Here is a 57,671-nt window from a genome sequence, read left to right as displayed (position 1 = left end):
TTGAAAAACGGCAGGCCTTGTAAATTGAGGCGCCTCTAAAAGATACTCACTAAAAGAGTCTTTTCGTGCAGAATCTTCATGCCCCAAAACCCCTGGTATAAATCGGCTAATACTATCAACAAGTGTTAAAGCGGGTAACTCGCCTCCACTTAATACATAGTCCCCCACAGACACCTCTTCATCTACATATAAGTCTAAAATACGCTGGTCTAAACCTCCGTAGCGACCACACAAGAGCGTAACCTCTTGGCAGTTTTTTGCCCAGTCTTGAGCCTTATTATGAGTCCACTTCTCTCCTTGAGGGGATAGATAGACCACCTTATGACTGCGGGGCTTTTCCGCGTTGCTTGTGGAAGTGTTTTTTATACCTAAAGAGGCTAAGGCTTTAGCCATGGGCTCGGGCTTTAACAGCATTCCATCACCGCCGCCATAAGGCTTATCATCTACGCTTTGGTATTTGTCTGTAGCAAAATCGCGCAAATTAACAATATTTACAGACAAAGTGTTATTTTTCACTCCACGACCTACCACACCACAAGACAAAGCTTGCTCAATCATTTCTGGAAAAATACTAATAATATTAAATTTCACAACGACCCTCTAGCATAAGTCAATTCTTCTAAACCTTCCACCAACGATAACTCTATTCGTTTTTTTTCTGTACAGACTTTATAATCTAAGTGTTTAAAAAAAGGAACATCAAAAAAATTATTGTCTAAAGTTTTAATTACTAATAAATTTTGCACACCATTAAAACCAAAATCTACCACCTTGCCACAATTTTTATTTTTATTAGTATCAAAAAGTTCCCAACCCAAAAATTGTAAAATAAAACCAGATTTTTGGTTTAATAAAAACGATTTTTCGAGCCAAAGCTGCGAACCTTGTAACTCTTCGGCCTTATTTCTATTTTCTAAACCACAAGTAACCAGAAAAGATTGTTTATAAGGGCGAAGGCTTTTTATTTCATACTCTAATAACTGCTTGTTATAAGCATACAATCTTAAATGTTTTAGTTGAGTGATCTCAATTACTGGAAAAGCAAATAAATGCAAAATAATATCACCGCCAATGCCATGAGCTGCAGACACATAACCCACAGGATATTCTTGCCAATGGACATCTTGTGATTTTTCGGGAAAAAAATGCTGAGGCTTAGAATTCAAAAGCTAAAACTACTCTACGATTTCTAAAGTGCTGCGCTTTTGTAGCTTAGAACTAGCCGCAGATAAAATAGTGCGCATTGCACGAGCTGTGCGGCCTTGTTTTCCAATAACCTTTCCTAAGTCACCAGAGTCCACCTTTAGCTCTAAAACAGCACCATGCTCCCCGTCCACTTCATGAACACTAACACTTTCTACATTATCTACTAAAGATTCTGCCATAAAAGACACTAAGCCTTGTAAGTTTGACGATTCCATACTAACTCCTTAAATTTTCTTCTTTAAAGAAAACTCTACTATTTTTATTATGTTTACTTAGCCGAGTACTTAGCCATTAAACTTTTTACTCTTTCGGAAGGTTGAGCCCCTTTAGAAACCCACTCCTCCACTCTATCCATTTTTAAAACTAAGCCATCGGTTTTTGCAAAAGGGTCGTAATGTCCAACGACTTCTAAAAAACGACCAGTGGCGCTAAATCTTTGGTCAGCCACAGTGACACGATATTTAGGCTTATGAGTACTTCCAAAACGAGCTAAACGAATTACTACCATATTATTCTCCAATTCCAGACACATTTTTACTAAGTTTATAAAAGAAAGTCTAGTGTTTTCTAGCACTTTACTTAAATAACTTCTACACCTAGCAAGTTTTCTCTTTAAATCGCTTAGAGGCTCTGGCAAATACCCCTCCCTTATCTTCCCCCGCTAAAAAAGAAGCCAAAGGGCCCAGCAACTGAGAAGAAAAATCACTACTACTTTCTTTAGGTAATACAGAGGGCAAATGATCTACGGCTGTCAAATATAAGTTGGCATTGGTATAAGGTAAAAAATGAATCGGCTTTTGAAAGGTGCTTTCCTTGCTATACAAAGGCAAAGGATTGTATGGCCCCGTAGGGTCACAACTAACATCCGATATTACTTTTAATTTATAGCCCGAGCTTTGCTGATTTAAAAAATCTTCATTCAAAAAAGGAGGAATGCGACTTTTTATAAACACACAATTTAGTAACAAATCGTGTTCTAAAATCTCTGTAAAAAGACCCCGCCCCTTAGTCTCTTTCTGACCCCAAAGGCTTGGTTGCAAGTTTACACTTTTTAATAAATCGGTAGCTCCAGTACCACAGCGGCCATCGGCCCCAATAACTAAAGTTTTTATTGACGAAACTGGTATTTTTTTAGCCTCCACTTGCTTTAACAAACCTTTTAAATGCTCTAAAAAATGCTCTTTTGTTTTATAGGAGGTTAGCTGATACTTTTTTAAATCTTGAGATAAAAATTGCTTTAGCAAAATTTCTAAACCCACAGCCGCGCCCACAAAACCGGCCCAGTACCCAAAGGCTGCCACTCTTTTTCCCTTTTCACTTACTAAATATTCTAAATCTAACAACTCTCCACCGCCACGCTTAAATCGTTGCAATAATTTATCAGAACCGGTTTGGTTTTTATAAGCATGAGCAAAATAAATGTGTTTATGTTTTAGCGGCGTGCTTTGTTCTTCTAATTCTTTTAAACCTAAAATATAAGCCTCTTTAGGGGCTTGTGTTTTCCAACTTCCCGCCTCTACTAATTGACAACCCACATCGGCATATAACTGATCGTCAAAAATGCGTACCATGGATTTTTCCACTACTACCTGCACTCCCTTTTGTATTAAAATTTCAGCAGACTTAGGGCTTAAAGCGCTTCGGTATTCAAAAGCTTTTACCTCGTCTCGTAACCACAAAATTACTTTTTCCATTTTATACCTTTGTTAGTAACTACTTTTTTTAATGCTATCTTTTTACTAGTGCTATCTTTTTAACATAGACATCATATTGCCCATGCCGCCTTTCATCATTTGTGCCATCATTTTTTTACTTTGTTCAAACTGTTTTAAAAAGCGATTTAAATCACGAACCTCTGTACCACTACCTTGAGCAATTCGTAATCTACGAGAGGCGTTTAAAATTTTATGATTGCGCCTTTCTTTAGGAGTCATAGACTGAATAATGGCTTCAATTTTTTTCATTTCTTCATCGGGAGGGTTCATCCCTTTCATTTGCTTGGTTAGCTGACCTGCCCCTGGTAACATTTTTAAAATGCTACCCATACCACCCATTTTTTTCATCATTTTCATTTGCTTTAAAAAGTCATCAATACTCCACTGATTTTTGGCCATTTTTTTAGCCGATAACATAGCCTCTTTTTCAGAAATAATATCTTGAGCTTTTTCTACCAACGATAAAACATCTCCCATATCTAAAATGCGCGAAGCTAAACGGTCGGGATAAAAAACTTCAAAGTCGGAGACTTTTTCCCCTAAGCCTAAAAATTTAATGGGCAAGCCCAAGGCCTCTCGAATACTTAAAGCAGCCCCCCCTTTAGCATCACCGTCCACTTTGGTCATGATTAGCCCACTAATAGATACCTCTTTATGAAAAGCTTCGGCCACCTTTACCGACTCTTGCCCCAGCATAGCATCTACTACTAATAAAATTTCTTGAGGAGTGGCGACAGATTTTAATTCTTTTAATTCTGCCATTAAACCTTCATCCACTTGCAAGCGCCCCGCTGTATCTACCAATAAAACTTCTATGTCGTTTTCTTGAGCCCATTTTTTTGCAGACTGAAAAATGGCTTTGGGTTTTTGTGAGGGGTTAGATTCAAAAAATAAAATATTGTTTTGTTTTGCTAAAATTTGTAATTGTTTAATGGCGGCAGGCCTATAAACATCCACCGAAAACATTCCCACTTTTCTTTTAAATTTTTTTCGCAAATGCAAAGCTAATTTTGCAGTACTTGTAGTTTTACCCGCCCCTTGCAAACCCACCATAAACATTATAGATGGGTTAGATTTTAAATCTAAAGAGGCTTCTTCGCCTCCCAGCAACTGCTTTAATTCTTCATGAAGAATTTGCGTAAACTGTTGCCCTGGGTTAATGTGGCTTAAAACTTCTGTTCCTAAAGCCTTTTTTTTTACTCTTTCTGTAAATGTTTTAACTACTTTAAAGTTAACATCAGCCTCTAATAAGTGAAAGCGAATTTCTTTTAAAGTGGTTTCAATATTATCCTCGCTAATGCGAGCCTCTCCCTTTAACTTTTTAATACTAGATAAAAATTTTTCTGATAAATTTTGAAACATGCAAAATACCTTTAAATAACATTCTTATTACAATAATCTTTTATTTTTTTAAAAAAATAATTTTTTTACTACTTACCATCTTTGAAAGTGAACTTTCTTACACAAATAGTAAGCAATACCATAAATGACTAAAATAGAAAAAATAGAAACTGCCAAACAAGTTAAAACAGAAACATCGGACATGCCTAAAAAGCTATAACGAGTTCCATTAATCATATAGAATATAGGATTAAACGAAGACACGGTTTTCCAAAATGGGCTAAAGTTTTTTACAGAAAAAAATACCCCTCCTAAAAAAATTAAAGGGGCTAGTACAAAAATGCCAATGGCAGAAATATGCTCGTGGCTTTGGGCCCAAACGCCAATAGCTGCGCCTAAACAACTAAAAGTTAAACCTCCCAGTGATAAAAATACTAATAAAAGAAACGGGTTTTCTAAAGGGATCCAAGAGTGATATAAATAATAATACGCTAAACTACCTATGATTAAATTAAAAAAGCTAATAACCATACCTCTTAACCAACCGCCTAAAATAAAACCAATTAGCAATTGATTAGAACTAATTGGCAATCTTGCGTAATCTTCAATTTCTCCTGTGTACTTAGCTGTAACAAAAGCCGCGGTAGTGCCATGAAAGGATTGGTTTAAACAACTCATCATAATCAACCCTGGTAATAAAAAGGCAATATAGGGCAAACTATCTGGCCCCTGCAACTGAGAAGACATAGCCATGCCAAAAACAACAATGTACAAAGCAGTGCTAACTACGGGCCCTAAAACCGTTTCGATAAATACGCTTTGAAAGCGACGAACTTCTTTATAAAAAATAAAGAAAAAAGGTACCCAAAATAAATTGCCTTGTTTACCTACTGGCACTTGCATACTACACCTCTGCGGTTATTTCTGATTGTAAAAAACCCTCTACTACACTTTCTAAATTACTTTTTTCTATATGAATATCTGCCACATCTTTGGTTTCAATATTGTTTTCTTTAAACAATGCACCTAAAGAATAATTCATTGGAAGATGAAAGTGCAATTTTCTTCCTTCCACTTTTAATAATAAGGGATGTTTTGTCTCCATAGGCTTTTCTAACTCTATGCAGATTATTTTTGTTCCTAACTTAGTAATTAAACTTTTTGAATCGCTTAAACATTCTAGCTTACCTTGTCGCAAAACCCCCAGTCGATCAGACAATTGTTCTGCCTCTTCTAAATAATGGGTGGTTAATAAAATAGCCATTCCTTCTGCCTTTAACTCTTTAACAAAAGACCACAACTGCTTACGAAGTTCTATATCAATTCCTGCCGTAGGCTCATCTAATAATAATAATTTTGGCTTATGCAGTAATGCCTTGGCAATTAACACTCGCCTTTTCATACCTCCGCTAAGTGTACGAACTCTTTTGTCTTTATGTTCCCACAAACCTAGTCGGTCTAATAAAAAATGAATTCTATCTTTGTTTTTACCAATAGCATAAAAGCCAGAATAAAATTCTAAAATTTGCTGCACATTAAAAAAGCCGTGATTAATAAGCTCTTGAGGAACAACACCCATATTAAATTTAGCGTCTTTCACAGAAGTAACAATATCTGCACCATCAATAGCAATACTACCTTGCTCAAAATTTTGCACACCAGAAATACAAGAAATAATAGAAGTTTTTCCAGCTCCATTGGGGCCAAGAAGTGCAAAAACTTCTCCGCTGGCAATAGTAAAGCTAACATTATCTACAGCTTTAAAGTTACCATAACTTTTGCTTAAATTTTTAACCGTTAAAATACTTTTATTTTTTGACATAAAGTTGCTGTTGTTTCTTGTTTTTATAATTTATAAAACTAAAAACTTTTTCGATTCTCCCTAAAGAAGTGCTCGAGCAAAAGGCCTTTACTTTTATAAATTGTGAAACCCAGTATAACTATACTTAAAAAGAGTGTCTACTCGAAATTATCTATGGATTTAAAAGAGACTTGACTTGTTTTAGGCTTTAAAATAGTGTTGTGTTCACCTGTCGCGGGGTGGAGCAGTCTGGTAGCTCGTCGGGCTCATAACCCGAAGGTCGTGGGTTCAAATCCCTCCTCCGCAACCAATTTTTTAAAGATTTTTGTAACCTCGTTTATGGGCCAAATGGAATTTCTCTCTAGGGCGATAAAAGAAATATCCCGCAGATAATAAAATAGCCAATATATAAATATACTTTAATAGTAATAAAGACCCTTCCATTAAAAAAGAAGTTATCGCAATGGCTGTAAAGCTCAACATAATAAAAATTTGCGATAAATAGCTTTTTATAAATAAGTACCTATGCTTACTGCCTTGCTGGGCTATATCAAAAAATCGCTTATTGTAAGCTAACCTAAAAAGGCTTGTAAAAAAGGTAATGCTAACTAATAAAAAAAATAAATAAACTAAGGGAAGCTTTTCATCCACCACGGCTCTTAACCCCCAAGATGCAGCATATAAAATTACACTGGCCAAATACACAATCTGTGAATGCATTTTATCAATTAAATTTTTAATAAAATAAAAAATAATTGCTAAAATGCCGGCGACACTAACAATTAAAAAGCCTAAAGTTAAAAAACTTTCGCGAGCAATTAAAAATAAAGAAATAATCCAAAAGTAGCTTTCTAAATATAAAAATAATCCATCTAACCAAAAAACTTTTTCTGACCTCCACCTATCGCTAAAAAAAAGTACTTCCTTAAAGCCCAAGGGCATAGCCTTGACTAAATCTTTGGTTAAAGTTGGTGGGTTTTTTAATAAAAGGTAGTAAATAATTGCCCCCATGGCGACTAAAAAAAATACTGTATATACTCCAACAAAACCAACTTGTTCTAATAAAACCACCCCTATTGCAATACTAATATTTATTATTAGCGCTAAAAATATTTGCATATTACCAAAGCGCCTTCCCGAGTTACCAAATTCAATAGTTTCAAAAAATAAGGCCCTTTGAGTAATCCAAAAAAAACAATTGGTCATGCCATTTAATAGCGCCAAACCTATTAAGAAAAAAAACTGTCCTTGAAAAAAAAACATGCTCATTAAACCGATTTGTAATAAAAAAGAAATAATCATAAGCCTTTTAAAAGAATAACGATTATGAATAGTCTCCCAGCTAGACAAAGCCACCACAAAACCTAAGCCAGAGATTGCAATGAAAACGGATAACTCGGTAAGACCTATACCTTTTTTCCACAAAAAACTAGGCATTAATACAGGAAATAGGCCTACTAAAAAAGAGTGCAAACTTAAAAACTGATAAAATTGTTTAAGCTTTAAAGGTAGTGCAGAAAAATGATTTTTCATATTAGATTAACCAATGCCAATAACTTCTATATCCCGTTTTTTTAAAGATTTAATTTTTTTAGGCAAGTTATCTAAAATCACTTTTTCTAAAGAATTAATAATACTCGCCTTTAAAAAACTACGACTATACACCAAACTAACCTCCCTTGTGGGAGCTGGCTTTTTAAACTCCCGAACATAAGCTTTGTACTCTTGCAAAGGCAGAGATACGGCGGCCAATTCTGGTAATAAAGTATAGCCCGAGTTATTTTTAACTAAGTTTTTTAATGTTTCTAAACTTCCTCCAGAAAATTCTACATTATTTAAAGCAGTGTTTTTGTTTTTTTTAGAACACACTTTTAAAACTTGCTCTCTAAAACAATGCCCCTCCTCTAGTAACCATAAACCTTCTGCCTCTAAGTCTGATTCAGAAATGGATTTTTTTTTATTTAAGTGGTGTTTTTTAGCAATATAAGCATAAAAAGGTTCAAAAAAAAGGTGCCTTTCTAGCAAGCGTTTGTCCCCCAAAGGGGTTACCAATAAACCTGCGTCAATTTGATCATCTAGTAGCATGGTAATAATGTCTTGTGTTTTGTATTCATTAATTTTTAAATTCACTTTTGGGTATTTTTTAGCAAACTCCACCACAAAAAGAGGCAAAAGATGCGAAGACAATGTGGGGATCACTGCTAAGTGAAAATCTCCCCTGGGTTCCGCAGATCCTAAATTGGCTAAGTGATATAGCTTTTTATGTTCTTTTAATATTAGGCTTACTTGTTGTAAAACTTCCTTACCCACCTCGGTGGCAATAATCGGCTTCTTAGATCTATCAAAAATAATAAGCTGTAACTCTTCTTCTAATTTTTGAATTTGAATGGACAGGGTGGGCTGGGACACATGACATTCTTCAGCAGCTCGCCCAAAATGCCCTAACCGCTCCACGGCTTTTAAATACTCTAATTGTGTAATTGTTGCCATTATATCTCTTTATATTTGTTTTTTTTCAAATATTTGCTTTTTTCTAATACTAATGGTTTCACAAAAAAGCGAGGAAATGTCAAATTAACTATTAAAAATAAATTTATGATAGATTTTAACTATGGGTTGATAAAAAAATAGTATTAGGCATTTAGTAAAAAAACATATAGTTATGGTAACAATAAACCCTAAATGGAAATAAGGAGAAACAAATGCATACATTAATTAACACACAGGCGCCAGATTTTAAACTTGAAGCCTACCACAATAATAATTTTAAAACCGTTAGCGGAAAAGACCTTAAAGGAAAGTGGAGTATTTTCTTTTTTTACCCAGCCGATTTTACTTTTGTATGCCCTACCGAGCTAGGCGACATGGCTGACAAGTACGCAGAGTTTCAACAAATGGGCGTAGAAGTGTATAGCATTAGCACAGACACTCACTTTACTCACAAAGCTTGGCATGATGCTTCTGCAACTATTAAAAAAATTAAGTACCCAATGCTTGCCGATCCAACAGGGTTTTTAACTCGATCTTTTGGTGTGCATATCGAAGAAGCAGGTCTTGCCTATAGAGGAACTTTTTTAATTAATCCTGAAGGCGAAATTAAATTAGCAGAAATTCAAGATAACAGCATTGGCAGAAATGCTGACGAGTTATTACGAAAAGTACAAGCGGCGCAATTTACAGCCAAGCACCCCGCCGAGGTTTGCCCTGCAAAGTGGACTCCTGGCGCGGATACTTTAAAACCAGGACTAGATTTAGTAGGAAAAATTTAATTTTTAACTGCGGCGAATTTAAAAACCCATTTTTAAAGGCAAGAGAGGTGTGCAAAATCTCTTTTGCTTCGGCACCTTTCTAGGTGGTGATATATGTTTTGCTAGGACTGGGGGTGAGGCGCAAAAGAGGCTTTACACACCCCCCTGCCTTGTAAATATTTTTATTTACTCTCGCTCTAATAACAAACTTCGGAAAGAATTTATTTCAAATAATTGCGCATTTAGCGATTGAAAGATTTGCTTTAGCACTTTTTTTTCAAAAGCGGTGACTTTAAAATAATTTTGCGTATCTGCAAAATAAAAATTTACTTTGCTATTTTTTTGCGGAGATAGCGTATAGAAAAAATTATGGTAAGCAATTTTTAGGTTCTTTGATAACTTTTGAGCAGATTGTGTATCTACATTGGAACCATAGTTCAACAATATATTTAAACTACGGCGAACATCTATAGACCATTGATTTAATTCCTTTAGGCACACCTTGTCTTTGCAATACTTTTTATAAATATTTTTCGCAATATTTTGATACACTAAAGATTCTATCTTTAAAGATTTTTCTATAGAAAAAGCCTCTGTGTTGATTTGTAATAGCTGAACAACAGAGGCCTTAGCTGTGTTGTCGCTTTGTAAAGTTTTTCCATGCAATACAGGAAGAATTTCTTGATTTAAAATTTTGTTTGTCGCCTTTTTCGCTATATTCATTTGCTCTAACACATAAGGGGAAACATGAGCACTCCACCACAACTCAAACACACTGCTGTCTTCATCTTTGGCAACCGCTTGAGATAATTGGTGTCGGCAATCTTGGCTTTGACAAATTAGCAACTTTTTATCTAAACGAGCAACCACCAGCTCTGCTAAACTATTGTAAGTGCTAACTTGACCCTTATCTTTAACTGCAAAATAAGTAGACATTACCGAATATTTTGGCTGTTTTCCTGGGCTAATTCCCCATAAGTTAGCACATTGAAAATCTTCAGTTAAAAAATGCTTACTAGGCTTTTTCCACTTTTTTTTATGAACCCCACCTATATTAATTGCGTCTTTACCCATTGGCTTGTCGCACAACATATGTGCAACAGGGGTTTTTAGCACATTGAAATTACAAGAATTGTTTTTTAAGTTAATAATTTTTGGAGGGTAAAAAGTCTTATCCCAACCTACAATATCAGAAATTTCCCCTTCCGTTTTTCCGCACACCATAGACTGTAAAAAATCTTCTGCTAAATTTGTAGAAAAAGTTTGGCTTAATAAATCCGATCCATAGCTGTGCTTAAATGCCATCCCCCAATATTGAATGTATTTTTCTAAATAAGTTTTACTTTGTGGCCGACCTAATTGTTTATATAAATAAACTACAGAACACTGTAAATCTTCCACTCTACGATTATCACAAGTCCATTTTTTATTATAATATTTTACTAATGTTTGTAAATTTTTAAAGCCTATTAATTGAGTATCTATGTGCTTAGAAAATAACTGCCGCTTTAATTGCTTTAATTGAAATAGCAGTATTTTTTTATCAAAAAACCACCCTACTTGATTAATCTTTTTTATTTTTTTATTTAAAAAAACCTGTGCCTCTACAAGGTTTTGCTTTTGCCCTGAATTTAAAAATAAATTTTCTGCTCTTGGCTCGCTTGTAAAATCGGGAGGGTTTATAAAATTACCCTCTTTGGTTTTTTCTGGCAAAATAAAAACCAAAGGTATCCATTTAGATTGAATCATTGGGTCGTTATTGGCAATTTTATTTATAAAATCATAGTAAAACTGAAAACCAGCATCATATTTTAAACTTAGTTTTTTAAAACTCGTTATCCAGTTTTGATAATGCTCTTGGCCTTTAGATAGTAATAACTGACGGTAATCCCTAATAGTGCTTGCATATAATTTAAAATTTTGTAAAAAATCTTTTTCACTAAATACTTTTGGTTGATTAATATATTGCTGTTGAATGCATTCTTTAGTGGTGCATTGACTAATAAGTTCTTGAGAAACCTGAGTATTTTTATTATTTTTTTCTAAACTTTTAATGCTTGCATAAGTAAATAAGCCTTTTTGCAAATAGGCTTGCAAATTTTTTGTATAAGTATTTAAAAATGCCACGCTTAGTTTTTTAGATCCCCAATAACTAACATGCGAAGTTAATAACCTATCTATTCCAACAAATAAACTAAAGTTAATTAAAGCCCCTACCCATGTGGCAGAAAAAACAGCCCTTGTTCCCGACGCCACTTTTCCAGCTAGTAAAGCTAGCTTTCCTGCTTGCGCTTTTTTTGCAGCACTGCCTGCCTGAAAAAGGCTACTGCTTTGAAACCATTTTTTTACAGTACCTGCTTGTTTAAAAAGTCGTTTGCCCGAAGCACTAACTCCATGAGAAAGCACCGCTGCTGGAATTAGGCCTAATGCTAATTGATTGATCCACTCTGACTGCATTCTTCCCGAAATAAATCGTAAATATAAATCGTCACAAGAAGCAATATGTTTGGCTGGTGTTGTAAAAATATCAGAAGCTTGCGTATCTTGTACTTTTTTTAATTGACCTAAATTACAGTAATAAATCATCGGCCCAAGGTCGGAAACAATACTTGCCCCTAATCCAGCAACAGCCATGCCTGCAAAAGAATTTTTAGCACTTTGCAAAAATTTACTTAATGCTACCGAAGTGGTTTTCGATTGTACTTTTTTTTGAGACCATGAAGAATACATTTGATTAAAAAATATAAATGAAAAAAAATGAGATCCACCCTCAACAGACAGCACGCTATCTATTTCGGTTTGAAAAAATCTTGGATTATTAATTTTACTAATGCCAAGCCCATGGTCGGTTATAGACACCAAGTTACCCGCCAAATAAAAAAGTAAAGATTCGGGAATAAAGCGTTTAGCAGTAAGCCTTAAAGACTGCATTCTTTTTGGCTTGGGCAGTGCTTGTGCTTTATTTAATTCTTTAAGTAATTCGCTAGGTCTTAATTTTTTTAAGCTCTTTCTGTGTTTTTGTAAATCAATACCTGTTGTGGCGTTAATAGATTGAGACCATTGTTTAAAATTTATTGTCTTTTTAGGGGCGGGCTGATTGATATTGTCCTTTCTTAGCCGCGGATTTCTTCCTTCGTATCCCCGGTTTTGACGAACAGAAACTTGAGAGGCTATCTTTCGCTTAAAAGTATTGGAAAGCTTGGCTACTGTAACACCGCTTGTCTTTTTCTGTAAAAGAACATCGTAAAAAGAAACCGCAGAAAATAAAAAAAAAGACCCAATAAAAATTTTTAACATAAAACTTTCTTTCTCCTGCTTTATTACTTAATGGTAAAAGTATTAGTTATGTTTATGCGCCACAACGCTTTTTTAATGCTTCTAAAAACTTATTTCCTTCCGCTTCTTTTTTTGCTTCTGAAACTTTTTTTCTAGCCACTACATATTCTTGTGCAGATTTTTTTAACACTCTTGACAGATCCACATTGCTAGAAACTAACTTAGCATTAATAGTTTTTAGTAAAAAATGAAAGTTTTCCACCTGCCTTTTAGAGCTCCCCGATATCATGGATAAAGACTGCTTACTAACTAAGCTCACTAGCACATCTAAGTCTTTACTCTTTTTTGCAGTTTCTAAAGCTTGTAAAATTTGTTTAGACTCTATAAAAATAGCCTCTTTTTGTGTTAATAGCCTAGGCCCTGACTTGTGAAGTTTATCCACCATCTTTTGTAGAGCTTTTTGCGTCTCTAACCGCAATTCAGAATTAACCTTTAATTTTTTTGTCAAACTAGATGATATTTTTTTTGGTATTAAAGATTTTTTACTACTTCGCTTTACTCTTGCGGCCTCTCCCACCTTAGACTTTCGACTTTTGGCTGGTCCTGCCCAAGAGTTAAATCCAGAAAAACTAACTAGTAAAATTATCACTACTTTCAACATGCCAATTCCTTTTTTAATATTTGCACTACTGAGTACTAAACTTAACGGAAAAGGCAAAAAAAACTGTATTGGCTAAAGGTCTAGTTTTATACACGGTTACGCTTAAAAATCCTGAAAGCATTTTAGCTTAAATATATAAGCTTGATTACTACAAAAGCCTGTAATTTCAAACAACACTTCTCTATCTACAAAATCTGAAACTAAATTACGGGCAGATGTTATCGGGGTTTGGAGGTTGTGACTAGGTTTGGAGGTGGTGACTGGATTCGAACCAGCGTTCAAGGATTTGCAGTCCTCTGCCTAACCACTTGGCTACACCACCCAAGCAAAAATATATGCACTAAAACACCATGCATATAAAGGCTGTATTAGAGTGCAATATTTTCCTAATATTCGCAAGCTAAGCCTGCAAAATAGCCCATTTTTAACAAAAAATTTGCTTTAAATCATAAAAGCTTTGAATACACATTGCTCTTGCTTTTTCTAAATGCTCTTTTTCTATTTGACTGGATAAATCTAAATCGGCGTAGCTTCTAGCCACTCTTAAAAAAGCCAGCTCTCTTCTGTAGCTTTTAAAAATAGGCATACAGTTTTTATAATAAAACTCATCTATATTTTCTGTAATTTGTTTTTTTAATAAAAAATGATTAGTGGTTTTTTGCCAAGGCCTGTCTTTTTTTATAAACTTCCTTACCTCTTGCACTTGTTTAAAAATTTGCTCCACCGATAAATATTTTTCTTGCTCGGACTCTTCGGAAAACAACGACAAGTTACTGGTTTTTGCTTTCCACTGATGAGTAAAACTTAAAATACTAAATCGATCTAACAAAGGCCCACTTAATTTTTCTAAATACGAACGACACCTTCCTAAACTGTACGAACAATTAATAGGCTGATTAGGCACTAAATCTCCACACTTGCATAAATTACTTGTGGCCACCAATTGAAATTTAGCCGGAAACTTACAACTTTTTCCTCGACGAGAAACAAAAATTTCTCCACTTTCTAAAGGTTCTCTTAAAGCTTCTTGGGCTTGGCTAGCAAATTCTAAAAATTCATCTAAAACTAAAGTTCCCCCGTTGGCCCTAGTAATTTCTCCTGGCTGAGGAGGGTATCCACAGCCAATTATAGATAAGGCAGGAGTACTATGGTGTGGGCTAACTAAAGGTCTCCAGTCGCAAGGCTTTCCAAAATATTGACTAATTTTTTTTATCTCTTGCACTTCTTCTGCACAAGGGTCTATTTGCAATTGATGCAAGGCTTTGCAAAAAGTGCTTTTTCCAGAACCCGCAGGACCAGCTAAAAATAAAGAATGCCCCCCTACCCCTGCTACAGATAACAGGTCGGCCACATTTAAAGGGAAATGCAAATCCAAAAATACAGGGCGCTGACTAGTGCATTTATTTTTCCATTTTTCTGCGTTGACATGGCTAGATACTTTTTTCTTTTCAGAAAACTTTAACTCAGACAAACTAGTAATAAAATAACTTTCTCCAGAAAAAATAAATTGTTTGTCCTCTCCAGAAACCAAAATATCTTCTTTATCCAAATTTAATGTTGTATGTAAAAAATTTTCTGGAATAAAAACACTTCCCTCTAAATTAAGCTCTCCGTAAACAAATAACTTACCTTTTTTAGAAATATCTACAGGCTTTATTTGTTGGGTTTTTAATAAATACGCATAAGCAATAGCTAAGTCTAAACCAGGGGAAGATTTTTTGATATGTGCTGGCCGCAAATTGACTAAAACCTGTTGCGCTTTAGGCCAAGTAAAGCCTTGCTGCCTTAAGGCAGATTTAATTCTAAACTGACTTTCTTTAATGGCCGAATCGGGCAAACCCATAATCTGAAAGTTAGGAAGACCTGGGGCCAAGCTAACCTCCACTTCAATAGTTTGTATATCAAAAGATTGATGCACAAAAGAATATACCTGCATTAAATCTCTCCTTTGCTGATTTTGTGTATGATTAACTGGTGTATGCAAAAAAAAGAAAAACAAGATAAGTAAAATAACAAGCTTATAAAATAAAAGTCCGCATTTAGGCTTTTATAAGATTGGACTGCTTTGTTAAGAAAATATTTTTTTACAAAAAATTTAAAACGCTTGAATATCGATTAGCGATAGATAAATATACTTTAAATAAATTTTCGCTCTTTTAGCCAAGCATCATCTAAAAATTTAGTCATATAATTACGAATACCATCTGGTAAAATAACTACGCAGTTGTCGCCCTTTTTTAAAGATTTTGCTGCCTGCATTGTGGCCTGCATGGCAGAGCCGCTAGACCCTCCACATAACAAGCCCTCTTCTTTCACTAAACGGCGCGACCACACAAAGGATTCTTTATCATTAGTTTTTACCCACTGATCGATTAAGTCTCTATTTAATACATCGGGAATAAAGTCATAGCCAATGCCCTCTACCTCATAAGAAAAAATATCAGAAGGGCCTGCCAATAAAGAACCCTCGGGGTCGGCACCAACAATAATAGTAGAGGCATCTTTTTCTTTTAATTTTTTAGCTACCCCACTAATAGTTCCGCCCGTTCCTGCACCTGCAACCAGCATCGCTAAAGGCGCTTGTAAATCGTTTATAATTTCTTCGGCAGTTTCTTCATAATGCACTAACGGATTAGATAGGTTTTTGTATTGATCTAAAATAAACGCATTGGGCAACTCTTTTGCTAATTTTTTAGCAACACCAATATGACTTAAAGGCGAATCCCAAGCTTCTTCTGTAGGTGTGCGAACCACTTCTGCTCCTAAAGCTTCTATGGTGCGCGATTTTTCTTTGCTCATTTTTTCGGGCATTACAATAATGACTTTATAACCCTTAACCGCTCCGGCCATGGCCAAACCAATCCCTGTGTTTCCACTGGTGGGCTCGATAATAGTATCCCCTGGCTTAATCTTTCCTTGTTTTTCGGCATCAGCTATCATGCGGTAACCAATACGGTCTTTAACTGAGCCGCCAGGGTTCATAAATTCGCATTTTGCATAAAGGTTACACTCTAAGCTTAAAGCCACAGTATTTAATTTTACTAATGGGGTTTTTCCAATACTTTCTAAAATATTATTATAAATCATAGATAAGAGAATAGTCAGGAGTTGAAAAAAAGTCCAGCTAAAAAAAGTTTGATGTATAGCTTAGGAAAAGTTAATCTTAATCCAATAAGAAATAGATGTATTTGTAAATAATCACAAACCTAAGGGCTTTAGTGACTTTAAGTAAAAAACTATTTGGCACATTTGAAGGGGTTTTTATTCCTAGTATTTTAACAATACTGGGAATCATTATGTACTTGCGCATGGGGTGGATAGTAGCTAATGCAGGGCTGATGGGTACCTTAATTATTATTAGCATCTCTTCTCTTATTACTTTTTTAACAGCACTTTCTGTTTCTAGCATGGCCACCAATATGAAAGTAAAAGGTGGAGGAATATATTATGTAATTTCTAGATCTTTTGGAATAGAAATTGGTGCAGCCATTGGGCTTCCCTTATTTTTATCACAAGTCATTGGTATTACTTTTTATTTAGCGGGTTTTTCGGAATCCTTAAAATACATTTTTCCCAATGCCTCCACCACACTAATTGCTTTGGTTAGCTTAATCAGCCTAACGGCTTTAACTTTTTACTCTACTGACCTAGCTATGAAAGCACAGGTTTTTATTTTTATTACCATTATTCTTTCTTTAATTTCTTTATTTTTTGGACAACCCCTAACAGAAACTAGCACAAGCTTACCTCTAAACTTTACTCCCGCTTCTTATTTAGCCGTTTTTGCATTATTTTTTCCTGCGGTTACAGGAATTAGCACCGGCTTATCTATGTCGGGTGATTTAAAAAATCCATCTAAGTCCATTCCTTCTGGAACCATCGCTGCCGTTATTGTTGGTTACATTATTTATGTCGCCGTAGCTTTTGCTTTGTATCATTTGGCTTCCCCTCATTTACTAAATACAAACTCTTTAATAGTTACTAAAGTGGCTCGCTTTGCACCAATTATTTTTTTAGGAATTTGGATGGCTAGCCTATCTAGCGCCCTAGGCTCTCTTTTGGCCGCACCTCGAACTCTGAAAGCTTTAGCTGAAGATAATATTTTACCAAAATTTTTAGGAAAAGAATTTGGTCAAGCTAAATCCCCTCATGTTGCCACCTTTATTAGTGTTTTGCTTGCGGGAGGGGCTTTGTTTTTGGGAGGTATTGATATTATTGCCCCCATACTATCTATGTTTTTTTTAACCTCCTATGGTGCTTTAAATTTAGCCGCTGGATTAGAAAGTTTTATGAAAAACCCCTCTTGGAGACCGCAATTTAAAACCCATTGGAGTTTAAGTTTTTTAGGAGCAGGCCTTTGCTTTTCTGCCATGTTTTTAATACACGCCCCCTCAACCCTATTGGCTTTTATTTCTTGTTTTCTTATTTACCTAGTGACTCAATTTCGTCAAATAGATTCTTCTTGGTCAGACATGCGACAAGGTCTTTTTATTATGACCGCTCGATTTGCTTTGCAAAAAATTGCTTCTTATAAAAAAGAAGCAAAAAATTGGAGACCACATATTTTATTTACTCCCACTTTAGGCGATAATTTTTCTGATAATTTAACTAGCTTAATTTATATGAAACACTTAACCCAAAACCGCAGTTTTATTAGTAGTATTTTTTTAGAAAAAGCACAAATAGCAGGCATTAACTTTTCAGAAGAACAAGAGGAGCTAAGTTCGCATTCGATTGCTACCTATGATATTCACTATATAAAAAAGGAACTTTTTAAAAATAAAATTAATAGCTTTGTAAAAATACACAAATACACAAACTACACACAAGCCAATATTGAACTTATACGAGAGTACAGCATTGGCCCCATAGAAATGAACAGCCTAGCATTAAATTTTCCAAAAACGGATGACGAAAAACAATTGCAATCTTTTTTAGATTTACTAGATGAAGCCAAAAAACAAAAAAAGAATATTTTAATATTTAATTTTCATAATGCAGAAAAAGTAAAAAAAATTGAGCTTCTTTTTAATGGAAAAAAAAGAAGCTTATGTAAAAACACAAAAGATTTTTTATTAGTTCTTGCTCATATGCTTAGTATTTCTTTAAGAAGCAATGTGTTTTGCTTAACCGATAGCGACAGCGATAGTGAGGAGCTAAAAAAAGAATTAAAAGCAAAGCGGCTAAACTTTAAAACAGTAAATAATCAAAACACTAGCGCCCAACAAGCCTTTAGCTCTATTTTTCAAAAAATTAAAGGGAAGGAGCAATGTTTACAAATATTAAACATTGCTACTAAAGACGATTTTCAAACTTCTGAAGAGTATCTAAATTATTGGAAAAACTTAGTGCAACAATATTCTAAATGCGGTACTACAGATAGTAAAAGCTACCAACACCAAATCTTTGCAATGCCTAACGAAGAAATTTGTTTTAACGATGTTTTAAATTAATTATGAAAAAAAATATAATTTGCACCGCAGCCCTTCCTTACGCCAATGGCCCTATTCACATAGGCCATTTGGTAGAGTATTTACAGGTGGACTTTTGGACACGCTTTAAAAAAATGCAAGATCATAATTGCCTATATATTTGTGCAGACGATGCCCACGGCACTCCAATAATGTTAAAAGCAAAAAGTTTAAACATTACACCACAAGAACTAACAGAAAATATGCAAAAGGAGCATTTAAAAGATTTTTCTACTTTTGAAATACAGTTTGACCATTACTCCAGCACAAACACCTCTCACAATAAAGACATTTGTTATGAAGTGTATGAAAGCATGAAAAAAAATATTGTAGAAAAAAATATTGAACAACTTTATTGCAATCATGATAAAATGTTTTTACCCGACAGATTTACCAAAGGCACTTGCCCTAAGTGCAAGGCCGAAGAGCAAAACGGAGACTCTTGTGATGTTTGTGGCAGCACCTACTCGCCCACTGAGGTTTTACATCCGCAGTGCTCTATATGTGGCAATACACCTGTGCTTAAAGAAAGCTCTCATTTATTTTATCAATTAGAAAATTTTAGAGAATTTTTAAAGCTGTGGATAAAAGAACATACTCCAAAAGAAGTACAAAAAAAGCTGCAAGAATGGTTGGAAAAAGAACTTTCTAACTGGGATATTTCTAGAGACAAACCGTATTTTGGCTTTGAAATTCCTGAACATAAAGATAAATTTTTTTATGTTTGGTTAGACGCCCCCTTAGCCTATTTAGCTAGCACAAAAGAATGGGCAGAAAAACAAAATATTAATTTTAAAGCCTTTTGGAATGCCGAAGATACAGAAATTTATCATTTTATTGGAAAAGACATTGTTTATTTTCACTGTTTGTTTTTTCCTAGTATGTTAAAAAATTCTGATTATAAATTGGCAAATAATATTTTTGTTCATGGCCATCTTACTTTTCAAGGAAAAAAAATGAGCAAAAGCAAGGGAACTTTAATTTCTGCAAAACATTTTGCAGAAACTTTAAACCCTTTGTACTTAAGGTATTATTTAGCTTCTAAATTAAATGCTAATGCTTCGGATATTGATTTTAGCATTGAAGATTTTACGCAAAAAACCAACGCCGAACTGCTTTCTAAAATTACTAATTTGGCCTCTAGATCTATACAAATGTTAAATAAAAAATTAGATAATAAACTTAGCTGCTGCTCTAAAGACGGTTTATTATTAATTAAAAAAATACAAAATGCTAACTTAGAAATTGCAAAGCTTTATAACAATAGAGAGTTTTCGAAAGCTCTTGGAATAATTAGAAGCCTTGCAGAAGAAGCCAATCAATATTTTGACAAAAAAGAACCTTGGAAAAGCATTAAAAATAACTCTGAAGAAGCCCATCAAGTGCTTACCGATATTGTAAATGTTTTTAGAATTTTAACGATTTATTTAACGCCCATTTTGCCATCTTACTCTAAACAGGTGGCTGCTTTATTTAATGAAGATGCTAACTATAAATGGAGTGATCACGACACGGTTTTAGAAAATTGTGATGTGCAAAAATACGAGCATCTACTAGCTCGTATTGATAGTAAAGATGCAGAAAAATTAGTAGTTACTGCTTAGTAAAAAATTACTGCTTAGCTTATTGCTTAATAAAATTTTCTAGACGCTTTAGCCATGGCTTTTAAAGAAGAGCACGGGCGAAATCTAAACCCCGCAGTGTTAGTAAGTACTTCTAACTGCTTAACAATGTATTCTGCACCTAAACTATCTGCGTAGTGTAACAAACCTCCTCTAAATGGAGGAAAGCCTGTGCCCATAATCATAGCCAAGTCTACATCTTCTGGATTTTCTACAATTTTATCCTCTAACAGTGCTCGAGAAGCTTCGTTAATCATTGTAAAAAATCCTCTGTCTAAAATATCTTGGCTTTTTAAAAGGTTTTGTGGCTGACCTATACCTAACTCTTGATAAATATCTGGGTTTACACCAATCTCTTTTGATTGTTGATCATACAAATAAAATCCCTTTAAACCTTTTTTTCCTAAAATATTTTTTTTCACTAACTCGTCACATAAAGACGACACCTTAATTCGTTCGGAAAATTTACTGGCAAAAATGTGCAAAATTTTAATGGCTACATCTACTCCTACCTCATCAATAAGCCTAAGTGGCCCCATGGGCATGCCAAAGTTTTTAGAAAAGGCCGCGTCAATTTTTTCCACCGACTCCCCTTCTTCAAACAACAACAATGCTTCTGCCATCCAAGGAAGCAGCAATCTATTTACTAAAAACCCCGTTCCATCTTTTACCACTACTGGTATCTTTCCCATTTTTTTAGCTAATGCAAAAGTGGTGGCCACGGTTTGATCACTAGTTTTTTCTCCCCTAATGATTTCCACTAGTGGCATTTTATGTACGGGATTAAAAAAGTGCATACCAATAAAGTTTTCAGGGTTTGGATGAGCTTGGGCCATTTCTGTTACGCTTAACGACGAAGTGTTGGTAGCAATAATACAAGCGTCTTTAGTATGCTTGGCCATTTCTGTAATTACCGATTTTTTAATATTCATATTTTCTACAACAGCCTCGATAACAAAATCGGTATTTTGAAAGCCTGAATAATTTAAAGTGGTGGATAATAAATCCATATTGGAACGCATTTGATACATGGTAATTTTGCGCCTTTTAAAAGCCTTTTTCCATAAACTTTGTGCAAAATTTAATGCTAAGCTTAAAGATTTATAATTTAAATCTTTAATGCGTACAAAAATCTTTTTATTAGCAGCTAAATGAGCAATGCCACCACCCATAGTACCAGCACCTAATACGGCCATTGTAGCAACTGGCTTAGGAGCTATTTCGGAGGAGCTAACGCCCGTTTGCTTTTTTAATTTTTCTGTTAAAAAAAATAAACCAATTAAATGCTTACTAACAGTAGTCACTACTACATTAGAAAAAAATTTAGCCTCTAACTTTAAAGCTTTTTTTCGAGTCGTTTTTTTATAAGTACTTTTTATTACATCTAAGGCAGCAAGAGGTGCTGGATAAAAGCCTTTAGTTTGTTTTAACACCCCTTCTTTAGCTTTTTTGTAGACTATTCTTCTACCTAAAAAAGATTCTAAGAAAATATTAATCCATTTTTTTGTAAAAGGTGCTTTTCGTTTTTTTGGTTTAATAATTTTTTTCTTAGCAATAAATTTTTTAGCTAAAGATAAAGAGTACTCTTCTAATAAACTTAAAGGCACCACCTCGTCTACCAAACCCAATCGCAATGCTTTTTTAGCATTAAACATAGAGCCTGTTAAAATCATAGACAAGGCCCCTTGTAACCCCACTAATTTAGGCAACCTTATGCAGCCACCAAAGCCTGGAAAAATACCTAACTTAACCTCGGGCAAAGCCAAGGTAGAATTATCACTGGCAATTCGATAATTGCAAGCCAAAACCAACTCGCAACCACCGCCCAAACAATGACCATTGATAGCAGCAATTTTAGGTATTTTTAAATCTTCTAAAGTATTGAAAATATTGTGAGCCACATTTAGCATCTCCACACAATCTTCTTTGGAGGTTACTGTTTTTATTTCTTTAATATCGGCACCAACAATAAAGCTTTTGGGTTTTTGTGAGCCAATAATTAAAGCTTTAAAGTTTTGTGAGTTTTTTACTTGCTCTACTAACTCGCCAAATTCTTTTAAAACAGAACTGGATAAAACATTAACTCGCTCCTGTGCGCTGTCAAAAACAATAACCGCCACATCTCCTAAATCTTTTAATTTTACATTTTCCATACTTATCCCTTTTCTTTTAAAAATCTATTTTTTCTAATAACAAAGAACCACCTTGTCCACCACCTATACACAAAGTGGCCAATCCCCATCGAGCCTCTTGTCTTTGCATTTCTTTAGCTAAAGTTAAAATTAAACGCGAACCCGTAGCCCCCACAGGGTGACCAATGGCAATCGCCCCTCCATTTACATTTAATTTACTAGGGTCAATACTTCCCATAGGTTTTTTTAAACCCAATTCTTTTTTACAAAATTCTTCGCTTGCAAAAGCTTTTTGACAAGCTAAAACTTGAGCCGCAAAGGCTTCGTTAAGTTCTACTAAATCTATATCTTGTAAAGAGATATTTTGTTTTGCTAGTAACTTGGCTGTGGCATAAACAGGCCCTAACCCCATGCGGCTAGGGTCACAGCCCGCATAAGCATAAGAGCGAACATAAGCTAAAGGTTTTAATCCTAACTCTTGTGCTTTTTCTTTGCTCATTAAAAGCAACATCGCAGCACCGTCTGTTAATGGACAAGCATTACCCACAGTCACGCTTCCATACTTTCTATCAAAGTAAGGTCTTAGTTTTTTTAAACTTTCTATGCTTTGGCTTTCTCTTGGGCCATTATCTTTTTCTAAAACTTTATTTAATTTAGGAGGAATAAACAAAGGCAGAATTTCTTTAGATAATTTTTCGGTTGCCTTCACTGCATTTTGATGACTCTTTAGCGCAAAATTGTCTTGCTCTTCTCGTGTGATGGAAAATTCTTTAGCCAACACCTCTGCGGTTTGCCCCATGCTTAAACCAACAAAGGGGTCGGTTAAACCTTCTAGCACAGAAATTCTAGGTGCTAGGTCTTTTAGTTTTAATTTTTTTAAAGCTTTTAGTTTTTTCATTAAACTTTTGGCAAAAGCAAACTCTCCAAAAATATTACTAAACCTTTGCGTAAATAGTAAAGGGTATTGCGACATATTTTCTACCCCTCCAGCAATAATGATATCTGCAGAGCCCGAGCGAATTTTATCAAAAGCGGTAGAGGCACTTTCTAAAGCCGAAGCACAATTTCTATGGACGGTGTAAGCCGAAACGCTTTGAGGAAGCCCTGCCTTTAACGCCACTACTCTAGAAATATTAGCCGCGTCAGAAGGGTTGCCCACATTACCAATAATTACTTCATCAATTTTATCAGCAGACAGATTAGTTTGTAATAAAAGTTCTTTTAGCACTTGTGCCCCCATATCGGCTGCATGAAAGGCTTTAAAATCTGTGCCTGCCTTAGAAAAAGGACTTCTTAAACCAGCTACTAAAACCACTTCTTTCATAAATGCCTCCTTGGCAACTATGTTTTACACCTCTAACTAAATCTGTTCAAGTACTGACTATTTTTTTTGCCAATAAAATTTTACTAGCACAAAGCTTAATATTGCAGTATTTTACAAAGACAGAAAGGAAGTTTATGTCGAAAGAATTGTATAAAGCAGCCCTCAAATATCACCAATTACCTAAGCCAGGCAAACTGAGTGTTCAAGCCTCTAAGCCCTGCAATACCAAGTACGAATTATCCTTAGCTTACTCCCCTGGAGTGGCGGCCCCTTGCCAAGAAATTTACAAAAACCCTCAAGAAGTTTTTAACTATACCAACAAAGGCAACTTGGTAGCTGTAGTTACTAATGGAACTGCTGTTTTGGGCTTAGGCAATATTGGGCCTGCAGCCTCTAAGCCGGTTATGGAAGGCAAGGCCGTATTGTTTAAACACTTTGCAGGAATTGATGTCTTTGACTTAGAAGTACAGTCTAACTCTGTAGATGATTTTGTAAACACGGTAAAATCTTTAGAGCCCAGCTTTGGAGGAATTAATCTAGAAGATTTAAAAGCTCCAGAGTGTTTTGAAATTGAAGAAAAATTAAAAGAACAAATGAACATTCCTGTATTTCATGATGATCAACATGGAACTGCTATTATTAGTACTGCAGCTTTAATCAATGCTTGTGAAATTCAAAAAAAATCATTGTCAAAAATTAAAGTGGTTTTTAATGGAGCTGGTGCAGCGGCTCTATCTTGCGCAATGCTATTTACAAAAGTGGGTGTGAAAAAAGAAAATATTATTTTTTGTGATTCTACTGGTGTAATTTATAAAGGACGCAAAGAGAACATGAACACCTATAAAGAGCGATGGGCTTGTTCTGCAAAAGCACGCAACCTAAAGGAAGCTTTAAAAGGTGCAGATGTTTTTTGTGGGCTTAGTGTGGCCGGCGCCATAGGGGCAGAAGAAATTAAAAGTATGGCGAAAAAACCCATTGTTTTTGCCTTAGCTAACCCAGATCCAGAAATTTTACCCGATTTAGCAAAGAAAGCTTGTCCCGATATTATTGTGGCCACTGGAAGAAGTGACTTTCCCAACCAAGTTAATAATGTTTTAGGTTTTCCTTTTATTTTTAGAGGGGCTTTAGATACTCACTCTACACATATTAATACAGAAATGAAATTAGCCGCCGTATATGCTTTAAGTAATTTAGCCAAACAAAATGTTCCCGACAGTGTTTCTTTGGCTTATAATAACGCCAAATTTTTATTTGGTCCGGAATACATTATACCAACTCCCTTTGATGAAAGAGTTTTAACCTCGGTAACCCCTGCCGTAGCCAAAGCGGCTATGGACTCTGGAGTGGCTAGAAAAAATATTGCAGACTTTGAACAATACACAGAAAGCCTTACAAAACTACAGGGTTTAAAACAAGGTTTTATTCGCACTGCCATTAATCGTATAAAAAATCACAATATTATCCATAAAGAAAAACCTATAAAAATTATTTTTGCAGAAGGGGAATGCAAGCGCATCTTAAAAGCTTTAAATACTTTAGCCTTAGATAAAATTTGTGAACCAACATTAATTGGCAACTTTGATAAAATACAAGCTTTAATAAAAGAAGAATCTTTACAAAATTTAGATGGCGTTTCGATTATTTCTCCTAAAGACAGCCCTAACTTTGAAAATTATATAAAAAAATTGTATGAAACTCGACAAAGAAAAGGAATTAGCCATGCCGAGGCCACTCGCTTAATGACTAATCCTTATTATTTTTCTGCAATGGCTTTGCACTCTGGAGATTTTGACACTTTAATATCAGGAGCTAAACAAAATTATGCCGATTGTTTAAAGCCTATTTTACAAATTATTGGCAGTAGAGAAAAACAAACTGTGGCGGGTTTAAATATTTTATTACTAGATGATAAAATGTTTTTTTTAACCGACACAACTGTGAACATAGAACCCAGCAGCGAACAACTTGCTCAAATTGCTATACAAACCTCTATTGTAGCAAAATACTATGGGCTTACCCCGCGCATTGCCATGCTTTCTTACTCTAATTTTAGTGGCAACACTCCTTTAGCTAAAAAAATGAAAGAAGCTACTCAACTAGTAAAACAAAACAAGCCCAATCTTATTATTGATGGCGAAATGCAAGGCGATACTGCGGTTAACACCGATATATTAAATAATATATTTTCTTTTTCTGACTTAAAAGAACCTGCAAATATTTTACTGTTTCCTAATTTGGCTGCCAGTAATATTTCGTATAAATTATTAAAGAACCTGGGAGGCCTAGAAGTTTTGGGGCCCTTCTTAACCGGCATTAAAAAGCCCGCAAATATTTTGCAGCGTGGAGCTAGTGTTGACGATATTATTGGCAGTATTACTTTAAGTGTAAAAGCGGCTCGCATTTACCAAAACCCTAAAAAACACAAATTGACTTATAATAGCGGTCACTAAAACTCTTTAAAAAATAAGTAACAATAAGTAAAAATAAGTAACTGTGTTTTTTAATTATCTACGGTGTAAATATAATCTGCAATAACCCCATATTTAGGGTGCGGATTAAATAAATTCTGCCTCTCTGTATTAGAAAATTCTGTAATATCTATGATTTTAATACTAGTTGTGGGCTTTGGATTATATTTTTTTAATTGTGCCACTAAACCATCATTGAAATCAGAATGAAAGGAACCTACCACAACAAATTTTAAATCTTTTGTGTTAGACATTTTTTGTATAGACTCTGCCATAACACTATCGGTATAACTTTGTGCTTCAAAATAATTGGGAACCTTCTCTGGGGAAACATGATTGCTTATGGCTTTAATAAAACGCTCTTTATAAAAAGGCCCTCCTAGTTCCATATTATTAGGTACCAATTTTTTATCTAATTTTGCTATGCCATTTTTTGTAATAACCTGCTTCCATTTTCGAGGAGCATTAATGCCTACCATTTTACCTTTAAAAGAACGAGCCACTTCGAATAAATGGCGATAAGGGTAATTAAGCATAGGTTTTGAGCGAGTAAATAATTGTGCAAATACTTCGGTAATAGAAATAAGCTGTTGAGTAAATTGAGAAAAGGTGGTGTTTATTATTTTTTGATCGGGGTAATTTAAAAACTCCCAACAAATAGTAAAACTTTTTTCTCTAGCTTGAGCCGACAGCACTCCTGCAACAATGTCACCCTCTGCTTTTTGAATAGCCTCTTGATAATGCTCCTCGCCCAATACTAGCTGCCCCTGCCTAGGCACTGCTGTAAATAAATCTAAAGGACTAATAAATTTTTGTAATTGAGTATCATAAACTCGTATTTTTGCACCTGTGGCAAAAATAGGGTGAATAAAACTAATACTAATAAGAGCAAATACCACAGATCGAAATATAGACACAGACCCTTCCTTAATTAGCGACATACACATAAAAAAAGCGAAGATAACTTCGCTTTTTTTTACTTATTTTTTCACAGCATCCTTGCTGTATTAAAATTAGTTAGAATTGTCAGAAATAGTGCTACGACCAGCTGGAATAATAGAAGATGATGTGTCCTCTGTTGTTCCTCCTGCAGCGGCAAAGCCAGGAGCAGTTTGATTAGCATTGGTTTTCATATCAATAAACTTTAAGTGAGGCATGCACCACACAATCAATTGAGAGCGCGACTTAACCTGCATTTTTTTATAAATATTAGTTAAATGAAATTTAATTGTTTTTTCCGTCACAAATAAACGGTCTGCAATTTCTTTATTAGATAAGCCCTGAGTTACCAATTCGCCGACTTCAGACTCTCTTGGAGACAAACCATTTTTTACTAATATATTTCTCAGCATCCTTGCTTCTCCTTACTTAAGTTTGATAGCCGTTGGGCTATTTAAATAAAGTCTGTCAAGTTTTTGTAAGTTTTGCAAGATTTTCTAATGAAAATTTTTCAAACTAGACTAGACAATAGAACTTATTTACTTACTTGTTCAAGTAAATTTTTTGAATTGTTCAATATTTTAGCATTTGTAGTAAAAAACTAAAAAAACTGTTGGCAAAATTTGCCTTATAGCTCAGAAAAAGAACTCAAATGACAAAAAACTAGTAATACCAGTAAAGTGCTATTAAATAATAAATAATTATGCACTGCGAACTCTGCAATCAACACAACCTAAAGCCCTTTTATCAATACATTAATAAGTATTGTAATAAACTATATAATAGAATTTATTATCGATGCCACCAGTGCGAGCTTATTTTTTTAGACAAAAACCTAAGGCTTTCCTTAGAGGAGGAAAGGCACCGCTATGACCAGCACAACAATACCATTAAAGACGCCAGCTATTTACAATTTTTAGATAAACTGCTTGTAAAGCTTACTCCACACCTTTCTAGCCAGTCTAAAGGTTTGGATTATGGATGTGGCCCTAGCGTGGTTTTAGCTAAGTACTTAGAGGAGAAGGGCTTTGCAACCACACACTATGATCCTATATTTTACCCCAACCCCACAGCCCTTAAAAAGCAATATGACTTTATTACTTGCACTGAGGCTATGGAACACTTTTTTCACCCCTCCACAGAGTTACAAAGAATTCATAATTTACTGCAAACAAACGCTCACTTAGGAGTTATGACAAGCTTGTACGAAAAACCACAAGACTTTCCCCTTTGGCATTATCACAGAGACATAACTCATGTTAGTTTTTATTCTAAAAATACTATGCACTGGATAGCAAAATACTTTAACTGGAAAATTTTATTTTTATCTAGCCGAATGGTAATCTTTCAAAAACAATGAGGCCTGATTTAAAAATTTGGTTTTTAAATCAAAGGGAATTACCGCAGTTAAAGATAAACTTTCATCAACCCAATCTACAATAGATGGAAATTGTTTGGATAACTGACTAATTAATTCTTTTTTATACACTTTAAAATCACCATTAGAAAAAATAAAAGATACCGTGGATAAATTATTAATGCTTTTCCTTAAAGTTTTTTTTAAACACTGTAAATCTGCTTTTTCTCCCGTGATCAAAAGGCTGGTATCGTTTTGAAATAAATCATACAAAGTAAATAGCTTTTTATTGGCTTTGATAGTTTGATAATGTTTTATCTCTGAGCAGGGAATGCTAAAAACCAAAGCCTGCGATTCTATAGACAAGCACTTATTTGCTGTGGTTTTTTTATTTAATACTATTTGTGTTCCTGTATTTTTTGATAAAGATTTTTTAATACTTAGTTGAACTTTTTTATCTTTAGCTAAACCAATAGAGTACCTATGTAAAATTGGATTTCCCCATTTAATCATAGACAGTAACTCATCATAAGTAATTTCATCATATTTAGTAACATTAGAAACTTGGTTAGGGTCTGCCGAGCAAACCCCCTCTACATCTTTGTATATTTCACAAGGCGCTTTAAAGTGATCGGCTAAATAAACGGCCGTAGTATCCGAACCCCCTCTACCTAAAGTAGTAATTTCTTTAGTGGTTGGGTTTACACCTTGAAAGCCGGCTAAAATGGCTACTTTTTTTTGCTTTAAAACTTCAGAAACGCGAAAGGGTTTTATCTCTACAATGCTTGCAGAATTATGTTGATTGCTAGTTAAAATCCCCGCCTGACTTCCTGTAAAGCTAACAGAAGAAACGCCTAGTTCATTTAAAGCAATACTTAGTAAAGACATGGCAATACGCTCACCAGAGGTTAATAGCATATCCAGTTCGCGCTTTTCTGGCTTATCACTGATTTCATAAGCCATGTTTAATAAATTATCCGTGGCCTTGCCCATGGCACTAACCACCACAATTAAAGATTGCTTTTTAGCAATTTCTGAAAGGTTTTTTGCAATGCTTTGAATTTTTTCTACGCTAGATAAAGAACTACCACCGTATTTTTGTACTACTAAATTTTCCATTTATTTAGATTAAAAAACCAGTTATGTTTAAGTAAAGTTAGTTACCAATTAAAATGGGCAAAGGCTCTGTTGGCTTCAGCCATGCGATGAACATCTTCTTTCTTTTTAAAAGATGCTCCTCGTTCATTATAAGCGTCTAAAATTTCTGCAGCTAATCGATTGGGCATAGTTTTTTCATTACGGCTTCGAGAAAATGCAGTTAACCATCTTAGAGCTAAAGTTAAACGACGAGCCGGCCTAACATCCACCGGAACTTGATATGTGGCTCCACCCACGCGACGAGAGCGAACTTCCACTAAAGGCTTTATATTTTCAATGGCTTTTTTAACCACATCTAAAGGGCTTTCTCCCTCTACTTTCACTTTTAATTGATCCATTGCCGAGTACATAATTTTAGAAGCTACAGTTTTGCGACCATCTAACATAACTTTGTTAATCAACATAGACACTGTGGAATCGCCATAAACCACATCAGGAACTATATCTTTTCTATATTTTTTTGCTCGACGACTCATACTTTCCCTTTATCTTTTTTACTTTTGTAACTAAGCTTTTGGTTTTTTTGCTCCGTACTTAGAACGGCTATTTTTTCGATTGGCCACACCATGAGTATCTAAAACTCCTCGAACCGTATGGTAACGAACCCCTGGTAAATCTTTTACACGACCACCACGAATTAATATCACACTATGTTCTTGCAAGTTATGACCAATACCAGGAATGTAAGAATTCACTTCAAAACCGTTAGATAAGCGCACACGAGCCACTTTACGCAAAGCCGAGTTTGGCTTCTTTGGAGTGGTAGTAAAAACTCGAGTACAAACCCCTCTTTTTTGAGGACAAGCTTCTAAAGCTGGTGAGCTGGATTTATCCTTTTGGATTTTGCGGCTTTTTTTTATTAACTGGTTAATCGTGGGCATACTTTTTTGTCTCCTAACAACCTAAGAAAATTACTTATTCCTTGGACTCTCGTCAAGCTTTTTATAAATTCTTTCTTTCCTCTTCACTTTCAGTAACTACTGAGTTTTTATGCGTTTCTACCCCTGGCAAAACCGCATCGACTTCTTTAGGCTTAGGGGCGTCTACACCAATTTTCCATTGAGAATAACAAGGCAAGCCCGTTCCTGCAGGAATTAAACGACCCATAATAATATTTTCTTTTAAACCTTTAAGATTATCCATTTTAGAGTTTATAGAAGCTTCGGTTAATACTTTAGTTACCTCTTGGAAAGAAGCTGCAGACAACCAACTTTCTGTACTCAAAGAAGTTTTAGTAATACCTAATAACACAGGCTGACCTGTAGCTAATTCTCCATCCTCTGCTGTGACCGCTTTATTAGCCGCTTTAAATCGGGCTTTTTCAATCACTTCTCCTTGGATTAAGGGAGTGTCGCCAGCAGATAAAACTCTAACCTTACTTAACATTTGCCGTAAAATAGTTTCGATATGCTTATCATTAATAGCCACACCTTGAAGTCGATAAACTTCTTGTACTTCGTTTAATAAGTAGGTTGATAAAGCCACCTCTCCTTGAATGTCTAGCAAATCATGAGGGTTAGTTTCACCGTCCACCACGGATTCTCCAGCTTTAATAAATTCCCCTTCCATTACTTCTGCGTTTTTACCCTTAGGAACAAAAACTTCGCTAGTATCACCAGACTCTGCTGTAATTATAATTCGTTGCTTGTCCTTTAAATCTTCTCCAAAGCTAACATAACCATCAATAGGTGCCATCACAGAAGGGTCTTTAGGAACACGCGCTTCAAATAATTCTTTTACTCTAGGTAAACCACCTGTGATATCTTTCGTTTTAGAACTTTCTTTTACCATTTTAGTAATTAAGTCCCCTGCAAAAATTTCTTGCCCATTATCTACTAATAATTGTACCCCTGTGGATAAAATATAACTAATGTTTCCTCCCCGTTCAAACTGAATAGGCTGGCCAGTTTTGTCTACCAAATGTACAGAAGGCTTAGAGCCATCTAAACTTTTATTGTTAATAATTTTTTTAGCAATAAAACCCGTGGTAGTATCTCTTTCTTCGGTATAAGTAACTCCTAAGTCTAAGCCTACGAATTTAACAAACCCGCCCGCTGCTGCAATAGTAAACTTAGAATAAGGGTCCCAAGTGGAAAGAGTATCTTTGGCCTTTACTTTTGCACCAATTTTATAATGAAGAACAGAACCATAAGGAAGCTTAAAGGCTTCTTTTTCTACTCCATCTTCTGCATTAATAGATAAAATTCCGTTACGACCTAAAATAGTTACCTTTCCTTCTTTGTTTATAACCGTTTGCACTTTGTTTAAACATACTGTTCCAGAATATTTTGCAAGGTACTCTGATTCTTCAACACTTCTGCTGGCAGCTCCACCTAAGTGGAAAGTTCTCATGGTTAACTGAGTTCCTGGTTCACCAATAGACTGGGCTGCAATAATCCCCACAGCCTCTCCTAAATTAACAATATGACCTCTGGATAAATCACGACCATAACACTGAACACAAATGCCTCTATCAGATTGGCAAGTTAAAGGAGAGCGAACAACCACTTCTTCAATTTCTGACTCATAAATTTTTTGTACAGCATCTTCTGTAATTTCTTCATTAGAATCTACAATAATGGTTTTTGTGGCTGGATCCATTATTGGCTTTAATGTAATACGGCCTAAAATTTTTTCTCCTAAGCTTTGAATGATTTCTCCACCTTCCACTAAGGCTCTAACCACTATGCCACCAGAAGTACCACAATCTTTTTTAGTTACTACCACATCTTGAGCCACATCTACTAAACAACGCGTTAAGTATCCCGAGTTGGCTGTTTTTAAAGCGGTATCTGCTAAACCTTTTCTTGCACCATGGGTGGCAATAAAATATTGAATCACCGATAAGCCTTCTCGGTAATTGGCAGTAATTGGTGTTTCAATAATTTCTCCCGAAGGTTTGGCAAGCAAACCACGCATTCCTGCTAATTGCTTAATCTGATCTACCGCACCCCTTGCTCCGGAGTCTGCCATAATATAAATAGAGTTAAAACTATCAGACTTTACTGTTTTTCCGTCCACTTCAAAGTCTTGAGTTTCAAAATGTTTCATCATTACTTTTGCCACTTTATCTGTAGCATTAGACCAAATATCCACCGCTTTATTATATCTTTCACTTTCTGTGGTTAAACCTTCGTCATACTGCTCTTGAATGTTTTGCACTTGGCTTACTGCAGAGGCTAAAATGGCATCTTTTTCTTTAGGAATTTTTAAATCGCCAATAGCAATAGAAATACCCGCTTGAGTAGAATATTCAAAACCGGCTTGCTTTAAAGCGTCTGCTAATAAAACGGTAGCCTTTGGCCCTACATTACGAAAACAAAAATCCATTAGCTCTGCTAAAGTTTTTTTATTCATTACTTTATTAACCACTTTAAAGTCTAAATCTTTTGGTAATTTTCCACCTAAAATGGCGCGACCAACACTAGTATCATAAACCGTGTTTCCAATTTTTACTTTTACAGCAGCTTGTAAATTAACCAAACCTTGGTTATACGCATATTCCACTTTATCAATGGAACTAAATATTCTTCCCGTACCCTTAGCCTCTAAGTTAATACGAGTCATCCAGTACAAACCTAACACCATATCCTGAGTGGGGTTAATTACCGGTTTTCCATTAGAAGGACTTAAAATATTATTAGTAGACATCATTAACACGCGAGCTTCAATTTGCGCTTCAATGGATAAAGGCACATGAACAGACATGGTGTCTCCATCAAAATCGGCATTAAAAGCGGCACAAACTAATGGATGCAATTGAATAGCTTTCCCCTCATGAAGAAGAGGTTCAAAAGCTTGAATACCTAATCTGTGTAAAGTAGGGGCGCGGTTTAATAATACCGGATGCTCTTTTACCACTTCTGATAAAATATCCCAAACTTCATCTACTCCCTCATCAATTAATCGCTTTGCTTGCTTTACTGTGGTTACTAAACCACGAGCTTCTAATTGACCACAAATAAATGGCTTAAATAATTCTAAAGCCATTTTTTTTGGTAAGCCACATTGGTGCAGTCGTAAATGAGGACCTACCACAATCACAGAACGGCCAGAATAATCTACCCTCTTACCTAATAAATTTTGACGGAAACGACCTTGCTTACCTTTTAAAGCATCACTTAAAGAACGCAATGGACGCTTGTTAGCTCCTGTGAATACTTTTCCGCCACGGCCATTATCTAATAAAGCATCAACGGCTTCTTGTAACATTCTTTTTTCATTACGAATAATAATATCAGGAGCATTTAAATCTTGTAATTTCTTTAATCGATTATTTCTGTTAATTACTCTTCTGTATAAATCATTTAAATCAGAAGTGGCAAACCTACCGCCATCTAAATGCACTAGTGGTCGTAAATCGGGAGGAATAACTGGTAATACCGTTAAGATCATCCACTCTGGTTTATTATTAGATCCTCTAAAGGCTTCTACAATTTTTAAACGCTTAGCTAGTTTTTTCTTTGTTAATTCTGATTTTGTATCACGAATATCAATGCGTAATTGTCTAGCTAAAAATTCTAAATCTAAGGAACGAAGCATTTCGATAACGGCTTCTCCGCCCATACCTACTCTAAAATGAGGGCCATATTCATCTAAGGCATCTTGATACTCATTTTCGGATAACACTTGCATTTCTTTTAATTCCGTTTCCATTGGATCTAAAACCATATGAGATTCACAATACAAAACGGCTTCTAATTCTTTAAGAGTCATTCCTAGCAAAGTAACAATACGACTAGGTAAAGATCTTAAAAACCAAACATGGGCTACGGGAGAAACTAAACTAATATGCCCCATTCTTTCGCGACGCACTTTAGAGCGAGTAACTTCTACTCCACACTTTTCACAAATCACACCTCTGTATTTCATTCTTTTATATTTTCCACAAAGGCATTCGTAATCTTTAATTGGTCCAAAAATTTTTGCACAAAACAAGCCTTCTCGCTCTGGTTTAAAAGTTCTATAATTAATAGTTTCTGGTTTTTTTACTTCGCCAAAAGACCAACTTTTGATCTTCTCTGCTGAAGCTAAAGAAACTTGAATACCTTTAATGGATAAAGGGGATTGTGGTTTATCTAAAAAGTTAAGTAAGTCTTTCAAAAGAACTCCTGTTTTTATTTTTTCTTTTTTACTTTTCTATTAAAAAAAAGATTTTAATCATTAAAACCTTTTTCTTCCTCAATTTTTGCTTTACCATCTTCGGTTAAAATATCAGACTTCACTAAATTAATATCTAAAGCCAAACTTTGTAGCTCACGAATTAAAACATTGAAAGACTCTGGTAACCCAGGTTCTAATACATTTTCTCCTTTAACAATACTTTCATAAATGCGCGTACGACCTGCAACATCATCGGATTTTACTGTTAAAAATTCTTGTAAAGAATAAGCGGCACCATAAGCTTCCATAGCCCACACTTCCATCTCCCCTAACCTTTGACCACCAAACTGTGCTTTACCACTTAAAGGTTGTTGAGAAACTAATGAATAGGGCCCAATAGACCGAGCATGTATTTTTTCTTCTACTAAATGATTTAGTTTTAATACATACATAATTCCCACAGTAACATCATTGTGAAAAGCTTCGCCAGTTCTTCCGTCAAACAAAGTGGTTTGCCCGGTTTTTGGTAAGCCGGCTAATTCTAATAACCTTTGAATGTCAGCTTCATTAGCTCCATCAAAAACAGGAGTCGCAATATGAACACCATTTCTTGCCTGTCTTGCAATTTCCTTTAAAGATGTTTCGTTTGCAGTATTAATTTTGTCTTGTAAATCTTGGTTTTTATAAATTTTATTTAACTTATCGCGCATTTGATTAGCATCAAACTGTTCTAACATTTTTTCTAATTGGTGACCTAAATCATAAGCCGCCCAACCTAAATGCGTTTCTAAAATTTGACCAATATTCATACGAGAAGGAACCCCTAAAGGATTTAAAACCATATCCACAGGCCTTCCATCAGCCAAGTAAGGCATATCTGCTTCCGGTAAAATACGAGAAACCACCACTTTGTTTCCATGGCGACCGGCTAACTTATCCCCCACCTGAATGCGTCGTTTAATAGCTACATAAACTTTAACCACTTTAATTACTCCTGGAGCTAGCTCATCTCCTCTAGATAAACGAGTGGCTTTTTCACCAAAAATAACTTTCACTGCTTTTAGTTTACTACGCACTGCTGTTACTATTTGAGTAACTTGTTTTTCTAACTCTGGAGTAACAGGAATGTAACTTAAAAACTCAAAAGGAATGGCTTCTAAATCATCTGCACCAATAATTTGACCTTTTTTTAATAGTTCTACAGAACCATCTTCATTTAAAAACTGATCAGAAGATTTTTTACCAGCTAGTAAGTTTTTAATACTCTCTAGCGCAGCATTTTTAATCATGTTTTCTTCTGTCAAAAGGTCTTTGGCAATTTTTTCTTGCTTACTTTCTACAATTTCTTTATGACGGTCATCATCACCAACGCCATCACGGTTGTAAATCTGTACATCAATAACTGTACCTACAACACCAGAAGGAACTCGCAAAGAAGAGTCTCTAAAGTCGCCAGCCTTGTCTCCAAAAATGGCACGCAATAATTTTTCTTCTGGGGAAAGTTGTGTCTCTCCCTTTGGAGTCACTTTACCTACTAAAATACTACTCGGAGCTACCTCGGCACCAATGCGAATAATACCATTGTTATCAATGTCTACTAAATCACTATCACTAATGTTAGCAATATCTCTAGTAATTTCTTCAGCGCCTAATTTTGTGTCACGAGCTAAACATTCAAAAGCCTCAATGTGTATAGAAGTATATACATCTTGCTTTACCAATCTTTCGGAAATTAAAACCGAATCCTCAAAGTTGTAACCCATCCACGGAGTAAAGGCCACTAACATATTTTGACCTAAAGCCAATTCTCCCAACTCTGTAGCTGGGCCATCAGCAATAACATCACCCTTTTTTACAAGGTCACCAACCCTAACCACTGGAGCTTGATTGAAGCAAGTGTTTTGGTTAGTTTTACGATATTTTACTAAATTATAAATATCAATATTGGCTCCCATAGCTCCTTTTTTAGCACTACGGCGAACCACAATACGGTTGGCTTCTACTTCAGCAACCACCCCGTCATTAGAACAAACCACACTAGTTCCAGAATCACGAGCAATAAATTTTTCCATTCCTGTGCCAACCAAAGGTGCCGCTGACTTAATCATCGGAACGGCTTGCCGTTGCATGTTGGCTCCCATTAAAGCACGGTTTGCATCATCATGTTCTAAGAAAGGAATTAATGCCGTTGCCACAGAAATTAATTGTCCTGGAGAAACATCCATTAACTCCACTTCTTCTTTGGCAACATTTTCGTACTCACCCATTCTGCGAATAGTAAGCTTGTCATCTTTAACTTTATTACCCACTCTGTTTATTTGAGAGATTTTCTTATCTTTTTCATCTAAGGCTGACATATAAATAATATCATCATTAATAATCGCATTTTCTACTTTTCGAAAAGGGGTTTCGATAAAACCATAATCATTTACTTTAGCATAAGTAGCTAAAGCCGATATTAATCCAATGTTAGGACCCTCGGGAGTTTCAATGGGACATATACGGCCGTAATGAGTATGATGCACATCACGAACTTCAAAGCCCGCTCGATCACGAGATAAACCACCAGGCCCTAAAGCCGACAATCTTCTTTTGTGAGTTACCTCTGACAATGGATTAATTTGATCCATAAATTGAGATAACTGCCCCAATCCAAAAAACTCTTTGATAACCGAGTTAATCGCACTAGAGTTTACTAAATCATAAGGCATTACCGCTTCTAAATCTTGCTGAAAACCCACTTTTTCACGAATAGATTTTTCCATTCTCACTAAGCCCAAGCGGTATTGATTTTCTAATAACTCACCCACCGCTCTCACTCGACGGTTACCTAAGTGATCAATGTCATCCACATCCCCTTTGCCGTCTTTAATATTTAATAAAATTTTAACAGTGGCTAAAATATCCTCATTAGTCAGTACATGATGATCTAAAGGAGGAGGAGTAACCAAAGATTCAATACGATGATTAATTTTTAAACGCCCTACTTTTCCTAAATTATAAGTATTTTCGTCAAAGAATAAACGCTGTAAAAATTTTGTAGCCGATTCTAAATCTGCGGGATCTCCCGGTCGTTGACGGCGGTACAATTCTAAAATGGCTTCCTCTTTAGTGGAAACTTTGTCTAATAGTAATGTATTTCTTAAATGGTTTCCTACAGAAAACTTATCGAAAAAAATAACAGCAAATTCTTTTAATTTTAATGCCAAAATAGCATCTAACACTTCTTCTGTGATGTCGGCATTAACATCGGCAATAATTTCGCCCGTTTCTAAATTAATAATTGGTTCTGCCAAAGTAACACCAATTAAACCCTCTCTGTCTATTTTTAAATCTTTAATTTTAGCTTGTTCTACTTTTTTAATAGTAGCTCTAGTAATACGACGGCCACGAGCAACAATAATGTTACCTTCTTTGTCTGCAATATTTCCACCAGCTCTTTGGCCAAGCAAAGAATGTATGTCTAGTGCGTATTTATAAGTACCATCTTTTTGTGGTTTTAAAATATTAGGTTTGTAATAATAGTTTAATAAAGCTTGGTCGTCGTAACCCAAGGCTTTTAATAAAATAGTAACAGGAAATTTACGACGCCTATCAATGCTTGCGTACAATATGTTTTTTTGATCAAATTCAAAATCTAACCAAGACCCACGGTAAGGAATCATACGAGCAGAGTGTAATAATTTTCCAATAACGCTGCCCTTTCCATTATCATGTTCAAAGAAAATACCTGGCGAACGATGCAATTGGCTTACTACCACTCTTTCAATTCCATTGATTACAAAGGAGGCATTTTTAGTCATCAATGGAATCTCTCCCATATAAACTTCTTGCTCTCTTACATCTTTTACTATTTTAGGTTCTTCAGAATTTTTATTTGTTCTTTCAGAAATGTCGAAAATAACTAAACGAAATCTAACTTTTAAAGAAGAGGAGTAGTTCATTCCTCTTTGTAAACACTCTTCCACATCATATTTAGGTGGCTCTAAACGATAATCTAAATATTCTAGCTGAATACTTTTATTAAAATCTACAACAGGAAAAACGGACTTAAATACACCATGCAAACCCTGTTCTAACCTTTTATCAGGATCACAATCCGATTGTAAAAAATTTGCATAAGAATCTCTTTGAAGATTAATCAAATTGGGTATTTTAATATCTACCTTTATCTGACCAAAATTATGCCGTAGACGAATTTGAGAAGCTGCGTAAGGGGTAGTGCCCATTATATCTCCTAATTAATTAACTGTTTTAACACAAAACTATTTTGGCTAATATTAATATATTAGCCAAAAATAACTATTTTTAAAAAAAACTATTTAACTTCAACAGTCGCGCCCGCTTTTATTAAAGCCGCTTTAATTTTTTCTGCTTCATCCTTAGGGATTCCTGTTTTTACAGGTTTTGGAGCTGCCTCTACTAATTCTTTAGCTTCTTTTAAGCCTAAGCCAGTAATAGTACGAACTTCTTTAATCACAGAAATTTTACTATCTCCTGCTGCAGTTAATACTACATCAAATTCTGTTTTTTCTTCAGCCACAGCACCACCGCCCGCAGCTGGAGCCGCCGCTACTGCCGCTGCTGCACTTACTCCCCACTTTTCTTCTAATTCTTTTACTAACTCGGAAACTTCTAACACAGACATGTTAGATAAAAATTCTACAACTTCTGTTTTGTTAATGGCCATCTTACTCTCCTTAATTTATTCTTATTTGTTTATTTATTTATTTATTTATTATTTCTAAAAACCTTAAGCAGCACTATCTTTTTTTGCAGCTAGTACCCTAACCAATTTACTTGGAACTTCATTTATCGTTCTAACAAATTGTGTAGCTGGTGCCATAAATACACTTAATAATTGTGCTCTTAATTCCTCTTTAGATGCTAAACTTCCTAATTGAATAATTTGAGCGGAACTTAACTCCTGCCCTTCCATTACTCCTTTTTTTAAGTTAAATGCTTCTACGGATTTCGAACACTTACTAATTGCTTTTGCAACCGCTGGTACCTCGTCATAAGCAAAAACAAATGCATTTGTTCCCACCAAATCTGCAGATAATATTTCAGCACTTTCTTTATGTTCCTTTAAAGCAAGGCGAGCTAATGTGTTTTTAGTCACACGCAACTTTCCCTCGCAAGAGCTTAGCTCTTTACGAAGCTGAGTTACTTGCTCCACATCCATGCCTTTAAAGTCGACTAAGAAAGTAGCCGTTGCTTCTTTTAAAGATTTAGAAATAGCACTAATCTCTAATGCTTTTTTCTCTTTTGCCAACACCTTATATTCCTCCTCTCTTTTGTTTTAAGAAACACTCAGGTTCGTCTCGATAGGGTTTGTGGTTTTAAGTTTTTTTCAAAACCCCTATTGTCTTAAACTGGCGACTTCTTTTTGTTACTAACCTAATCTAAATGGCTGCTTGCGATGAAGCCACATCCATTTTGATACCTGGGCCCATTGTCATAGACAATGCAATTCCCTGCAAATACACACCCTTACTAGAAGAGGGTTTTGCTTTTACTACGGTATCTAAAAATACCTTATAGTTTTCTTTTAATTTTTCTTCTCCTAAAGATTTTCTTCCAATAATTACATGAATAATTCCAGCCTTCTCTACACGAAAAGAAAGCTTACCTCGCTTTTCTGCTTCTACCGCTTTGGCTACATCTTGAGTCACCGTACCCACTTTTGGACTAGGCATTAACCCACGAGGCCCTAATACTTTTGCAACTTTTGCCACTGTGGACATTAAATCAGGAGTAGAAATTACTTTGTCGAAGTCTAACCACCCTCCCTGAATTTTTTTTACTAGTTCATCAGAACCCACAAGATCTGCACCAGCATCTTGTGCGGCTTTAATCTTATCGCCTTTTGCAAATACAATCACCCTAACACTTTTACCTAAACCGTTAGGTAAAGGGACAGACCCTCTTACCTGTTGATCGGATTGCTTAGAATCAACGCCTAAATTAATAGCCACTTCTACTGATTCGTCAAATTTTGCTGTAGCTGTATCTAATAAAAGTTTAAAACCCTCTTCAAAACTATAAAGTTTGTCTACTTCCACTTTTTCTGAAATTGCTTTAAATCGTTTTCCTATACTCATAAATACACCTATTTTACTTCTAAGCCCATGCTGTTGGCAGTTCCCTTTACTTGTGAAATTGCAGATTCTAAACTAACGCAATTTAAATCTACTAACTTAATTTTAGCAATTTCTTCTACTTGCTTCATAGTAATTGTTCCCGCCTTGTCTTTTTGCGGCTGAGACGACCCACTTTTAATTTTAGAATAAGTTTTTAACAATACCGAAGCTGGCGGAGTTTTTGTAATAAAAGTAAAGCTTCTGTCTTTAAAGACAGTAATTACCACAGGTATAATCATGCCGGCATCTTTTTGGGTTTTAGCATTAAACTGCTTACAAAAATCCATAATATTAACACCATGTTGACCCAATGCAGGACCAATTGGAGGGGATGGATTAGCCTTGCCCGCCTGGATTTGTAATTTAATTTGCCCTGTTATTTCTTTTGCCATAAATTAGCCCTTTTTTTAAATCTTAACTAAATTAAATTTTTTACCTGTGTAAAATTTAACTCCACAGAAGTTGGTCTTCCAAAAATACCCACAGTAACTTTTAGCTTCATTTTATCTTCTGACACCTCTTCTACAACAGCATCAAAACCATTAAAGGGGCCATCTATAATAGAGATAGACTCTCCAACAGAAAAAGTGACAGCAACGCTAACACTTTTTGCTCCATCTTGAATTTGTTTAGTAACTTTTAATACCTGATCTTCTGGCACAGCTTGAGGCTTACCCTTTCCAACAAAACCACCCACTTTAGGAGTGTTTTTAACCACATGCCAAGAGGTTTCTGTTAAGTGCATTTGAATAAAAATATAGCCAGGAAAAAAAGTACGATCTTTCTCTTTTTTCTTGCCTCTGGAAACCTCAACGACCCTTTCACTGGGAATTAAAATATCTCCAAATTCATTTTCTAAATTTTTTAACTTAACCTGTTCTAAAATGGAGGTTTTAGCCTTTACTTCTTGCCCCCCAACAGTATTAATAATATACCACTTTTTTTCCACATTTACCCCAAAAAACAAAAAATTACAAAAAATAAATACAGACCTAGTTACATCTGTTTTGCATTTAATGCAATTAGTATTTCTTTAATTTATAAAATATTTTAAAGTGCTACTAGCTAGCACATCAAAGATTCCCAAAAACACCCCAGAAATTAAAAGCATTATGCAACAAACCACAGTCATGGCAATTATCGCCTGTTTTCCACTCCAAACAACCTTACCAGCCTCCTGAACAGCCTCTTTTAATAAAGTTTGCGACTTAGTATGAAACTGCAAAAACAAAAATACTAGAAAAGCGGCAATGATGGGAAAGCCGTGACTAAACCAATTTTGCTCATAAAGCCTTGCAACAAACCCAGACACCGCACTTAGTAGCTCTAATAAAATACTAACCACAAGGCCCACTAAAATAGAAAAGCTTAATACCGAAATGGTTATAATTTTTTTATATATTGTTTTCATAACACACCTTTAAAAATGGCAGGACAGGAAGGATTCGAACCCTCAACCTATTGATTTGGAGTCAACCGCTCTACCAATTCGAGCTACTGTCCTAAATAAAAAGCTTAGAAAACACCTTCTAAGCTTTATAAACTTATTAAAAACAGCAACTACTCTATGATTTCAGAAACGACACCCGCTCCAACAGTACGACCACCTTCACGGATGGCAAATCGTAACCCTTTTTCCATGGCAATAGGGGCGATTAATTCCACAGTGACATCAATATTATCACCAGGCATAACCATTTCTACACCCTCTTTTAAAGTTACAACACCTGTAATATCTGTAGTTCTAAAATAAAACTGCGGTCTATATCCATTAAAAAATGCAGTATGACGGCCACCCTCATCTTTTTGCAAAATATAAGCTTCGCACTTAAACTTTTTATGAGGAGAGATGCTTCCTGGTTTGCATAAAACCTGTCCACGCTCTACTTCTTCTTTTTTAATACCACGGATTAAACAACCTGCATTGTCACCAGCTTTTCCTTCGTCCAAAAGCTTTCTAAACATTTCAATACCGGTTACTGTAGTTTTTTGCGTGTCTTTAATTCCCACAATTTCTACCTCTTCACCAACTTTAATAATTCCTTTTTCAATACGGCCCGTTACCACAGTACCACGACCAGAAATAGAGAAAACATCTTCCACAGGCATTAAAAATGGCTTGTCCACTTCTCTTGCAGGAGTTGGAATATACTTGTCCACCTCTTCCATTAATTTTACAATAGCTGGACCGCCAATTTCAGAAGTGTCTCCCTCTAAAGCTTTTAAGGCAGAGCCTTTAACAATAGGGATATCATCTCCTGGAAATTCGTATTTAGATAAAACTTCTCTAATTTCTAATTCTACTAGTTCTAATAATTCAGGGTCATCCACTTGGTCCACTTTATTCATGAAAACCACTATAGATGGCACACCAACTTGTTTTGCTAATAAGATATGCTCACGCGTTTGTGGCATAGCTCCGTCGGCTGCAGAAACTACTAAAATAGCTCCGTCCATTTGCGCTGCACCAGTAATCATGTTTTTTACATAATCGGCATGACCAGGGCAATCCACATGGGCGTAATGTCTATTTGCTGTGGAATATTCCACATGAGAAGTTGCAATAGTAATACCGCGCTCTCTTTCTTCGGGAGCTTTATCAATGTCATCGTAATTCATTGCCTCTGCGCCACCAGCCTCGGCAAGTACTTTTGTAATTGCGGCCGTTAAAGTCGTTTTACCATGATCCACATGTCCAATCGTACCTATGTTAATATGTTCTTTACTTCGGTCAAATTTTTCTTTAGCCATGCATTCCTCCTAATGGTATTTTACTAGCTGTGACTCTGTTATATTCCAACAAACACCTTGTTTCTACATTCAAAAAATGTCAAGCTTTTTTGAAGTAGCCAATAAGCCCTCGTAGCTCAGTGGTAGAGCGCATCCTTGGTAAGGCTGAGGTCACGGGTTCAATTCCCGTCGAGGGCTCCATAAATAAAAATTTAAATGCATAAACAATCAGAAAACCTTGCCCTTTTGCGACTCAGCCCAAAGGGTTGCCCGAGCAAAAGGGCAAGGCTTTTTAATTTTTTATGAAGTGAAAATTTTAGGCTTGTTTGATCGGGTTTGACGGGGAGATTTTTTTGGTGTTTAAATTAATTTACTCTTAGCGGGAGTAGCTCAATTGGTAGAGTATCAGCCTTCCAAGCTGAGGGTTGCGGGTTCGAGACCCGTCTCCCGCTCCAACCCTTACTACAAAAAATAATGCGGCTTTTCTGTTTATCCACTTTGGCATTAACAAGAAGTTGGATTAAAAAAGGATATAATTACTATGAAAAATAAGCACTTTCTTTTTCTAATCATTAGCATCAACCTACTCTCTTGCCAAAACTCCACCCCTCCCTTTAATAAACACATTAAAGTGGGCATAGAGCAAAAAATTAAAACCTTAAATCCACTAAAGGCCACCGCGGCTTTGGATATGCGGCTAAATGATTTACTATTTAGCTCTTTAGTACGATTAGATAAAAACCTAAGGGTGGTAGGAGATCTGGCAAAGTCTTGGACTTACAAAAACAACACTTATACTTTTTTGTTAAAAGACAATATTCGCTTCTCCAATGGGCGCCCCCTAACTAAAGAAGATTTGCTTTTTAGTTTTCAAGCCTTTAAAGATCCTAAATGTATTTTTCATCATGCCTTTTCTGTTATAAAAAAAATTAGTGTGCACAAAAATAAAAAAACGCAAAGGTGGCTGGTTAAATTATTTTTAAAAAAATCTTCTGCAAAGTTTTTGCGGGCCGATTTGCCTGTGTTAAAAATTTTACCTAAACAAGAGTTTTTAAAAAACAAAAACCTTTTTAATCAAAAACCGATAGGCACAGGGTCTTATTATATAAACACCATTAAACCCAATGCTATTGATCTAAAACCAAACCCCCACTCTTTAGAGCCTGGAAAAACAGCCCTTCTGTTTAAAGTTGTGTCTGACAACACCACTCGCTATCAAAAATTACTAAAACAAGATATAGACATTAGCTTTAATAATACCGAAACCATTAAAGTTAAAGCTTTACAAAAAAATTTAAATTTTAAAATACACACAAGCCCGGGACTTTCTGTAACTTATCTGCTGTTAAATTTAAAACACCCCTTACTTTCAAAAATTTCTGTTCGAAAAGCTCTTCAAAGTAGCTTAAATATTAAAAAAATTATTCAATATAAATTACAAGGCCTTGCAACCCCCGCCAAGTCTTTGCTTCATCCAAAACATTTGTTTTTTAATACTTATTTAAAAACCACTAATTTTGACTTAAAAAAAGCCAAAGATTTTTTACACAGCATAGACCTTAAACCCTTAACTTTAAAAGTTAGCAACAAGCCTAGCTCCATTAACTTTGGAAAAATTTTAACCCAACAAATAAAACAATCTGGAATACCCGTTACAGTAAAAAGCTTAGAGTGGGGTGTTTTATACAAGGACTTAAAAAACACTAATTTTGACATTGCTTTAATGAGCTGGTCGGGCGTCATCGATCCCGACATTTATCGCATAGCCTTTCACAGCTCCGAATGGCCCCCTGGCAGAAATCGCTCTTTATACAAAAACAAAATATTAGATAAATTGTTAGAGCAGGGCATATATACCCTAAACCTAGCACAGCGAAAAAAAATATATAATAAGGTGCAAAGCATTATAGCCCAAGATGTGGCCGTCATACCCCTGTGGCACAAAAAACAAACTATTATCAGTCACAAAAGTATATTGGGACTTTCTCCCTCTTTAACAGAAAGCTTCTCTCCCTTAAAGAAAGTTTATAAAGCGACTAATTTAAAGGCACCCTAATAGAGATTAAAAAATCCAAAGACTCTAAAGCGTGTTTATTTACTGGTTTTATAACAAAATCATGCCCTTTTATAGATACCAAAGAGACCGAAGTGTCTGGCCGCTTAAACTCCATCTGTGGCAGAAAGGCTAATTTTCTATAAGGCGTAAACTTTAAAGGCTTGTTTTGATTTCCACTAGTAGCCAGGGCGGTGGAAGAAAAAGTAGTGACAATACCGATTATAATAATTAACTTACGCATAGAAAAACTCCTTGTAACACCTATCGGAAAGACTAGATGAAAGTTAACTTTATTTTTTTAAAAAATTGTAAAAAATTGTAAAAATCTTGATGGACTTTACTATGCCCCAATATAAAACACTTTTCCCGTTAAGCATTGATAACATGCAGTACACCTTAAACCTTAATAAGGAAAAGGGGGGAAACCATTTTGTAGAACCCAAAGCCATTCGCGCCCTTGTTGCGTTAATGGACATGAGTGCCACCTTAAAAGGAGCCGCCAGTCATTTTGGAGGCCCCTCTGCTTTTGCAGAAATTTTTTCTAGCCTTTTTCAATCTATGATAAGTGTCGCAAGCCAAGAAAATAAAGCCTACTTTGAAAAGTTTCATTTTGTTAATGATGCTGGCCATTGCGAAAATGCCCTTTACGCACTTCGACACTGTTATGGACAATTAAGCTTACAAAACCTAAAAGGGTTTAGAGGAAAAGACAGCGTCTTAACCGGCCATGGCGAAAATCACCTTTTTCCCGAAGGTGTATATTTAAGCAATGGCCCTTTGGGTTCAAGCTTAGCCATGGCGCAAGGCTTGGCCGTTGCGGAAAAACTCCATCAAACCAATAAGATAAGCATTGTCAGCATTTCTGACGGGGCCTGCATGGAAGGAGAAGCCAAAGAAGCTTTATCCTCTATCCCCGGCTTATATAAAAAAGGGAAAATGGCTCCCTTTATTTTATTAATTAGTGATAACAACACAAAATTATCTGGACGCATTGATGAACAGTCTTTTTCTATGCACGAAAACTTAGAAAATTTAAAAAACATAGGCTGGGAATATAAAAAAATATTAAAAGGAAATAGTCTTTTAGAGGTGTCAGAAACCATAAATGCGGCTATTGCCGACGCCATAAATAATAGTACAAATAAACCCATAGCTTTACACTTTATCACAACCAAAGGCTTTGGTACAAAAAACACGGTAGCCTCCTCCACGGGAGCCCATGGGTTTCCCTTAAAAAACCCTCACCAACTTCCCGATTTTTTAACAGAAATTTATTCACAAAAAAATAACGGAGATAACTCTACCACTGTGGTTCCCAAAGCCTTTACCCACTGGGCTTCTGATTTAATAAAAGAGTATGATAAAAAAAACAGTTCACCCACAACGCCCACCAGTGTAATTAAAAAAGAAAAAATTCAAGTAGGAATTAGCAAGGCCTTAATTAAAGCAAAACAAAAAGGCTTAAAAGTTTTTTCTGTTAGCTCTGACTTGCAAGGCTCCACTGGGTTAAAAGCTTTTCATGATAGCTTTCCCAACGACTTTATAGATGTTGGCATTGCCGAGTCCAACATGATTAGCCTAGCTGCCGGATTATCTAAAGAAGGTTTTATTCCCATCACTGATACCTTTGCTCAATTTGCCATTAGCAAAGGTTCTTTACCCTTAATAATGGCCAATTTATCACAAGCACCTGTGATTGGAATTTTCTCTCACATTGGGTTTCAAGATGCCGCCGATGGGGCCTCGCACCAAAGCTTACAATACTTGGCCTTAACTTGCAGCCTTCCAAACACAGAAGTTTATTGCCTAAGTTGCAGTGCCGAGGCCGAAGCACTAGTGCACCAAAGCATTGTGCAATTTAATACCGACCGACAAGAGGGGAAAATTCCCAAAACCTATTTGTTTTTTTTAGGTAGAGAAAACTTTTTACCCACCTATAATAACAATAATACTTATTCATTGGGGCAAGCACAGGTTATTTTTGACAACTCCGAACACTATAAAACTCAACCATTAATGATTATCAGCCTTGGACACTTGCTTCCAGAGGCTTTAGAAGCTGCTAAAAAATGGGAAGAAGATAAACAAAGTTGCATTATTATTAACCCCTCCCGCTTAGACCAATTAGACATGAGCCTGCTTACAATGACTTTAAAAAAATGCAACTACAAAGTATTAACTGTAGAAGATCATAAAAAAAATGGTGGTTTAAGTAGCTTATTTAGCCAACAGATTTTAGAAAAAATAGAACCTGGCAGCAAGCTACAGCTAAAATCTTTATATGTAAAAAATAATTTTGGAAGAAGTGCCTACTCTGCTAAAGAATTGCACCAAATTAATACTATAGATGGCCTTAGTATTTACCAACAAGGCTGTCTTTTACTATAGTTTCTTTTAGGCGATTTTTCTTGCCCTACACTATTTTTTTAAAATACGGTTATTTAACTCTTTGATTATGCTTTCTTTTATTTTTTTTAAAGTTAAAACTTTATCAGTGTAATGAAAGGCTCCATTAGCTTTTCTTTTTATAACCAGTCTTTGCAAACCCAACTCTTTCCAAACAGACATGTTAAATTGCCACTGAATAAACTCTTGCATGGATCGTAAAAACTGCCCCTTGGTGATTTTATTTTTTTCTTGCAAAGCCATTAATTGTTTATACATGGAAGACAATTCCACTTCTTTTACCTCTAAAGAAAATTGAGACATAAAATCTTTATTTTTAAACGCACTGGAGTATAAAAGCATCCAAACAGCCTCTTGACGAATATGTTTTTTCACTAAATGCATTAAAATAGTATTTTTTACTTCTTCTTTGGTTTTTTTATTTTTTATATCCATCTGCAAAAAACCATTTAAAGGCTTATGCACTTTTTTACTATCTACCCACTGGTCTTTCTCTAAAAACAAAGTGGGTAACTGGTTAGCTAAATCATTTAACAAAGCAAGGCTTGCCTTATAAGTTTTTGTAGAGCCAAGAGGCTTAAGAAATGCATCGCTTAATACTTCTTTTTTAATTTGCAATAAATTAAAAAAGAATACTTCGTAATATTGTTTTTTATTTAAAATTAATTGTTTTAATCTATATCGTATAAATAACCACTCTGTGGTTAATTGTTTTTTTTCTTTTTCACTTAAGTTTTTTTCATTAAGCTTTTCTTTTAAAAGCTGAGCTTTATTATACAAAGGTAACAAAGAAGCATATCTATAATCGTTTTTAATTAAAAAATCCGCTTTTGCTTGTTGCTTATCTTTTACAATGTTTTGAATGGGCGCTGACACTAAATAATAAAGATAGCCTGCAGAAACCAGTGCCGACAATAAGGTAGAAGGTTCATACTCGCGATCAAAAAATTTAGACTTGCTCGTAATAAACCGTGTGGGCCTAACAAAGGTATTGTGCATTAAAAAATTTATGGGAGCTATGACAAAGTTCTCGGCCTTGTCTAGCTGTAATGCTTTTTGAAATAACACTTTGCTTAACCACTGATTAGGAAGTCTAGCTGCTTGCCCCCACTTTCCCACTAAAGTAAGCTCTTTAAAGTTTGCCTTGAGGCTAGGAACTAACAAACCCGCCAATTGCTGTGTTTTTTCTAATCGCAAACTGTCTTTTATTAAAAACTGGCTGGGTTGCTTTAGGTAAGACACAATGGCCTTAGCACTTCTCTGTTTAAAACTATCTTTAAACAAATTCATGCACCGCAAACCTTGCGCTGAAGTAGTATTTAAAAATACTGTTGCTACAAAAAAATTAATAATATAAAACGATTTTTTACACATTCTATTATTTATGTGCAATTATACAGCCACAATACAGGGTAAATCTGTAACAAAATGAAACAGTTGGCTATATAAAATTCATGAAAAATAAGTTAAAATACCACTGAGTTAAAGGGGTACCATAAAATAAATATAAAAAGGCTGCTATCACAATGTATGGACCAAAAGGAATGGGCTGGCTTAGCTTCTTTTTATTAAGTAACAAAGTTAAAACTCCAAAAAGCAAACCAACAAAACTAGAAACTAAAATAATAAATGGCATAGCTTTCCACCCCAAAACCGCTCCTATCCAAGCTAACAATTTAATATCTCCTCCGCCCAAACCTTCTTGTTTTTTAAAAACAAAATATAAATATGCGGTTAGCCAAAAAAACCCCCCTCCAAATAATATTCCCAAAAAAGCATCTAGTATGTGTCTGTCGGGGTTTAGCAATCCTCCCAATAAGCCTATAACTATTCCGCCTAAACTAAAACTATCAGGAATAATCATGTGGTCTAAATCAATAAAACTAACAACTACTAAGCCAAAAGTTAAAACGAGTAGTTCTATTAAGTACCATTGAATGCCAAATTTTAAATAAACACTTGTAAACAAAGTGGCCATTAATAATTCTACTATGGGGTAACGAATAGAAATTTTTTTCTTGCAATGTCTGCAGGCTGCTTTTAAAAATATCCAAGAAAAAACGGGGATGTTATCATACCAACTAATATTTTTTTTACAGCCTGGGCAAGCACTGCGAGGTTTAATGACACTCTTGTTTAAAGGCAGGCGATAAATAACTACATTGGCAAAACTACCCCAAATTAAACCCAAAATAAAAACATACACCATATAAATATCCATCACCTACCCCCCTAAGCTAAGTCTTTTTTTGTAAAAACAAAAAAGGCTAATGTTAATAAAAAAGCACACAGTATTACCGCATAAAAACTAGCACTTGCAATAGTACTAGTGTCTGCTAATCGATTATAAATGACCTCTGACCTCCAATTAAATCTTTCTAAATTAGGTATAGCATAAAATAAGCTATCAGAAATGGATTGAAAGCGCACAAGCCCTCCCTTGGTTGAAAAATAATGAAAACTTTCTATCCAGTGACCTGTAAAAAATACTCCTATGCTAAAGCTAATGGCCAAAAAGGCTTTAGACAAACTACTAAAAAATAAAGTTAAAGAAGTTAAAACAGCGGCTTCTAAAATAATGCCATATATAGCAATGAAAAAAGGAGCAGTGACAGGAATTGACATTAAAAACATAATTCCAAACAAAACAAAGGATAAACCTAAAAGCAAAGTAACAATCACCATTAATAAACCCACAAACTTTCCCAAAATAAAAGTGCTTCGGCTTAATGGCCTTGTTAACAAAGTCATAATAGTACGGTTTTTTAATTCTTTTAGCACTAAACTGCTGCCAATAAAAATAGACAAAATCACCGAAGAAATATGGATGGCTGTTAAACCAAAATTTAAAGTGATGCGCGATTTTTCTCCAAAACTTAAATCACTTAAAGCTATACTTAACCCCATTAAAATAATAGAAAAAACAATTAAAGAGTAAAGAATTTTGTCTCTCATAATTTCTTTAAAAGTATTAATTGCCAAAATATTAATAATCATTGTTTCTCCCGTAAAATACTTACACCACTTTTAATTTTTTTTTGAGCTTAAAGCCATATTAACAAAAACCTCTTCTAGCGAAGGCCTAACCGCTTTAAATTCAAAAATTATAGCCCCTTCTTTTATTAAATTTTCTATTTTACTTTGCATTGCAGAAAGTTCTTTTAATTTTAAAATGTGTTTTTCTGAACGCAAGCTATAATGTAACTCATAGCCCGACTGATAGGTTTTTAATAACTCTTCTGTTTGGCCTTCGTATAACAATTTTGATTCTTTTAAAATTACTAAATTTTGACTAATTTTTTCTACATCATCTAACAAGTGACTACTAAAAAAAATACTTTTCCCTTTCTTAGCTGTATCTTTAATAATCTCACTAATATAATGTCTGCCATCAGGGTCAAGACCCGACATAGGTTCATCTAAAATTAATAAATCTGGATTATGAATTAAAGCCTGAGCAATGCCTATTTTTTGAAGCATTCCCTTAGAATATGAACCTAGTAATTTATCTTTAAAGGGATATAAATCCAGTTTTTTTAATAATTGATTAGACTCGCTAATAATATTAGCCGTGGACATATTGGATAATTTTCCATAAAACTTTAAAAACTCTAAACCTGTTAGATAGTTATAAAAATAAGGTCTTTCTGGTAAAAAACCTATTTTCTGTTTCACAGACAAAGATAATTTATGCTGATTAAAAAAAAGTATTTTGCCAGAGTCGGGAATACATAAGTCTAAGATACACTTTATCGTTGTGGTTTTTCCAGCACCATTGCCCCCTAAAAAACCAGTCACCACTCCCTCTGGAACACTAAAACTTAATCCACTTAATACTTTTTTATTTTTTTTATAAAAAGAAGTTTTATAAGTTTTATGTAAATTAAAAATTTTTAAAGCAACCACCAAAAGCCTCCTGAAATGACAAAACTACAACACTTAACTCTAACTACTTTAGCTTAATATAAAATATCTTCTGTTGTATAGAGAAATTTTATTATATCTAAAAAGATTATAATGGATAAACATCAAATATATTCTTATTTTTATACTCTAAGGCCAAAGTAATCACTTCGGCCACCGAATCTTCAGTAATACATGGAACAGAATATTCAATACAGCTACGACGAATACCCCGCCCGGAACTGTGCAGCTCTTGCCCCGAAGGAGTATTAATTACTAATTGGATTTTTTGAGAGCGAATGCGGTCAATACAATGGGGCTTAGGTTCTGTAATTTTATTCACAAAAAGAACATTTTGTATGCCTTTATCTATTAAAAACTGCGCAGTTCCTCGGGTAGCTGACAGCGTATAGCCTAAGTTCTGTAATTTTTTTATGGGTGTTAGCATTTTATTTTTGTCTTTGTCACGCAAAGATAAAAACACCTCCCCCGATTTAGGCAGTTTTATATAAGCCGCTTCAAAGGCTTTAAACAAAGCTTCTGAAAAAGTCTTACCCCTTCCCATAACCTCGCCTGTGGATTTCATTTCTGGACCTAAAACCGTATCCACTCCAGAAAATTTATTAAATGGAAAAATTAAGGCTTTAATACAAACATGCTTTATGTCTCGCCAAGATGTATTTAATAAATCTGTAGAAAGGTTTTTTTTATCATGCCCCAACAATGCTTTTGCCCCTAAATCCATAGTATTGCCCCCAATGGCTTTAGTCATAAATGGCAAGCTGCGAGAGGTTCTAGGATTAGCTTCTAAAATATAAATGGTATTATCTTTAATAGCTAATTGAATATTTAAAAAACCTTGAACGCCTAAGGCTGTTGCTAACTGCTTACTAATGGCTTCTACTTTATCGCACATAGCTTTCTTTAATCGTTGGGGAGGAAGTATGCTCATGCTATCCCCACTGTGAACACCTGCAAACTCAATATGCTCCATAATGCCCACAAGAAAACTCCAATCCGTTCCGACAATTAAATCTACATCTAACTCTAAAGCATTTTCTAAAAATTGATCAACCAAACATAAATTATTTTTCGAAATATGTTCTTTGTATTTTAAAAAATACTGACTTAATTCTTTATCATTATGCACCACTCGCATACGCTTGCCACCTAGCACATAGCTGGGCCTGCAAATTACAGGATAAGTAATTGTGCTAACAAACCCTAAAGCCTCCTCTGCACAAGAAACCATTTTAGACTTTGAAATATTTAAACCTAATTGATGACAAATTTCTTTAAAAAATTTTCTGTCTTCTGTATTTTTTAAGGTTGAAATAGAAGAGCCTAAAGGTTTGCAAAATTTACCTAAAGGTTCTGCTAAGTTTAAAGCGGTTTGCCCTCCGCATTGATAAACAAAAGACTGTGGTTTAAGCAAATAAAATAACTCCGAAGTATGCTCCTCTAGCAAGGGTAAAAAAAATAAACAATCTGCCGTGTCATAATCGGTCGAAACGGTTTCGGGGTTAGAGTTAAGCATTACTATTTTTTTATTTTCTTTTTGTAAAGCCTTTAGTGTTTTTACACAATTGTAATCAAACTCAATACTTTGCCCAATTCTATTAGGTCCTCCACCTATCATCACAATAAAATCTTTAATAGATTGCAAACCTTTTCCTTTATCTCCCTCGCCCCAATAAGACAAATAATAATAAGGGGTGGACGAAAAAAACTCCCCAGCACAAGTATCAATATTAAAACAACCTGGGTGGATGTTATTTTTCCAACGGTATTGTTGTATTTTTTTTGTGGTGTTTAATTCTGTGCCTTCTAATAACTTTGCTAAAGTAAAATCAGAAAAACCTTTTCGCTTGGCTTTTAAAATTATAGAATTGGCTTGTTTAGAATCTTTAGTAAACGGATGTTTACTACTTATGCCTGCCTCTTTAATTTCTTTCTCTACATCTACTAAATTTTGTATTTGATCTAAAAACCACGGAGTAACATAGGTGCTTTGATACACCTCCCTTACAGAAAGCCCCTCTCTAAACGCTTGGGCAATGTGATAAATTCTATTACTGCTGGGCCTAGCTAATTTTTTTTTAGAAAATATAACTTCTGGAAAAGCTTCAGGGTACTCCTCTAAAGAAAGCAAGGCAGATTGCAAGGCTTCTTGAAAGGTTCTTCCCACCCCCATGGCCTCGCCCACACTTTTCATTTGCGTGCTTAGTTCGTCTAAAGCTCCTGCAAATTTATTAAAATTAAAATAAGGAACTTTAACAACAACATAATCTAAGGCGGGTTCGTAACAAGACAGCGTAGTTTTTGTAATATCATTGGGAATTTCGTTTAAGGTATAACCCACAGCTAATAAAGCTGCAATTTTAGCAATAGGAAACCCCGTGGCCTTACTAGCCAAGGCAGAAGAGCGACTCACCCTAGGGTTAACTTCAATAACTACTCTTTCACCAGTGTTAGGGTTTACTGCAAATTGAATATTGGCTCCACCAGATTCTAAACCTAAGTAATCAATAATTTTATAAGCTTCGGTGCGCATTTGTTGATAAGCAAAGTCCGATAAAGTTTGTTGAGGGGCAACGGTAATGCTATCCCCCGTATGAATTCCGCAAGGGTCTAAGTTTTCAATGGAGCACACCACAACAAAAGTTCCCTGTGAGTCTCTCATAATCTCTAATTCAAATTCTTTCCACCCATAAATGCTTGGCTCAACCAACACTTCCGAGCTGGGGCTTTCGTGCAAAGCACTAGCTAATTTTAGTTTATATTCCTCTAAGGAGTGGCATAAACCGCCACCGCCTCCTCCCAAAGTATAATTGGGTCGCAGGATTACGGGAAATTCTAAAGTCTTTATTTTTTCCATACCTTCGACAAAGCTACGAACCATAAAGTTTTTGATCGACCTTGCTCCAACAGTTTTTAAAGCTTTGTCAAATTTTGCACGGTCTTCGGTGAGTTGAATAAGCTCAATGCTAGAACCTAATAATTCGATGTTAAGTTTTTTAAATATTCCTGTTTTATCTAAACTTAATGCTAAATTTAAGGCGGTTTGTCCTCCAAGACTTGCAATAACTGCGTCGGGCTTTTCTTTTTCTAAAATTTTAGAAACAAAGGCTATAGTTAAGGGTTCAATGTACACTCGGGTAGCCAAGTGTGCATCGGTCATAATAGTTGCGGGATTGGAGTTAACTAAAATAACTTCAAAACCTTCGGCCATTAAAGCTTTGCAAGCTTGAACGCCAGAATAATCAAACTCACAAGCCTGGCCTATGGCTATGGGCCCGCTACCTATAATAAGTATTTTTTTAAGGTCTTTTCTTTTTGGCACTCTATAGAAAAACTTAGCACAATAAAAGGCTTGGGGACAAGTTGCCCCGCCTTACTTTTACTAACCAATGGGCAGTTTTTAAACATTAATTTCGCTCCAAGACCAATGGACAGTTTCTATCTATTAATCTGGACTAAGTACCACTGCCCATTAAAACACAAATGCCTTACAATTTTTTAATGAGCAAAAAATTTTATGTTTTTATCCTTCTTTGTAATCTGGCACTAGCAATACCCCTCTTAAAGCCTTTACAAGCAAAAGAAAAAACCATCTTTCATTCATTAAAATATAATTGGAATTTAACAGAAACCAATGATTATTTACAGCCACCTAATTATAACAAAAAAAATATAGGTGACTTGTCTAAGACAGTAAATGCACTAATTAGCGTAAAAGATTTAAAAAATAAAATTAATAACTACATATGCAAACCACAACACTTAAAACCAACAAAAAAGCAGTTAGCACTATCTAAAAAATTACAAAAACGCTTACAAAGCACTAATGTAGATGCTGGACACAAAACACAAATCTTAACTAATGGAAAAAAATCTAAATACAGCATTGTGTTAATGCACGGCTTATATATGAGCCCAAACCAAACACGCCGACTAGCTAATGCCTATAAAAAACTGGGGTTTAATGTTATCAACCTGCGGTTACCTGGGCATAAAGAAAAGCCATACACAAATTTAAAGTCTGTGACATGGAAAGATTGGGATAAAAAATTAAAAAGTACATTAAAAATTGCAAAGCAACTGGGAGAAAAAATCATAGTATCTGGTCACTCTACAGGAGGCTTGCTGGCCCACAAAGCGGCCTTAGATTATGCCCACGCACCCAACACACACACTGCTATTTCTGGGGTTTTAACTTTTTCGCCATCTTTACGAGTAAAAACGATAAATCGATTGGGAACTAGTATTGGTGCTTTATTTAATTTGGAATCTAATTTTAATTGTACCTACATGCCAGCCAAAACAGGAACTCAAGCCGGTGCATTAGCGGACTATATTCAAGATAAATACTCGGAAAACCATTTTTATGAAGAGGGCATAGAAGGCGCGATGTCTGTTTTTGAAGAGCAAGAGCTAATGATAAAAAATATATACCAGCCCTTAAAAAAATTAAATATTCCTATGCTAAATATAGATTCACCCAGTGACCGAGTTGTGGATACTAGTTATAGCAAAACTACTTTTGAATATTTAAAAAAGAAAAATACTTTATATTTAACAGAGGAGGATTGTTTTATCTCTACCCATATGACAACACCTTCTTTAATAGCTCCAGGTTTTTCTATACAAAAAAACCCCACCCCTGCTACCTGCAATAAAAATATAGGAAAACAAAAAAATAGTTTTATAAATAATCTAATAAAAAATCGTTTTAAATCAGAACCTCCCAAAATTTTATCTAAAAAATGTCTAAAAAAATATTTAAAACAAAAAATACAGTTTTTAGATTTTATTGATAAAAATTTTCCGGAAAGATGTAACTAAGCTAAAAATTTATCAACACACCAAGGCAATAACTTTACTGCATCCTCGGGGCCAGGGCTATGCTCGGGGTGAAATTGTACTGCTAAAAATTTTTTTTCTTTAGAGAAAATTCCCGCCACACTTTTGTCATTTAAATTAATGTGACTAATTTCAACACCTTTAGGCAAAGTATTTTTTTCAATAGCGTAACCGTGGTTTTGACTGCTCATATAAATTTTTTTTTGTAAAAAATCTTCTATGGGGTGGTTACTACCTCTGTGCCCAAATTTTAATTTATAAGTTTTTGCCCCCAAAGCTAATGCTAAAATTTGACAGCCCATACAAATACCAAAAATGGGAACTTTCGATGATAAAAAATCTTTTACCGCTGCAACAGATTCTTTTTGATGTTCAGGGTCGCCCGGCCCATTGGATAACACAATCATGTCGGGCTTAGTTTTTAAAATTTTTTCTGCACTATAGTTATATGGATATACCACCACCTCTTTAAAGAGATTTTTTAAAAGATGTAAAATGTTGGTTTTGCAACCCATGTCTAATACAGCCACTTTGTTAAAGCGTTTTGTATTTGTGCTTTCGGCCTTAGCAATGCCGTTTTCTTTATTGCAAGAATGCTCAAAATGATAGGCTTCCTTGCAAGAAGTCATCTTAGTATAATCAACAGTATTTACTGTTTTATTATTAACAATTTGTTCTTTGGCAAAATCTTCCAAACTTTTTTTGCTTTTTAAATACTGTGTTTCACTAAAAACACAAGCCCACTGCA

The 57,671-nt window shown here is 35.1% G+C and carries 45 protein-coding genes and 5 tRNA genes (1 of these 50 running past the window's edge); 11 read left to right on the top strand and 39 right to left on the bottom strand.

Annotated elements, in window-relative coordinates; genetic code table 11:
• From trmD to HAW63_01190, 8 genes are all read right to left on the bottom strand, one after another.
• On the bottom strand, nt 1-591 hold the 5' portion of the coding sequence (trmD, locus tag HAW63_01225) for a tRNA (guanosine(37)-N1)-methyltransferase TrmD (protein MBE8162594.1). Its footprint begins 729 nt before the window's first position; only the first 591 of its 1,320 coding nucleotides appear in the window; the start codon lies at nt 589-591; the stop codon falls past the left edge of the window.
• Nucleotides 588-1,166 (bottom strand): hypothetical protein, encoded by a 579-nt coding sequence (locus tag HAW63_01220; protein ID MBE8162593.1) that lies wholly within the window; start codon nt 1,164-1,166, stop codon nt 588-590. Before HAW63_01220 ends, trmD begins: the two co-directional genes overlap by 4 nt.
• Before the next feature lie 9 nt (nt 1,167-1,175).
• Nucleotides 1,176-1,421, bottom strand: coding sequence for a KH domain-containing protein (locus tag HAW63_01215; GenBank protein ID MBE8162592.1), 246 nt, complete (start codon nt 1,419-1,421; stop codon nt 1,176-1,178).
• A 53-nt stretch (nt 1,422-1,474) separates the two neighbouring features.
• Nucleotides 1,475-1,714 (bottom strand): 30S ribosomal protein S16, encoded by a 240-nt coding sequence (gene rpsP, locus HAW63_01210; protein MBE8162591.1) that lies wholly within the window; start codon nt 1,712-1,714, stop codon nt 1,475-1,477.
• 88 nt (nt 1,715-1,802) lie between these two features.
• Nucleotides 1,803-2,900 (bottom strand): saccharopine dehydrogenase, encoded by a 1,098-nt coding sequence (locus tag HAW63_01205; GenBank protein ID MBE8162590.1) that lies wholly within the window; start codon nt 2,898-2,900, stop codon nt 1,803-1,805.
• 51 nt (nt 2,901-2,951) lie between these two features.
• Entirely contained in the window at nt 2,952-4,283 is a 1,332-nt protein-coding gene (gene ffh, locus HAW63_01200; protein ID MBE8162589.1) for a signal recognition particle protein, read from the bottom strand.
• Between the two features lie 72 nt (nt 4,284-4,355).
• Nucleotides 4,356-5,165 (bottom strand): ABC transporter permease, encoded by an 810-nt coding sequence (locus HAW63_01195; GenBank protein MBE8162588.1) that lies wholly within the window; start codon nt 5,163-5,165, stop codon nt 4,356-4,358.
• Nucleotide 5,166: 1 nt separating this feature from the next.
• Nucleotides 5,167-6,084, bottom strand: coding sequence for an ABC transporter ATP-binding protein (locus HAW63_01190; protein ID MBE8162587.1), 918 nt, complete (start codon nt 6,082-6,084; stop codon nt 5,167-5,169).
• A 212-nt stretch (nt 6,085-6,296) separates the two neighbouring features.
• Between HAW63_01190 and HAW63_01185 the strand changes: the two genes are divergently transcribed.
• Nucleotides 6,297-6,373: transfer RNA gene (locus HAW63_01185), tRNA-Met, on the top strand.
• Between the two features lie 5 nt (nt 6,374-6,378).
• Here the strand turns inward: HAW63_01185 and HAW63_01180 are convergent.
• Both HAW63_01180 and HAW63_01175 read right to left on the bottom strand, forming a co-directional pair.
• The gene (locus HAW63_01180; protein ID MBE8162586.1) at nt 6,379-7,596 is read right to left on the bottom strand and encodes an MFS transporter; all 1,218 of its coding nucleotides are present in this window, start codon (nt 7,594-7,596) and stop codon (nt 6,379-6,381) included.
• A 6-nt stretch (nt 7,597-7,602) separates the two neighbouring features.
• On the bottom strand, nt 7,603-8,553 hold the full coding sequence (locus HAW63_01175; protein ID MBE8162585.1) for a LysR family transcriptional regulator: 951 nt from the start codon (nt 8,551-8,553) through the stop codon (nt 7,603-7,605).
• Between the two features lie 212 nt (nt 8,554-8,765).
• Here HAW63_01175 and ahpC point away from each other — a divergent pair, with 212 nt between their 5' ends.
• Nucleotides 8,766-9,332 carry a peroxiredoxin gene (gene ahpC, locus HAW63_01170; protein MBE8162584.1) on the top strand — a complete coding sequence of 189 codons (567 nt, stop codon included), beginning with the start codon at nt 8,766-8,768 and terminating at the stop codon, nt 9,330-9,332.
• 165 nt (nt 9,333-9,497) lie between these two features.
• Here ahpC and HAW63_01165 read toward each other — a convergent pair whose 3' ends face one another.
• The 5 genes from HAW63_01165 to HAW63_01145 form a co-directional block, all read right to left on the bottom strand.
• Nucleotides 9,498-12,608 (bottom strand): hypothetical protein, encoded by a 3,111-nt coding sequence (locus tag HAW63_01165; protein MBE8162583.1) that lies wholly within the window; start codon nt 12,606-12,608, stop codon nt 9,498-9,500.
• Between the two features lie 52 nt (nt 12,609-12,660).
• Nucleotides 12,661-13,248, bottom strand: a complete 588-nt coding sequence (locus HAW63_01160; protein MBE8162582.1) for a hypothetical protein — start codon at nt 13,246-13,248, stop codon at nt 12,661-12,663.
• A 248-nt stretch (nt 13,249-13,496) separates the two neighbouring features.
• Nucleotides 13,497-13,570: transfer RNA gene (locus tag HAW63_01155), tRNA-Cys, on the bottom strand.
• Between the two features lie 102 nt (nt 13,571-13,672).
• Nucleotides 13,673-15,184, bottom strand: coding sequence for an ATP-binding protein (locus tag HAW63_01150; protein MBE8162581.1), 1,512 nt, complete (start codon nt 15,182-15,184; stop codon nt 13,673-13,675).
• 200 nt (nt 15,185-15,384) lie between these two features.
• Nucleotides 15,385-16,335 carry a cystathionine beta-synthase gene (locus tag HAW63_01145; GenBank protein ID MBE8162580.1) on the bottom strand — a complete coding sequence of 317 codons (951 nt, stop codon included), beginning with the start codon at nt 16,333-16,335 and terminating at the stop codon, nt 15,385-15,387.
• Between the two features lie 131 nt (nt 16,336-16,466).
• Between HAW63_01145 and HAW63_01140 the strand changes: the two genes are divergently transcribed.
• Together HAW63_01140 and metG are read left to right on the top strand one after the other, a co-directional pair.
• On the top strand, nt 16,467-18,701 hold the full coding sequence (locus tag HAW63_01140) for an amino acid permease (protein ID MBE8162579.1): 2,235 nt from the start codon (nt 16,467-16,469) through the stop codon (nt 18,699-18,701).
• A 2-nt stretch (nt 18,702-18,703) separates the two neighbouring features.
• Nucleotides 18,704-20,323 (top strand): methionine--tRNA ligase, encoded by a 1,620-nt coding sequence (gene metG, locus HAW63_01135; GenBank protein MBE8162578.1) that lies wholly within the window; start codon nt 18,704-18,706, stop codon nt 20,321-20,323.
• Between the two features lie 26 nt (nt 20,324-20,349).
• On the opposite strand, the gene HAW63_01130 is transcribed toward metG, so the two are convergent.
• Complete coding sequence (locus HAW63_01130) at nt 20,350-22,500, bottom strand: fatty oxidation complex subunit alpha (GenBank protein MBE8162577.1); 2,151 nt, start codon at nt 22,498-22,500, stop codon at nt 20,350-20,352.
• 10 nt (nt 22,501-22,510) lie between these two features.
• A complete protein-coding gene (locus HAW63_01125; GenBank protein MBE8162576.1) occupies nt 22,511-23,797 on the bottom strand; it encodes a thiolase family protein in 1,287 nt (428 codons plus the stop codon).
• 134 nt (nt 23,798-23,931) lie between these two features.
• Here HAW63_01125 and HAW63_01120 point away from each other — a divergent pair, with 134 nt between their 5' ends.
• A complete protein-coding gene (locus HAW63_01120) occupies nt 23,932-26,247 on the top strand; it encodes an NADP-dependent malic enzyme (GenBank protein MBE8162575.1) in 2,316 nt (771 codons plus the stop codon).
• 50 nt (nt 26,248-26,297) lie between these two features.
• On the opposite strand, the gene HAW63_01115 is transcribed toward HAW63_01120, so the two are convergent.
• Both HAW63_01115 and HAW63_01110 read right to left on the bottom strand, forming a co-directional pair.
• Nucleotides 26,298-27,182 (bottom strand): ChaN family lipoprotein, encoded by an 885-nt coding sequence (locus tag HAW63_01115; GenBank protein MBE8162574.1) that lies wholly within the window; start codon nt 27,180-27,182, stop codon nt 26,298-26,300.
• A 96-nt stretch (nt 27,183-27,278) separates the two neighbouring features.
• On the bottom strand, nt 27,279-27,617 hold the full coding sequence (locus HAW63_01110; GenBank protein ID MBE8162573.1) for a response regulator transcription factor: 339 nt from the start codon (nt 27,615-27,617) through the stop codon (nt 27,279-27,281).
• Between the two features lie 290 nt (nt 27,618-27,907).
• Here HAW63_01110 and HAW63_01105 point away from each other — a divergent pair, with 290 nt between their 5' ends.
• The gene (locus HAW63_01105; GenBank protein ID MBE8162572.1) at nt 27,908-28,564 is read left to right on the top strand and encodes a class I SAM-dependent methyltransferase; all 657 of its coding nucleotides are present in this window, start codon (nt 27,908-27,910) and stop codon (nt 28,562-28,564) included.
• Here the strand turns inward: HAW63_01105 and HAW63_01100 are convergent.
• From HAW63_01100 to tuf, 13 genes are all read right to left on the bottom strand, one after another.
• The gene (locus HAW63_01100) at nt 28,529-29,680 is read right to left on the bottom strand and encodes an aspartate kinase (protein MBE8162571.1); all 1,152 of its coding nucleotides are present in this window, start codon (nt 29,678-29,680) and stop codon (nt 28,529-28,531) included. The two genes, HAW63_01105 and HAW63_01100, sit on opposite strands and share 36 nt — an antisense overlap.
• A 41-nt stretch (nt 29,681-29,721) precedes the next feature.
• Nucleotides 29,722-30,195 (bottom strand): 30S ribosomal protein S7, encoded by a 474-nt coding sequence (gene rpsG, locus HAW63_01095; GenBank protein MBE8162570.1) that lies wholly within the window; start codon nt 30,193-30,195, stop codon nt 29,722-29,724.
• 30 nt (nt 30,196-30,225) lie between these two features.
• Complete coding sequence (locus HAW63_01090) at nt 30,226-30,600, bottom strand: 30S ribosomal protein S12 (GenBank protein MBE8162569.1); 375 nt, start codon at nt 30,598-30,600, stop codon at nt 30,226-30,228.
• Nucleotides 30,601-30,661: 61 nt separating this feature from the next.
• Complete coding sequence (rpoC, locus tag HAW63_01085; GenBank protein ID MBE8162568.1) at nt 30,662-34,822, bottom strand: DNA-directed RNA polymerase subunit beta'; 4,161 nt, start codon at nt 34,820-34,822, stop codon at nt 30,662-30,664.
• A gap of 53 nt (nt 34,823-34,875) precedes the next feature.
• On the bottom strand, nt 34,876-39,051 hold the full coding sequence (rpoB, locus tag HAW63_01080; GenBank protein MBE8162567.1) for a DNA-directed RNA polymerase subunit beta: 4,176 nt from the start codon (nt 39,049-39,051) through the stop codon (nt 34,876-34,878).
• Between the two features lie 89 nt (nt 39,052-39,140).
• Nucleotides 39,141-39,512 carry a 50S ribosomal protein L7/L12 gene (rplL, locus tag HAW63_01075; protein ID MBE8162566.1) on the bottom strand — a complete coding sequence of 124 codons (372 nt, stop codon included), beginning with the start codon at nt 39,510-39,512 and terminating at the stop codon, nt 39,141-39,143.
• Nucleotides 39,513-39,575: 63 nt separating this feature from the next.
• On the bottom strand, nt 39,576-40,097 hold the full coding sequence (locus HAW63_01070) for a 50S ribosomal protein L10 (GenBank protein MBE8162565.1): 522 nt from the start codon (nt 40,095-40,097) through the stop codon (nt 39,576-39,578).
• 130 nt (nt 40,098-40,227) lie between these two features.
• On the bottom strand, nt 40,228-40,926 hold the full coding sequence (locus tag HAW63_01065; protein MBE8162564.1) for a 50S ribosomal protein L1: 699 nt from the start codon (nt 40,924-40,926) through the stop codon (nt 40,228-40,230).
• 8 nt (nt 40,927-40,934) lie between these two features.
• Entirely contained in the window at nt 40,935-41,357 is a 423-nt protein-coding gene (gene rplK, locus HAW63_01060; GenBank protein ID MBE8162563.1) for a 50S ribosomal protein L11, read from the bottom strand.
• A gap of 26 nt (nt 41,358-41,383) precedes the next feature.
• A complete protein-coding gene (nusG, locus tag HAW63_01055) occupies nt 41,384-41,914 on the bottom strand; it encodes a transcription termination/antitermination factor NusG (protein MBE8162562.1) in 531 nt (176 codons plus the stop codon).
• Nucleotides 41,915-41,998: 84 nt separating this feature from the next.
• A complete protein-coding gene (locus HAW63_01050) occupies nt 41,999-42,376 on the bottom strand; it encodes a preprotein translocase subunit SecE (protein MBE8162561.1) in 378 nt (125 codons plus the stop codon).
• Between the two features lie 16 nt (nt 42,377-42,392).
• Nucleotides 42,393-42,469 (bottom strand) — tRNA-Trp (locus HAW63_01045).
• 56 nt (nt 42,470-42,525) lie between these two features.
• Entirely contained in the window at nt 42,526-43,716 is a 1,191-nt protein-coding gene (tuf, locus tag HAW63_01040) for an elongation factor Tu (protein MBE8162560.1), read from the bottom strand.
• Nucleotides 43,717-43,821: 105 nt separating this feature from the next.
• Between tuf and HAW63_01035 the strand changes: the two genes are divergently transcribed.
• The 3 genes from HAW63_01035 (at nt 43,822) to HAW63_01025 (ending at nt 45,751) form a co-directional block, all read left to right on the top strand.
• Nucleotides 43,822-43,896 (top strand) — tRNA-Thr (locus tag HAW63_01035).
• A gap of 178 nt (nt 43,897-44,074) precedes the next feature.
• A tRNA-Gly gene (locus tag HAW63_01030) sits at nt 44,075-44,150 on the top strand.
• A gap of 86 nt (nt 44,151-44,236) precedes the next feature.
• Nucleotides 44,237-45,751, top strand: a complete 1,515-nt coding sequence (locus tag HAW63_01025) for an ABC transporter substrate-binding protein (protein ID MBE8162559.1) — start codon at nt 44,237-44,239, stop codon at nt 45,749-45,751.
• Here HAW63_01025 and HAW63_01020 read toward each other — a convergent pair.
• Nucleotides 45,732-45,992 (bottom strand): hypothetical protein, encoded by a 261-nt coding sequence (locus HAW63_01020; GenBank protein ID MBE8162558.1) that lies wholly within the window; start codon nt 45,990-45,992, stop codon nt 45,732-45,734. The genes HAW63_01025 and HAW63_01020 overlap by 20 nt on opposite strands.
• Nucleotides 45,993-46,093: 101 nt before the next feature.
• Between HAW63_01020 and HAW63_01015 the strand changes: the two genes are divergently transcribed.
• The gene (locus HAW63_01015) at nt 46,094-48,139 is read left to right on the top strand and encodes a transketolase (protein ID MBE8162557.1); all 2,046 of its coding nucleotides are present in this window, start codon (nt 46,094-46,096) and stop codon (nt 48,137-48,139) included.
• 30 nt (nt 48,140-48,169) lie between these two features.
• Here HAW63_01015 and HAW63_01010 read toward each other — a convergent pair whose 3' ends face one another.
• From HAW63_01010 to carB, 5 genes are all read right to left on the bottom strand, one after another.
• On the bottom strand, nt 48,170-49,447 hold the full coding sequence (locus tag HAW63_01010; GenBank protein ID MBE8162556.1) for a hypothetical protein: 1,278 nt from the start codon (nt 49,445-49,447) through the stop codon (nt 48,170-48,172).
• 151 nt (nt 49,448-49,598) lie between these two features.
• Nucleotides 49,599-50,378 carry a prepilin peptidase gene (locus tag HAW63_01005; protein ID MBE8162555.1) on the bottom strand — a complete coding sequence of 260 codons (780 nt, stop codon included), beginning with the start codon at nt 50,376-50,378 and terminating at the stop codon, nt 49,599-49,601.
• Nucleotides 50,379-50,389: 11 nt separating this feature from the next.
• Nucleotides 50,390-51,154: an ABC transporter permease gene (locus HAW63_01000; protein MBE8162554.1), complete on the bottom strand. Its 765-nt coding sequence runs from the start codon at nt 51,152-51,154 to the stop codon at nt 50,390-50,392.
• A 30-nt stretch (nt 51,155-51,184) separates the two neighbouring features.
• Nucleotides 51,185-52,063 carry an ABC transporter ATP-binding protein gene (locus HAW63_00995; GenBank protein MBE8162553.1) on the bottom strand — a complete coding sequence of 293 codons (879 nt, stop codon included), beginning with the start codon at nt 52,061-52,063 and terminating at the stop codon, nt 51,185-51,187.
• A 106-nt stretch (nt 52,064-52,169) separates the two neighbouring features.
• Nucleotides 52,170-55,403 (bottom strand): carbamoyl-phosphate synthase large subunit, encoded by a 3,234-nt coding sequence (gene carB, locus HAW63_00990; protein ID MBE8162552.1) that lies wholly within the window; start codon nt 55,401-55,403, stop codon nt 52,170-52,172.
• A 179-nt stretch (nt 55,404-55,582) separates the two neighbouring features.
• Here carB and HAW63_00985 point away from each other — a divergent pair, with 179 nt between their 5' ends.
• Nucleotides 55,583-56,905 carry a hypothetical protein gene (locus HAW63_00985; protein MBE8162551.1) on the top strand — a complete coding sequence of 441 codons (1,323 nt, stop codon included), beginning with the start codon at nt 55,583-55,585 and terminating at the stop codon, nt 56,903-56,905.
• Here the strand turns inward: HAW63_00985 and HAW63_00980 are convergent.
• Nucleotides 56,902-57,671: carbamoyl phosphate synthase small subunit (locus HAW63_00980; GenBank protein ID MBE8162550.1), on the bottom strand; the 770-nt coding region annotated here is incomplete at its 5' end. The genes HAW63_00985 and HAW63_00980 overlap by 4 nt on opposite strands.

This window comes from Pseudobdellovibrionaceae bacterium (assembly GCA_015163855.1).
Taxonomy (GTDB): Bacteria; Bdellovibrionota; Bdellovibrionia; order Bdellovibrionales; family UBA1609; genus JAAOIH01.
The sequence above is the reverse complement of the archived record's forward strand: the minus strand, read 5'-3'. Positions and strand labels throughout refer to the sequence as shown.

What these genes read in the sequence shown, in the direction of transcription:
- HAW63_01005 (MBE8162555.1), bottom strand. Translation starts at nt 50,378, where the DNA reads ATGGATATTTATATGGTGTATGTTTTTATTTTGGGTTTAATTTGGGGT.
- rplK (MBE8162563.1), bottom strand. Translation starts at nt 41,357, where the DNA reads ATGGCAAAAGAAATAACAGGGCAAATTAAATTACAAATCCAGGCGGGC.
- HAW63_01190 (MBE8162587.1), bottom strand. Translation starts at nt 6,084, where the DNA reads ATGTCAAAAAATAAAAGTATTTTAACGGTTAAAAATTTAAGCAAAAGT.
- rpsP (MBE8162591.1), bottom strand. Translation starts at nt 1,714, where the DNA reads ATGGTAGTAATTCGTTTAGCTCGTTTTGGAAGTACTCATAAGCCTAAA.
- HAW63_01010 (MBE8162556.1), bottom strand. Translation starts at nt 49,447, where the DNA reads ATGAATTTGTTTAAAGATAGTTTTAAACAGAGAAGTGCTAAGGCCATT.
- HAW63_01105 (MBE8162572.1), top strand. Translation starts at nt 27,908, where the DNA reads ATGCACTGCGAACTCTGCAATCAACACAACCTAAAGCCCTTTTATCAA.
- HAW63_01195 (MBE8162588.1), bottom strand. Translation starts at nt 5,165, where the DNA reads ATGCAAGTGCCAGTAGGTAAACAAGGCAATTTATTTTGGGTACCTTTT.
- HAW63_01145 (MBE8162580.1), bottom strand. Translation starts at nt 16,335, where the DNA reads ATGATTTATAATAATATTTTAGAAAGTATTGGAAAAACCCCATTAGTA.
- HAW63_01090 (MBE8162569.1), bottom strand. Translation starts at nt 30,600, where the DNA reads ATGCCCACGATTAACCAGTTAATAAAAAAAAGCCGCAAAATCCAAAAG.
- HAW63_01205 (MBE8162590.1), bottom strand. Translation starts at nt 2,900, where the DNA reads ATGGAAAAAGTAATTTTGTGGTTACGAGACGAGGTAAAAGCTTTTGAA.
- metG (MBE8162578.1), top strand. Translation starts at nt 18,704, where the DNA reads ATGAAAAAAAATATAATTTGCACCGCAGCCCTTCCTTACGCCAATGGC.
- HAW63_01165 (MBE8162583.1), bottom strand. Translation starts at nt 12,608, where the DNA reads ATGTTAAAAATTTTTATTGGGTCTTTTTTTTTATTTTCTGCGGTTTCT.
- HAW63_01100 (MBE8162571.1), bottom strand. Translation starts at nt 29,680, where the DNA reads ATGGAAAATTTAGTAGTACAAAAATACGGTGGTAGTTCTTTATCTAGC.
- ffh (MBE8162589.1), bottom strand. Translation starts at nt 4,283, where the DNA reads ATGTTTCAAAATTTATCAGAAAAATTTTTATCTAGTATTAAAAAGTTA.
- HAW63_01160 (MBE8162582.1), bottom strand. Translation starts at nt 13,248, where the DNA reads ATGTTGAAAGTAGTGATAATTTTACTAGTTAGTTTTTCTGGATTTAAC.
- HAW63_01120 (MBE8162575.1), top strand. Translation starts at nt 23,932, where the DNA reads ATGTCGAAAGAATTGTATAAAGCAGCCCTCAAATATCACCAATTACCT.
- HAW63_01175 (MBE8162585.1), bottom strand. Translation starts at nt 8,553, where the DNA reads ATGGCAACAATTACACAATTAGAGTATTTAAAAGCCGTGGAGCGGTTA.
- HAW63_00985 (MBE8162551.1), top strand. Translation starts at nt 55,583, where the DNA reads ATGAGCAAAAAATTTTATGTTTTTATCCTTCTTTGTAATCTGGCACTA.
- HAW63_01065 (MBE8162564.1), bottom strand. Translation starts at nt 40,926, where the DNA reads ATGAGTATAGGAAAACGATTTAAAGCAATTTCAGAAAAAGTGGAAGTA.
- HAW63_01180 (MBE8162586.1), bottom strand. Translation starts at nt 7,596, where the DNA reads ATGAAAAATCATTTTTCTGCACTACCTTTAAAGCTTAAACAATTTTAT.
- HAW63_01025 (MBE8162559.1), top strand. Translation starts at nt 44,237, where the DNA reads ATGAAAAATAAGCACTTTCTTTTTCTAATCATTAGCATCAACCTACTC.
- rpoB (MBE8162567.1), bottom strand. Translation starts at nt 39,051, where the DNA reads ATGGGCACTACCCCTTACGCAGCTTCTCAAATTCGTCTACGGCATAAT.
- HAW63_01125 (MBE8162576.1), bottom strand. Translation starts at nt 23,797, where the DNA reads ATGAAAGAAGTGGTTTTAGTAGCTGGTTTAAGAAGTCCTTTTTCTAAG.
- tuf (MBE8162560.1), bottom strand. Translation starts at nt 43,716, where the DNA reads ATGGCTAAAGAAAAATTTGACCGAAGTAAAGAACATATTAACATAGGT.
- ahpC (MBE8162584.1), top strand. Translation starts at nt 8,766, where the DNA reads ATGCATACATTAATTAACACACAGGCGCCAGATTTTAAACTTGAAGCC.
- rplL (MBE8162566.1), bottom strand. Translation starts at nt 39,512, where the DNA reads ATGGCCATTAACAAAACAGAAGTTGTAGAATTTTTATCTAACATGTCT.
- HAW63_01050 (MBE8162561.1), bottom strand. Translation starts at nt 42,376, where the DNA reads ATGAAAACAATATATAAAAAAATTATAACCATTTCGGTATTAAGCTTT.
- HAW63_01000 (MBE8162554.1), bottom strand. Translation starts at nt 51,154, where the DNA reads ATGATTATTAATATTTTGGCAATTAATACTTTTAAAGAAATTATGAGA.
- HAW63_01020 (MBE8162558.1), bottom strand. Translation starts at nt 45,992, where the DNA reads ATGCGTAAGTTAATTATTATAATCGGTATTGTCACTACTTTTTCTTCC.
- HAW63_01215 (MBE8162592.1), bottom strand. Translation starts at nt 1,421, where the DNA reads ATGGAATCGTCAAACTTACAAGGCTTAGTGTCTTTTATGGCAGAATCT.
- HAW63_01015 (MBE8162557.1), top strand. Translation starts at nt 46,094, where the DNA reads ATGCCCCAATATAAAACACTTTTCCCGTTAAGCATTGATAACATGCAG.
- HAW63_01150 (MBE8162581.1), bottom strand. Translation starts at nt 15,184, where the DNA reads ATGCAGGTATATTCTTTTGTGCATCAATCTTTTGATATACAAACTATT.
- HAW63_01110 (MBE8162573.1), bottom strand. Translation starts at nt 27,617, where the DNA reads ATGCTGAGAAATATATTAGTAAAAAATGGTTTGTCTCCAAGAGAGTCT.
- rpsG (MBE8162570.1), bottom strand. Translation starts at nt 30,195, where the DNA reads ATGAGTCGTCGAGCAAAAAAATATAGAAAAGATATAGTTCCTGATGTG.